Genomic DNA, 57,671 nt, shown 5'->3' on the forward strand with positions numbered 1-57,671 from the left:
TATTAGTATTACCATAAAAATAAAAAATTAGTACAGGAGTGAATTCCCATACTAATTTCAGTTGAAATATACTTGTCTAAAATTATTTACACAAATCTATAAACATTCTCTATTCCCACTTATTAATTCTCAACATATGAAACTGGTACATTGTTTATTCCAAGTTCCAGTGCTGCAGCATATTCATCATATCCTGACACTATTACAAGGCTTCCTTTTTTAACAATAATTGGTTTGCTAAATTTGTTATTACTTTTCATAAAATTTATTGCTTTGTTTTTTGAACGTTTTATTGAAAGATCTTCATTTTCATTTACTAGCTTTGAAATATCCATTATTTCATCAGTTCCAGTTGGCATTTCATAATTTAAATCTATTTGTCCATTCTCATCTTTTAACAAATGGAATATTTTAATCGATGTTGCTTCTACTGAAATAAAAGGCGTACCTTTACTATTTACACAGGCTTTCAATTCCCCTTTAATCACAAAGTAATTTACATCCTTCATACCTATTACTGCATCTCTCCAATAATCCCTTTTTACAATTACTCTATAAATTGATTGTGAATTATCATAAGTGCCTACTTTAAAAAGCAAATTAACGTCCCCATTTTCTAGCCTAGTTGTCTTAACAGGTAATCCCTTAATTATAATTTCACTTTTATTCATTATTATTCTCCTTTTAATTGCACATATTTTTTTAGCTTAGGATAGCATAAAATAAAACACCTAGAAAGCACATATCACTTTCTAGGTGTTTTTAATTAAATTATAATTCAATTTCATATTAACTTTCACAAGAGTAAATTTACCTAGTCCTATGTTAGATGTTTTTAAATGTTTTTTAAATGTATAACCAATATTATTATATACTAACACAGACTTCACCCCCTTCATGAATTTAAAATATTTATTTATAAAGCTAACTATTGTTTCTAACTATCCTTACTTATGAACACATTGTATCATTTAACGGATAAAATTACAATTTAACCCCCATTACCATCTTTTACGTTTGCTATTTATTTAGCAGCCATTTAATTACCGTCGCTGCCTTCTCCTTTTGTTTACATGTACTAATAATACCAATTACCATACCTTCTGTATCAAATCCCATATCTTTAATTATTTTAATATCTCCTGCATCTATAGCATACACAGCCTTAATATTACCGTTTCCCATAGCTTCAATTTTTTTATTTTTTATGGAGGTTAAGGAAAGCCCTCTTATATTATCCAATCTTGAAAACATATCTTGTTTAACAAAAGACTCAAACATACTTTTATCTAAAACTACAAGATCGATTTCCCCAACCGATATTTCAGCAATAAACTTCTGCGTATTTCCGTTTGACATTAAAGCATTGGCTTTACTTGAACCTTCAAGTGGAATAACCTCTATCCTTGCCTGCTTTTTTCGCTCCCCCGCTTTGATGACAATATTGGTAAGTTGTTTTTCTACCTCTGTCTTCTTATTCTCATCTACATTGTTTCCAACCAAAGCAAGATTAAAAACATAATCTATTCTTGTAATTTGTCCATGGATAAAGGATACTGCTATAAATATGGCAGCTAAAACTCCTATAATATGTAGTTTATAGTATTCCCAGATATATTCAACTTTCTTCTTATTGCTCATGCTTTTTAAGTCAACCATAATGCCTACTCCTTTAAACGTATATTCTACTTTCCGAATCTATTTATTGCTTTTTCACTGCCCTTGGGTTAGTTTTATAACAAAGGTCTAAAAACTTCTCATCCGGCACAAACATCAATTGCATTTTATTGTTTCCCTCTGTAACCATTGCAACATAGACTTTTGCTTTTGCTGTAGTAGGATAGCACTTTACTATAGTATTGGGTTTGTTGTAAAAATCTTTTACAGCAGCACTCCCATCTGGTGCTATTAATTCCACCTCTTTCATATTAAAAGTAACCACTTTACTTCTTTTTTTCATTTCTATAATCTTTTCTATATCAATTTCTCCATTTGTAAATTGATACTCATACTCTATAAACAATTTTTGCTTGTAAAAATAACATGCTACTGCTAGTGCCAGTAAAATTACCACCAAAATTAAATTTGTGGAAAAGGATGCTAGTCCCATAAATGCAAATACAAACATTGCTCCATTTACGGTTTTATAAAAGCCTGTTTTAGATGTGGTTATTAGTTGTTCATAAAAATGGTCCATATTATACCCCCCCTTGTCTTTTTACATTATACCATATTTTAAATACGCTTAAAATATAACCTAATTCTATACCTATCTATTTTATTGATAAATTACATAGGTATAGAATTAGAAATTAATAAAATCTCTTTATAAAGCCTTCTCTATTTGCTAATATGAAGGCATTTGAAGTTTTAATATGTTTATATTTATTTTTACCCCCTTAAATATAAACATATTAACGTATATATAAGCGGAGATCAAATTTCCTATTTTCATGTAACCTTTATGGATGGAGTTGTTGCATAAAAAATCATTATACGTTACTATAACAGTATTCTAATGGGTTTATAGTATAATTTGTATTTATGGAAATTATAACAATTCAGAAAGGAATAATATTAGTGGGTGATGTTATACTTGCTACAGAAAAACTTAGAGAAGAATTAGAAACCCTTATCTCATTAAAAGGCTTAAATCATAAGGATGTATTAAAATTGAGCCAAAGATTAGATAAATATATATTATTGCATTATTCAGAAAAATATTGAAGGTTTTTCTTGAATTTTTAAAAAACTTATAAATAACATTGATGAATTTGACAAAATAATAAGTTTTATTTCAAACAAAAAAGGTGGTAACTTAAATTGAATCAATTAAAATTTAAAGCTTGGGATAATTATAGGCAGAAAATGCATAAACTACAAGGCATGACTTTCGATGCAAAAAGCTCAGTCCCAACTGCACTTAAACTTCCTGGCGTGCCTTGGCGACCCATTGAGGAATATGAATTGCTTCAATGGGTATACTTAACTGATAATAATGAAGTAGATGTATATGAAGGCGATTATATAAAAATTTCATCTACTGTCTACACGGTGATTTGGAATGATACCATATCAAATTTTCAGCTTAAAGAGTTAGAAGGTTCTTTAAGTCGTAGTATTATTGATGTATCGCTGGGAACTATTGTGGGTAATAAATTTGAAAATACAGATTTATATAATAAATAACTGAAAGGAGAATTAAGATGATATTTATATCATCTTAATTCTCCTTTCCTTATACCAATGCTTATTGATACCCTTATTTAAAGTTTTTTTTATATTCTAATGCATCGGGTTCAGCCAAAGGCTTACTAAAGAAATAGCCCTGTATTTTATCACATCCTTGTGTTGTAAGCACTGACTTCTGAATTTCTGTTTCAACTCCTTCTGCTACAACCGTGAGTCCCATTCTATGTGCCAGCACAATAATAATATCAATAAAATTTTTGTTAGTACTACTATTTTCTATATCATCCACAAAGGATTTATCTATTTTCAGGGTATCAATAGGCAATAAATTTAAATATTTTAATGATGAATACCCTGTTCCAAAATCATCCATAGCTATACTTAGACCAAATTCTTTTAGCTTATTAAGTTTTTCAATATTCATATCAAAGGATTCCATTAGTGAAGATTCCGTAATTTCAATTTCAATAAGTTCTGGAGTAACTCCACTTTTGTTAATAATATCTTTAACCTTATCAACAAATTCATATTGCATAAGTTCAATAGCGGAAATATTCACTGATATAACATATTTATCATCCTCATTAACATTAATTTTCTTACAAAACTCACAAGCTTGTTTAAGTACCCATCTACCCAAGGGCACAATTGATCCATTTTCTTCTGAGAGCTTTATAAACTTATCTGGTTGTACAAAGCCATGCTTTGGGCTTATCCATCTTATTAATGCCTCATATCCACATAACTTACCAGTTATTACGTCAATCTGTGGTTGATAATATAAAACAAATTCGTTATTTTCTAATGCCTTTCTTATACTGCTTTGTAGCAATATTTTATCGCCTATGCTTTCGCTCATAGAATAATCAAAAAATTTATAGCAGTTTTTTCCTAATTCTTTTGCCTTATGTAATGCTGCGTCAGCATTTTTAAAAAGTTGTTCTACTGTGTCTCCATCTTTTGGAAATAACACTATCCCCATACTAATGGTTATATAAAGCTCATTATCCTCAATTACAACCTTTTCTTCAAATACTTCTAAGACCTTTTTAATATATTCTGTGATGTCCGCATCACCAATTAATTCTTCAATAAGAATAACATATTCGTCACCACCAAATTTAGATACAAATACCTTATCGCACTCTTCAAAGGTCTCTTGAAATCTGTTACCTATATAAATAAGCGACTTGTCCCCTGTTTCATGTCCGAAAAATTCATTTATAAGACTAAAATTGTCCAAACCAATAAAAATGATGGCCCCACAAAAATAATTTTTGTTTAGATTTATAAAAATAGAATTTAACTCTTTAGTTAAATAAGTTCTATTAGGAAGTCCTGTCAAAATATCATGGTATGCCAGTTTCTCAATTTTAAGCTCTTGAAGCTTTTTGTCTGTTATATCTGTATGCGAGCCAGCAATACGTTGAATTATGTTCTTATTATCACGTAAAACTATACACTTTTCTATAAAATACCTATATTCCCCATTACTTGCTTGAATCCTATATTCACAAGAATGCTTATCTTGGAGACTTTCTTTAATGGATCTTTTATAATTTAAAAATATCTCCCTATCTTCAGGATGTATGTGCTCCACCCAGTCTTTTATTTTAAATACATATCCGTCTGAAAAACCGTATTCTTTATACCAGCTATCTGTAAACACGCTTGTATTTGTTTTTATATTGAAGTCCCAAGTTCCGCCTGTACTAGCCTCACATATTAACCTATAACTCTCTTTAGCACTAACTAATATTTCATCTTGCATTTGAATTTCATCGTATTGTGCACTGAGTTCTTCTGAAGATGCCTCTAACTCTTCATAGGTAGCGCTTAGTTCCATATTAGCTTCTAATAACCCTAACTCAGCTTTTTTTCTAAATTTAATATTAATCAATAAATATACAATAAAAACTACCATAATAAAAAAAACAATAGAAATAGCCCATATATAATATTTATAATTTTCGTAAAAAGATATCTCTTTATTTATTAATATACTACCCACTGGTAGTATATCTTCTTTAATATTAAATTTCTTCAACTGATTATAATCAAATATATACTTATTAGGACTTTTCTCTAGAACTGGTATCTCCGCTATTTTAGTTCCAGAAAGTATTTTTTTCACCATTTCAGCTGCAGTCTTTCCTTGTTCTATATGACTAACAACCTTTCCGCCTAAAAGGCCATTTCCTATACCATGAAGATATAGGTCAAATAAAGGTTGTCTACAATTATCCGCTACAAAGCTAACTCCTGTTTCAAAATCAATTGCATTTCCATTTAAATCCCTAAACGCAGCAATAAAAACTACGATAGTATTATTGTCTATATTTCTTAACTTGATTTTAAAATCATCAATAGTCAAATCGCCTAAATTTATATCTGAAAATTCAAGATTAGTAAAATGTTTTTGTTCATTATAAAAGCTCTTTACATCTTGAATACTAGTTTCCGTAGAGTCTCCTATAGCAACAACCTTTGTAGCATTGGGCTTTACCTTCATGGCAACCTTCAAGGTATCCTCAACAGAAACGGCTTCTGCTACTCCAGTAAACATAGGATTTTTCTTTGATTTTATGGATTTTTCAATATCATTTATGCCAAAAAAAACAATAGGAATATCTTTAAATAGATCATTTTCATACTTCATAGCAAAATCAAAAGCATTATCGTCCCCTACAATAATTGCATCATACTTTTGCGGATTATTTTTTATTTTATATCTTATTAAATTATAAAAGTTATTAATGTTTTCCCCTTTAAAAAATCTTTTACTATCCATAAATTCTAAATCTATTATAAAATCCTCATCTGTTAAAACTGATTTAATTCCATCTATTTGTTGAAAAAAAACTGGAAAGGATGAATTATAAGAACTTATAAATAATACTCTATTTTTATGTTCAAGAGAAGAAAAAGCGTTTGAGTAAAAACTATTAAAAAATATCAATATTGCAAAAAACAACAGGACTGTCCTTTTCTTCATATTAACCCTCTTTTCTTATAATTAAAATAATCAAATAATATTAAAAATATTATACCATCATTGCCAGTTTAATAATTGCGAAATATTAATTTAAATAAATTAATTGTCAAAAACATTGAAATGTAATGTAGCCAATGCTAGTATGTAAACATACTATTCTAAATCTTTCTACAAAAGCACATTTGTTTGTGAATGAAATTCAAACTATAAGTATTTCTGTAAACTTATAAAAAAGAAAAATAAAAAGGAGCTGATTTTATGATTTATAATCTTCTAATTGGAGGCGCCGCCGGTCAAGGTATGGAGACTATTGCTTCAGTACTTGTAAAACTACTTAAGAGAAAAGGGTTTGATGCTTTCACACTACAGGATTACATGTCACGCGTTAGAGGGGGACATAATTTTTTTCAGATTCGCTTTGGTAACGAAGAAATAAACTCTCACAGCGATAAAATTGATGGAATAATTGCTTTAAACAGCGATACTATCTCCCTTCACATTGATAACCTTAATGAAAGTGGCTTCATTATTGTTGATGAGGAGATTGAATATAATGATGATAGAGTAATTAGATTACCCCTAAAAACTATAGCAAAAAAAATTGGAAATCCAAGAGTATTTGGTAATGTTGCACTTGGTGCTATCATGAATCTTTTCAAGCTCGATTTAAAATTTGTTGAAGAATTACTCAATGAAACATTTAGCCCAGAAATTGCAAAGCAAAATTTACTTGCTTTTGAAGAGGGATATAAATTAACCCATTCTAAATTTCCTATTGAAGTTAAAAGCGAAGATAATAGTATATTAATAAATGGAAATGAAGCAATAGCCTTAGGAGCCTTAGCCGCTGGCTGTAAATTTTACTCAGCCTATCCTATGACACCTTCTACAAGTATAATGAACTACCTTTCTTCTAAAATTAAACAGGCTGAAATCGTAGTGGAACAAGCTGAAGATGAAATAGCAGCCATTAATATGGCTATTGGTGCATCTTATGCCGGTGCTCGTGCCATGACAGGCTCTTCAGGTGGAGGTTTTGCTCTAATGGTAGAAGCACTAGGATTGTCCAGCATGCTTGAAGTACCCCTTGTTGTGGCAGAAATTCAAAGACCAGGTCCAACCACAGGGTTCCCTACAAGAACTGAACAAAGCGATCTTAAATTTGTTATCAACTGTTCACAAGGAGAATTTCCAAGAATGGTTATTGCATTAAAAAATCCAGAAGATTCATTTTATCAAACTATAAGAGCATTTAATTTGGCTGATAAATATCAGATACCTGTTATACTTCTAGGTGATCAATATCTGGCAGATTGCCAGAGAACTATAAAACCTTTTGATTTTAACTCAGTTAAAAACGAGAGATATTTAAGTGATGATGAATATTTAGACGGCAGAGAATATAAGCGGTATGAAATAACAAAAACGGGAATTTCTCCAAGAATAATTCCAGGTGGCATATCACATAATTCTGTTATGGTGGATAGTGATGAGCACGATGAATATGGACATATAACTGAATCTGCATCTGTTAGAGTTCAAATGAATGATAAAAGATTAAGAAAGATGGAACTTTTAAAAAAGGAATTAATTGAACCAGAATTTATTGGGAAAGATGACTTTGATACCTTGCTTATTGGTTGGGGCTCTCTATATAGTCCTATAAAGGAAGCAATAAAACTTCTAAATAAAGATGGTAGGACTAAATATTCTGCATTAATATTTGGAGATGTTTGGCCATTCCCAGAAAATTCAATTAAAGAAAATTCAAAAAAGGCAAAAAAACTTATTAACATTGAACAAAATGCTACTGGACAATTGGCTTCACTTATTAGAGAAAATACAAGTATTGAGTTCAACAGTAGTATTTTAAAATATGATGGAAGGCCAATCTCGGCTGAGGAAATATATAATAAGCTAAAGGAGGTAAAGTAAAGTGAAAGATTGTAGTATTTCAACATTTGAAACAGCTTGGTGTCCAGGTTGTGGTGATCATGCTATCTTGGATGCTTTAAAAGAAACCCTTATTTCTCTTGGTAAAAAGCCTCATGAGGTACTTATTGTTGGTGGTATAGGTCAAGCAGCTAAAACTCCCCAGTACTTAAATACTAATGGGTTTTCTGGTCTCCATGGAAGAGCATTACCTCCAGCAGCGGCTGCAAAAATTGTTAATAAGAATATGACGGTAATAATAGATACTGGAGATGGGGACTCCTATGGTGAGGGCGGAAATCATTTTATTCATAATATAAGAAGAAATGTAGATATATCACATTTTGTTCATAATAATCAGATTTACGGGCTTACAAAAGGACAAGCATCTCCTACAACTGATGTTGGACATGTAACTGACGTACAACCATATGGCTCAAATAATACTCCAATGAACCCAATGCTTCTCGCCATTTCTCTAGGTGCGGGCTTCGTAGCAAGGGCGTTTAGTGGCGACAAGGAACACCTTAAACGCATAATGGAAGAAGCAATAAATTACAAGGGCTATGCACTTGTAGATATTCTACAACCCTGCGTAAGTTTTAATAAAATTAATACATTCCAGTGGTACAATAAAAGAGTATATAAATTGGAAGAAGGTTATGATCCAACTAATAAGCTTAAAGCTATTGAAAAATCCATGGAATGGAATGATAAAATTCCACTTGGAATTTTATACAAAGAAATCAAACCTGATTTCCATGATAAAATTGATTTTTTAAGAGATGGTAAACCACTTATAAATTTGGAAATAGATTTAAATAAAATCAGTGAATTTATGCAGGATTTTGTTTAGACAGTGATGTTTTAAAATTAGATAGGAACTTTATATCTAGATAAATGACAAGATACAATGAGTAGTTTAATATGTTACTTAGTATCTTGTTATTTGTCTATTTCCCATGTTATTTTTACAGTTATTTTTATAATAAAAATATATATTAACTTTCCTCAATAGGTGTGGATAAAACCCTTTTAATGAATCAAATTTTATAATATAATAGAACAGTTACAAACTATAAATTTTAATAGAGGAGCGCTGCATATGTTTATTTACATCCTCATCTTTCTCGCTAAAATAATTGAGGTTTCCTTAGCCACAGTTAGAACAGTACTGATAACTAGGGGTGAAAAATTTTTCGGTTCACTTATCGGCTTTTTCGAAGTAATTATATGGTTATATTTAATTACCACGGTACTTATTGGAATAAATGAGGAACCCTTCAAAATGGTAGCATATGCATTAGGATTTGCTTGTGGAAATTATATTGGTTGCATTTTAGAAGAAAAACTAGCACTAGGACTCATAACCATACAAGCAATCGTTTCTGAAAAAGATGGACCAACATTAGCTAAAATATTGAGATCAGAGAATGTAGGTGTTACTATTATGGATGCTGAGGGCTTAAAAGAAGCTAAAAAAATACTTTTATTACATGTTAAAAGAAAAAGAAAATCTAAAGTATTACGATTAATAACCAATTCAAATATTAAAGCTGTAATATCCCTATCAGATACTAAAACTATCTATGGTGGCTATGGTATTAGAAAATAGAAAAATTGGTGCCACGTGGGTGGCACTATTTAAGTTTATTAATGCTTTTGTAAAGAAAAAATGCTGTTAATGCCGTAGCAATTAAATCTGCACAAGGTTGTGAAAGCCATAATCCGTCCAACTTAAAAAATAATGGAAGTGTAAGAATAAGAGGAATTAATACTATGACCTGTCTTAAAATACTCAAAATCATTGAGGTTCTCGCCTCATTTATTGCTTGAAAATAACTTGCTCCTAAAATTTGAAACCCTAAAATAGGTAAAAAGATTAAATCAATTCTAAGTCCACGTGCACCTAGATTAATCAGGTCAGGGTTGTTACCTACAAAAATACCAATAAGAGGCCTGGCAAATAGTTGTACCGTGATAAACCCAATTATAGCAATACCAGTGCCGAAAGCTATGGCATACTTCAAAACCTTTAAAACTCTGGGGTAGGATTTTGCTCCATAATTAAAACCTATTATAGGCTGAATTCCTTGACTTATACCAAATATGGGCATAAAAATTAGCATTGATATACTATTTAATATCCCCATGGCCGCTATTGCAAGATCCCCCCCATAAGCATAAAGACCTTTATTATATAAAATAACTACAAGACTTGATGCAATTTGCATAGAAAAAGGCGCCATACCAATAGCAAAAATATCCTTTATAATATATTTATGAAGCTTTAAATTAGATTTCTTTATTTTAAGTACGCTTCCACTATTTTTAAAGGTAAAATATTTAAGCACCCATAGTGTATTAAACGCTTGAGAAATTACGGTTGCTATTGCAGCACCTTGAATTCCCATATTAAAACCGAATATTAATATTGGATCTAAGATAATATTAATAATTGCACCAAATACCATTGTAATCATTGCCATTTTTGGATTACCTTCGGCTCTAATTATGTTATTTATACCAAAGCCTATATTTTGAAAAACGGCCCCCATTAGTATGATTTGTATATAAGCTTTTGCATAGGGAATGCTATTTTCGCTTGCCCCAAATAAGATTAAAAGTTTGTTTAAAAACAATATTCCAAGTATGCTAATTACTAATGATATTATTATTATGAGTATCACTGCATTTCCCAAAATATCATCTGCGATTTCCTTCTTTTTTTCCCCTAATCTTATTGATATTACAGCACTAGCGCCTATACCAACAAGCATACCAAAAGCCATTATAATAACTGATATGGGAAAGGTGATAGCAAGTCCTGACAGTGCATAGGATCCTACTCCTTTAATATGTCCTATATAAATTCGATCTACAATATTATATAAGGCATTAACAATCATTCCCGTTATAGCAGGTATAGAAAACTTGAAAAGTAGTTTTCCTATACTTTCTGTTCCTAATTCTTTTGTTTGATTCATAAAAAATATCCTCCATATCAAAAATATATATAAAAAATGTTTGGATTTTGAAAATCAACCATTCCTTTAACTACTTTCTAGTATATCATATGTTTTTATTCTTTTAAATTATCGATTTTTAAAATTTCATTAAATATTTTCACCAAAAATATGATATAATAATTCTTTATTGTCTTATCTATATTTAACTTAACAGAATTTGGCTAATATATAAAAATAGGAATAAAATTACATACTTAAAAATTGTTAGGAGTGACAAAATTATGAAAAATACAATATTAACACCTAGCGGAGTAGCAAAATTAGAGGAAGAATTAGAACTGCGCACAGGAGAAAAAAGAAAAGAAATAACAGCAGCAATTAAAGAAGCAAAGGGCCATGGCGATTTAAGTGAAAATGCAGAATATGATGCAGCTAAAGATGATGAAGCAACCAATAATGATAGAGTCATTAAGATTCAAGAATTGCTTAGAAGCTCTACAGTAGTTGAAGACTACAGTAATGATGACCATCTAGGTCTTGGCGGCGAGGCTGATATTAAATTTCTTGATACAGATGAAATTGAGAAAGTGTGTCTTGTATCCACAGTAGAGACTGACCCAGAATTAATGAATATAAGTATTGAATCTCCACTTGGAATGGCAATATATAAAAAATCCCTTGGTGCTACTTGCATTGTTATAGCTCCAGAGGGTAATTATGAAGTAAGTATAGAAAAAATTTACTAGAACAAAAAAGGGAATGAAAATATAAGCAGATAGCAATATCTGCTTATATTTTGTGATTTCTTATGTTGTTTTTACTTATTATTCACCATATTTTTTTCTGCTGCTTCTACCATTCGCCTTACCATCTCTCCACCAACATTACCTGAATTCTTTATCTTATTTACAATTCCACTAGGAACATCTCCCATATATACACTTTTGCTTTCAAAGTTACCTAGTCCCATATCTTCTGCTACTTCCATTTTAAATTTTTCAAGTTTTCCCACTGCTCCTGGTACTAATACTCTTTTACTCATTTTACTACCTCCCTATAATTTTTATTTCTGTCTTGTATACCTACTGTTAGTATTTTTTTAAACGGCTTTTTTATTCATCAGCTTTATTAAATTTTAGAATTTCCACTTAAAGCCAATAATAACTGTGAAGGAGGGTAGAAAAACCAGATCAGGAAACTGGATGTTTGCCAGTCCATACCAAGTAGCATCCTTTTATTGGTAAAATATAAGATAAATTAGATAAAGCTACGCATATATCGCTTGTTTACCTTGTTTTAGACTCATTCCATTCTTTTAAATAATCTTCCAATACTTTATGAAGAACTTCCCCAATTTTAGAATAGGCTTCATCATTAAGATTTGCAAGAGATATCCTAATAGCCCACTCTGGACCATTGAATCCACTACTACCTAATAACACTATAGCAGATTTTTCTGCTAGACGTATGAGGATGTCTACTGGTTTATAATTTGCTTGTAAATATTGCATAAATTCCACATTATTATTTCGGCCTGCCCACTCCAGTAAATCAAATTGAGCATAGTAAGATGCATCGAAAGGATCTGCCTCTATCTCTAATCCTAGTCCTTCGAACAAAAGCCTTTTGCGGTTACGACAGATATCTTTTGTTAATTGTTTATATCTATTTTCTTTATCTGTTATAGCAAATAACGAAAAAAATGCCATTTGTACTTGTTGTGGTGTTGATAACCCTGCAGTATGATTGAGTGCTACTTGACGACTATCTGCTACTATTCTATCGATAAATGCAATGCTATCAGGATTAGTAGAAATCCCGCCGTATCTTCTTCTTGCTCTTCCCTTTTTATCTTCATCTTGCTGACTTAATAATTTATCAAATACATTGTCTTCATAAAGTGAAATAGTTCCAAGACGCCAGCCTGTTACTCCAAAGTATTTTGAATAAGAATATACTCCGATTGTATTGTATGGTAAATCTACCATTAATGAACGGTAATCATCTACAAAAGTGCTATATACATCATCTGAAATAATCATTAAATCTGGATTATCATTTTTAACAATGTCTTTTATCTGTTTTACTGTTTCTGGCCTCATTGCAACAGAAGCTGGATTACTTGGATTAACTATAAATACTGCCTTTATAGTTGGATCGCTTATCTTCTCAATTTCACTTGAAGAATATTGCCATGTGTGCCTGCCATCTTCTGCTATTTCATCAGCCAAGACATCAATAACTTCAAAATTATAACGTGGTAAATGAGGTATCTCAAGATAAGGTGTAAAAATTGGCGACATAAGTGCAATCTTATCTCCCTTTGACAATATATTATTTGCAATTAATGTATCAAAAATATAGCACATCGCGGCCGTTGCACCTTCAACTGCAAAAGTTTTAAACTTTGCTTGAGGGGATACATCGTAACCTAACTCCTGAATAAGATAATCATTAACTACACTTTCAATATGATGTAACATCCTATCAGGGTTTGGATAATTATCGCCAATTATTCCATCTGCTAATTCGTAAATCCATTCATCGGAATTAAATCCTTTCACTTTTATACCATAATTAATCATTTTACTAAGCAGTTCTATTCCTGGTGCATCTTTATGTTTTTTTATAAAATCTGTAAAATGCTCTGTAATTCCTTCTTTTTTTGGCATTCCAGCTAAGTCGTTTTCACTCCATACCTTGCGACTTTCTTCAATCGCAAATTGACCAAAGGTGAAGAAAGCTTCTCTTGGGGTTGCTGCAATCCAGTTAGGATTTCCTCTACCTGCATCTAGTAGTGAATGCGTACCGCTTTTCTTTGATTCATCTGCAAGATTTATTAATTTATCTTTAAGTTCAAATGGGCTTATTTTGCCATAAACCTCCTCTATTTCTTTACGTTGAAGACTTAATTTATCCAATTCATAATACCCCCTACTTATAATTAGCAATTTATTTTATCTTATTATTATACCGCAATAATACTTTTTTACACTAATCCTTTTTTAACATGATATAGTCTCTAAAGAACTAAGCCACCAAATCGCAAAAAAAGCCACCTTATAAAAGGTGGCTTTTTGTAATATAAATATTATTTATATTGCTGAAACCTCTATTGCTTGAAGTCCTTTAGGGCCTTCTTCTGTTTCGAATTGAACTTTTTGGCCTTCTTCAAGGCTTTTTCTTGAATCTTGAATTGCAGATGTATGTACGAATATATCTTTCTCACCTTCAATTTCAATAAATCCAAATCCTTTTTCTGTGTTAAACCATTTCACTGTTCCGATTTTCATTAATTTTCCTCCAAACACTAAACATCATTATTTACGATACATTAATTTTGCATCAACAATGTTTCATTAACAATATAACATAACATTCAAAAAATATCAATTTACTCTAAAGCTTATATAACCTTCAAATCCTTCAAAAACTCTGTTTGTAAGATAATGTCCCCTACACTAATAGCAATGTGGCATTATTACTTCATAATTGCAACACAATTGGGTAGTAAACTATGTATATTAAGAGAAAATAATTAAAAGAAGGGATAGATTGATATGATGGGATATGGATATAATATGATGAGAAGCGGCCATGGATATAATATGTTGGGAGGTTGGTTTGGAATGATGCTAATTCCTATAATTATAATTGGAGTGATTGTGTTTGTAGTTTATAATCAAGGTCATAATGGTAGTTTGAAAAATATAGGATCTAGAAATACTTCTTTAGATATCTTAAATAATAGATTTGCAGCTGGAGAAATAAACGAAGAAGAATATAACCGTAAAAAAAGTTTACTATTAAATACTAAAACACTTTAAATTATTTAATAATATTATGTCTTATAAATGAATATGCAACAAAAAAATATGGTGGCCCTTAGCCACCATATTTTTTTCTCTTATGCCAGTAATTCATTTACAAGAGGATTTATCTTCTTGCTATCATACTTTCCTTTTAACTTTGGCATAACAGCCTTCATAGTCTTTCCCATGTCACCCTTTCCCTTAAATGCATTTTCTGCAATAACTTCAATGACAATTGCCTTTGCCTGCTCATCAGTAAATTGCACTGGCATATAAAATGTGAACAGCTCAATAGCGATTTCTGTTTCAGTAATAATATCTACATTATTAGCTTGTTTCGCATAGCTAAGAGTTTCATTTAATTGTTTAATTGTTTTCTCAATAATACCAATTAACTCAGTGTCTTCAAGTTCTTTCTTTAAGTCCATTTCCTTATATTTAACTTCAGCCATTAAAGTCCTTAAAGCAGTTAGCCTTATCTTATCCTTACTTTTCATATATTTAATAATATCATCTTTTAATGTTTGTTTTAACATATGTACGTACCTCCAATTGATTTAGTGTTTTTCACTAAGTTATATTATATCTAAATAATATTGTTCTATATACATTATACCCTTAATTTGCTATAAAAGACAAACTAACATGATATTTCTAAAAAATTTATAAACCTCTGAATTTATAGATTTATAATGTTATAATGTATAGATTAAAACCATTTAAGAGGCGAGACTAAGAGGTTGAGAATTCAAAAGGGAGTGATTTTATTGATTACTTATATTAATAGTGAAGTGCATGAATTTGACGCCATAGAAAAAGCTTTTGCAAATAAAAAAGCAAATACTAAAGAAGTGTTTTGGCTTAATATAAATAATCCAACTAATAGTGATTTTGAGTTTCTGAAAAATAAATTTAAGTTTCATCATCTTACTATTGATGACTGCATTCATAAGACTAAGAGAAGTAAAATAACTGACTATAATGATTATCATTTTTTGATTATTACTACATCCGATAGTCATCCAAATAATACGTTTTCTTATAACAACATATATGTGTACATTACCTCCGGCTATATTATAACAATACATTACGGCGAAAATAAATCAGTGAAAAAAATTATAAATGACATAGACAATGGGTTAGATATTGTTTCTAATGGAAGTGACTTTGTTTTGTATCATATTCTTGATGAAGCAATAGATCAATTGTTTATTATAACAGATAAACTTGAAGAAAGAATTAACACTTTAGAAGAAGAAACCATGAACAACCCTGTTCAAATCACTCTTAATAATATAATGAGAGTAAAAAAAAGCGTTATCAAGCTGAGAAGAGTTGTTTCTCCTATGCGCGAAGTTTTAAATACTCTTTTGAGACATGATGATATTATAACTGAAAAACACAGATTGTATTTCTCAGATATATATGACCATATACTTCGTATATATGATTTAATTGAATCTGACCATGAAATGATTACATCTTGTTTAGAGCTTTATTCCTCGCAATTATCTAATTCCATGAACAAAGTAATGAAGGTTTTAACTATTATCAGTACAATTATGATGCCACTCACAATAATAACAGGAATCTATGGCATGAATTTTGTAAATATGCCCGAACTACGTGCTAAATATAGTTACTTTATTGTTATATTTATAATGATTTTTAGTTCTATATTCCAAATCCTATTTTTCAAAAAGAAAAAATGGTTATAATACTAAATGAGGTTGTAGTTTTTTAAAATAAGAACAAATAAAAATATTGTAAAAGAGGATAAAATTGTACTAGTTGCTACCAATTGTCCCGCTAGTTCATCATTTGATTTCACATTCTGTGCCATAACATAGCTTGATATTGCTATAGGTGATGCAAATATGGAAAGCAAAACTCCAAGTTCAAACTGTCTGAATCCAATCAAAACCGCTGAGATAATAATAATTCCGGGTATAACAATTAACTTAAATGTAGAAACCCAAATAATATATTTAATGTTTTTAAGAGCATCACCAACCACAAAATCTCCGCCTAATATAATAAGTGCAAAAGGAGTTGCTATTTTAGAAATGTCTAAAACAGTTTTTTCAAGAACATTGGGAAGTTTTATACCTGTAGCAGCCATTGCTATACCAATAACACAAGAAATAATTAATGGATTTTTAACTACATCCATAAGGGTCTTTTTTATTGACCTACCCTCATTATTTTCCTTGTTTGCATATATTGCTAGCACTGCAACGGATAAGAAATTGTATAATGGAACCACAAAAACAGCAAGCATTGAAGTTATTCCTAAATCGGCTTGTCCAAATAAATTCATACAAATTGGCACTCCAAACAATATATAATTGCTCCTGAAAAGTGCCTGAATTAACACTCCTCTATTATTATTTTTCTTCTCAATTCTTGGAATAATTAAGGTTAGTAAAATAACAGTTATAAGAATAGAGGATACTACAAAAACAATGAGTCTTAGATTAAAACTGCTTTGTATATCACTTGAATAAATATTGTTAAACAACATCAACGGTAAGAAAAGCTTGAAAGTTAATTTATTTGCTGTTTTAAAAAAATTCTCATCACATACCTTGAAATATTTTAGTACCCATCCCACACACATCATTATTATAAGCGGTAAAACTACGTTAAGTGAAAAAATAAAATTCTGCATTTTTACTCCTTTTAAAATTATTTTTTCCGCATCAGTTCCTTATTATTCCAAAACAATTTCTAAAATTTCTGGCATAGCAAAAAATCTTATAGGCAGCATTCCATTGCCTATTCCACGGGTTAATACTATATTTCTATTTTCCTCATGCACTATCTTCTTCAAATACTTTTGACCATATTTAGAAGATGTGTATGGTGCATATAATCCAAAAAAATTCATTTGACCTCCATGAGTATGTCCAGATAGCCCTAAATCATAATTAATCAAGTTTTTATAATCGCTGAAAAAATCAGGATTATGAGATATAGCGATAGTAAAATCATTGCTTCTTTCTTTAAGCATATTAACTTCTGGATTTCCTTCAAATAAATCATCTATCCCAATTAGTTCTATACTATCTTCGCCAATATTAATAATTTCCTTTGTATTTTTAAGTAACTTAAAAGAACTTGAGTTAATTTCATTTAATAGCGCATCCCGTCCATTATAATAATCATGATTTCCTAGAACAGTATAAATTTCTAACTTTGCTTTAAGTTTTCTTAATATATCAAACTCTTTATATAAATACTCACTTACATCTCTCTTACTTTTTACTGAAATATCTAAATAATCTCCACCTATTATTATAATATCTGGCTCTAATTTATTAATTCTATTGACTACATTTATCAACCTTTTGGACCTAAAGAATCTTCCATAATGAATATCGGATATAAAAATGATTTTAAAATGTCTAAACCCTTTTGGTATCCTGCTATTCACAACTTTAATCCTTCGAACTCTATAAACTTGAGCTTCTATTAGAATCCAGAGTGTAAAAAAAAGTATTAAAAATGTTACAATGTAAAATATATTAGTCATCGATTTGCTCCTTTTTACGAATTTCATCTTATTGTAACACATGAAGTCCACTTCCAACATCTTTAGTATTTCCCAAATCTTTAATTATATTTTTACTTATCAGGTGTTTAAAAAGCTGTCTCAATTTTCTTGAGACAGCTTTTTATTTTCATATATTCCTTAGTTATTCACTTTATAGCTTGAATTTATTACCTATTTCTAGTATTTCTTTAGTCATAGAATTTAATATATATGAGGTAGCAGAAACTTCTTCCGCTGAAGCATTTAACTCCTGTGAAGCCGCTGCAATTTGCTGTGAAGAAGCAGATATTTCTTCTGCAACTGAAGAACTTGATTCTATTTTATCAATTATAATATTTTTATCTTTATTTATAATTAAGATGGAATCATTGACTTCCACAATTCTAGGAATTACCTCACTGACTGCCACGAGTATTCCTCTAAAAGAATCAGTTGCGCAGTTAATAGCAGTAACTTGATTACTTATTTCTGATTTCATTAAATCCGTAGATCTAATAATAATCTTATTTTCAATAGAAATAGTATTAATAAGTTCATTTATACTCTGAGATGATTCATTGGATTGTTCTGCTAACTTTCTAATTTCATCAGCTACAATAGAAAATCCTCTTCCAGCCTCACCAGCTCTAGCAGCTTCAATGGCAGCATTCAACGCTAATAAATTTGTTTGGTCGGAGATAGCCTTTATATAATCCGTTATCTCGTTAATCTTGTTTAAATTAACGCCTAAAACATTAAACCTAGTGGTAAAGTCATCAAAAGCTTCCTTAACCTTTTTAATTGAACTTACTAAAGACTCCATTCCTTCATTGCTTTCACTTGCCATAGTATTTATGTAGCCAGAAGACTCATTTACATTGCTGATTTTCTGCGCAATTAAATCTATTTCACTTCCAAAACTATTTAATAATGCAGTAATGTTCATCATATCACTAGCTTGCGTAAAGGTCCCACTTGCAACTTCTCCAATTGAATTTGCTATATTTTCTGATACAGAGCTCATTTCATTAGAAATGCCCAATAAATTATTGGAAGAAGAGTCTACCATCTTAGAACTACCCTGAATCTTTTGGATAATTTCCTTTAGATTTAAGATCATAGAATTAACATACTCAGCAATTTCACCAAATTCATCCTTAGATTCTACTATACACTCACCATCTAAGTTGCCCTTTGCTACTGAATTTAAGGACGTAGAAATTATACTTATATTTTTCTTTAGCGAATTTACAAAAATAACTACAAGACTAATTGCTAATATCAAAACTATAATATTTATAGCTACTATTTTTGACATTAAATTGTTAATACTATTGTTAATACTCGCCTTATCAACACCTACAAACCAAATTCCAATTACTTTTTCCCTAGCATCTTTAATTGGAACATACTTTGCTTGATATAAACTATTAAGTATTGTAGCTTCACCAACATACTCTTGTCCACTATTTAAAACTATAGTGGCTACATTGGCAGAGACCTTAGTTCCTAGGGCTCTTGTACCATCTTTTTGTAGAACATTAGTTGATATTCTTGTATCTCCTAAAAATATTGTGGCAAGATTACCCGTATTTTTTTTAACAGTATCTACAAAATCCGTGTCCTCATTTATTACTTTATCTCCTTTATACAGAACACCTCCTTCTACCTTCCAATCTCCTGGATATTTCTGAGACAATAAAGAGTATCCTACATTACTAGTAGAATTCAATTGACTTTCAATATCTTTAAAGGCTAGGGAACTCACTTCTTTATAAACGATTACTAAGACAAGTGTACTCAATAATACTAAAATAGAAATAAATATACCTAAAATTTTACCTCTTAACTTAATGTTAGAATTTATCTTCATTATTCGATCTCCTTCTTTTTTGTATATCATACTTTTTACAATCTCTGCTTATATTCTATAGACATTGCAAATATCCTTCAAATTTATACATAACATGATAAAATACAAGATAAATCCAGTTACCTGTTATTCTACAACTCAATATTAGAAATCGATTTAGCATATTTTAAAATCAATAAAAAAAACAGATTACTAGGCTACAATCTGTTTTTTAAGATTATTAGATTTGTTAAATCATTATCTGAGATGCTGCAATATTAACGACTTCAGAAGGAAATTTAGAGTGTAGTAACATTATATGGTAGCAATAATACTCACATATAATCATAATTTTATAAGTTACTACTGCATCCTAGTCCCAGGTACCCTCTTTTTATCGCAAGGTAAATCAAGTCCAATAGTTCCACCAGGATTCATTATATTGTTAGGATCAAAATGATTTTTTAGTGCTCTATACACCTCCATTTGATTTTTCCCAATTTGATCTTCCAGCCAGGGTGCAGTCATCTTGCCAATACCATGGTGATGACTCATTGCTGCTCCATATTTTTGTATGTTATCTAATATTCCATATTGATAATCTAGATATTCATTTATATTATTTATTTTTGCTATGAATATGAAATACAAGTTTGCTCCTTGTGGATAAACATGAGACATATGAGTCATGCATATAGTATTCGGTCTGCTCTTGCAATACTTCCTTACCCCTTCGTGTACGTCTTTCATAGTATCCCAGGTCACACTACATTCTAGCGTATCTGTCATTATTCCATAGTCTTGAAGGTCTTCTCTCATGTATGGATCTCTGAATCTTCCTTTTTCCCAGCCCTCCGTTACATATTTAGTAGTATACATGGCACCATATTTTTTGCATATCTTATGAACACTTTTTTTAACAACCTTTGTAAATTCCTTTTCTCCATCAGTAAAGCCAAGGAACATGCACTTTTCACCACTTTTAAAGCCTTTCATTTCCATGATTTTTTCAATAGGTGTACCTTCTACTCCATAGAGTTTCATAGCCACATCTGTTTCCTCTGGGTCTGAGAGTCTAAACACAGATGGAAAACCAAATTGACCTTGCATTATTTCTCTAGCAGCATCCATAGCATCTTGCCAGTTTTTAAACATATAAGAAAACTTCCTTTGATTTTCAGGCATATATTTAAATATTTTAAGTGTTGCAGAGACTAAAATCCCAAATGCACCTTCACTACCCATCATTATTTCATCAATGGATGGACCTGTTGCATTTGCTGGATATTCCTCAGTTTTGATTATTCCTGCTGGGGTAACATATTCTTGACAAATAACCATATCTTCTATCTTCCCAAAGTATGTGGAATTTTGCCCCGCTCCCCTTGTAACCACCCATCCCCCTACCACTGAGAATTCAAAGGATTGAGGGAAATGTCCGCAAGTATATGCTCTTTTTGCATTAAATAGCTGCTTTGCATTATTTAGCGTCTCTTCTAATTTAGGACCAGACATCCCGGCTTCTACAGTTATTGTTTGATTGATTTCATTAAACTTAATTACTTTATTCATATGAACTCTCATATCAAGAGTAATTCCTGACTTTGTACACTCAACACCTCTAGTTACCGATGAGCCTCCACCATACACATAAATATTTATCTTTTCATTATTACAATATTCCACTATTTTTTTTATATCTTCCTTGTCCCTTGGATGAATTACTATGTCCGGTACATTTTCAGCAATTCCTTCCCTTAGTCTCATAAGGTCAAGCATTGTCTTTCCATACGCTACTTGAAGTCTTGAATACTCATCTTCAAGTACATTTTCTATACCCACCATTTCCTTAAATAAATCTATTTGCTTCCTTGTAAGTGCAATTTGCAAGTTAAATGAAACTTCTTCTAATCCCATTTTCTGTTTTTGTTTAAAATCCTCATCTGACATATTAAAGGTGCTTTTCATAAGCTTATAGAGTCTCCAGTTAGGATGTTTAAATTCTTTTGGATTTCCCCATCTTAAAATGGACCTATAAGACTTTTCCGGGGCCGTTTCTTCATACCAATCTGGTGTAAAGCCTGTGTATTTTTTACTCATAATTTATTCCCCCTTGAAACTGTTTTATATATTAGGATAGTCAGTGATTTTCTTTATTTCCTTGAACAAACTTTCTAGCTTTGGATATATTTTGCAGTATACTTTTTTATATAGTTTTCTGTATATTTCTGTATTCTCACTATCTGGCTTAAAGGTACTAGTATAATGAACCATACTTTTTACCGCCTCTTCATAACTTTTAAATATTTTCAGACCCACAAATCCATTTATTGCTGCGCCAAGTCCAGAAGTTTCATAAGTTTGTCCGCGAAGCACAGTTCTATTAAACATATCAGCAGTTATTTGGCATATAGCATCACTTTGGGAACCCCCACCAGAAACTATTACTGTTTTTACTTTTATTTTAGATTTCTTCTCTATCTTATCCAGTCCTTCAATTAGAGCATAATTTATTCCTTCTATTATTGCTCTATAGATATGGGCTCTAGTATGAACATCCCCAAATCCAATAAGTGAACCTTTGGCCTCTAGCATCTTGAGTCCCGGCCCCCAAAATGGCTGAAGTATAAGACCTTGAGATCCTGGAGGAATATCGTTTAATTTTTCATTAAGTATACTCTCCGGAGATATTCCCCTTTCTTTAGCCTCTACCACTTCTCTAGCACAAAACTCTTTTTTAAACCAACTTATCATCCAATATCCTCTAAATATTTCCACCTCAGGATTATAATATCCTGGTCTAGATGCAGGATAAGGTGGCATAAACTGAAGAGGCTCCATATAAAAATCTGAAGTAATTTGAACTGTGGCAGTAGTTCCAAAACTCATGCTAGCAGTAGAAGGGTCTAGGCACCCTACTCCCAATGTTTCACAACCTTTATCTGAACCTGCTGCTATAACCGGTGTATCTTCTTTAATTCCAGTTTCTTCAGATGCATTAGCTGTAATCCCTGAAATTATTTCTCCAGGCACAATTAAATCATATAGTTTCCCCCTTTCTATTCCAAACATTTTCCACCTATAACTGATTTTAGACTTTGGCCAACATTGGTTTTTATAATCAAAGGGTATATGACCAATCTGACTTGCTATAGAATCTGCAAATTTACCAGTTAGTTTAAAAATAAAATAGCCTGATAGTAGAAGATATTTATGTGTGCTTTCCCATAATTCTGGTTCATTTTCTATTATCCAATTGGATTTTGCTTTTCTTCTTGTCATCTCAATTGTCTTATCCATTCTAATAGTCTTAAAAAGAGCATTATCATAAAATGCCAGCGGCTCTTCACATTTTGCCATTCTTTGGTCCAACCATATTATTGCTGGTCTTAGTGGTTTACCTTCACTATCAACTATAACTCCAGTATCCCTTTGAGTTGTAACTGTAACTCCAATAATTTTTTCAAAGTCCTTAGGTAGTTTTATCTTTAGTGTTTTACAGGCAGTGCAACAATTATTCCAAAAAACATCTGGATCTTGTTCTGCCCATCCCGGCTCCTTAGAAAAATAAGGTTCAAATTCCACCTTTTCTTTCCCAATTATGCTTCCACTATCATCAAATAGTATTGCTCGTACACTTTGAGTACCACAATCAAGAGTTAAAATATAGCCCCCATTACTACTCATTCTTTTCCTCCCCCAATAAATAGTACAAATCAGAAGTTGCAATTACATTTACACCTGTATCACCCACATTTTCTATTACCACATCACCCGCATGCACTGGCATGCCAAGAGATTTTGAGTTTATCTCAGCCATTACATTAAATATATCTTCTAGTGGAACTTCTCCATTTGTTCTTACCGGTAATCTCGGAACTTTTTCAAATGTAGTCTTTATTGTTGAGCATACACTTCTTCTTGGATTCTTGATTTCGTTTATTGCAAATTCCCTTCCCTTAGGGCATTTATTACCTTTTACCTCATATTCCTGCCCCACCATTTCAACTGTTAGGCTACAACCCTTAGGACATAATATACATGTAAAGTTTTCCATCTAGATACCCCCCCTTTAAAACGCTTCCATTAAAATTTCTACCTTGCCACTAGAAAAATCAACTTCTAAATCCAAATGAGCCCTTTCCATTTCAGGTGGTTTAAGCTTCATATATCTTTTTGTAAATAATATATTATCTCCTGATTTAATGATAACCACCATATTATCTCTAACATCCCTAGATCTAAAATACAAAACTGCGCTTTTATTTTTAGAGTTTATATCAATTTTTTGAGGCACAACATATAAAAATTCACTCCCAAGCATTTTTACATCTATAAATTTACGAGCAGGAGTTCCCACAACATAATCACAAGCATCTTCTCCCGCAAGTTTTCCACTTTCAGAAACATAATCCACTAAATCGTTTACATGCAATGCATTTCCACAAGAAAACACACCTTCCACGTTGGTCATGAAATTCTGATCTACCACAGGACCTTTGGTTGCATAATCGAAGTTAACTCCTAGCATTTCTGCTATTTCATTTTCAGGTATTAAGCCCACTGAAAGTATTACTCCATCACATTTTATTATTTTTTCTGTTCCTTTTATGGGTTGCATTTTTTCATCTACCTGAGCTATTTCAACTGCTTTTACCCTGTCATCTCCAATTACCTTTGTTATAGTAGTTGATAGATGAAGGGGGATATTAAAGTCATTTAAGCATTGAGCAACATTTCTGGATAGTCCAGACGGAGTACCTTTCGCCTCATAAACTCCCAATACCTTCGCACCTTCTAAGGTAAGTCTTCTTGCCATTATAAGACCAATATCTCCACTGCCTAAAATCACACAATTCTTGCAAGGTAGATACCCTTCAATATTTACTAAATGTTGAGCAGTTCCAGCTGTTAATATGCCTGCAGGTCTTGTACCGTTTATAAAAACCTGCTTCGCAGTTCTTTCTCTACACCCACTGGCAAGTATTAATGATTTAGTCCATATACGTTCTACACCATTTTTTGAGTTTACCACAGTAAGCTTAAACCCATCATCTGCTTTTTCTACGTCAATCAAAAAACTATTCAGAAGCATTGGAATATTCTTTTCCATAACTAATTTTATAAACCTTTCTGCATACTCCGGCCCAGTTAATTTTTCTTTAAATGTAACCAGTCCAAAGCCATCGTGAATACACTGTTTTAGTATTCCTCCTAGTCTTTTTTCTCTTTCAATTATTAGGGTGTTCATTCCCTTATCAAAAGCTGCTATTGCCGCTGAAAGACCAGCCGGACCGCCACCCAAAACTAAAACATCATATTTCTTCATTCATATTCACCTCATATTCAGCACTGTTTTTTGTTTCTTCTACTAATATATTTGAGTTATTTCCTTTCTTGGTTATAGCTGTCATTGCTAACCCTGTCTCCTCAGATAATATATTCATAACTACTGGAAGACAAAAGCCGCCCTGGCATCTTCCCATACCTGCTCTTACTCTTCTCTTAATTCCATCTACTGTATATACTGGTACTATGGAGTTAATTACATCTATTACTTCACCCTTACTTGTTCCCTCACATCTACAAACAATTTCACCATAGTAAGGATTTTCTTTAATTATTTTGCTTCTGGTTTCATAGTCCATCTTACTTAAATCTGGAATAGCTTTTCTTCTAGGATTCCAGTTTTCTTTTGCCTTAACTTCCATAACCTCTGATAAAACTTTGCAAGTTATCCTTTCTATTTCTTCTGCTATAGCAGGTGCTGAGGCAAAACCTGGAGATTGAATTCCAGCTGCATATACTAGATTTCCAACGCATTCAGACCTTTCAATGACAAAATCCTCTTCATAAGTAGCAGCCCTTATGCCAGCGCAATAGGTAATTACATCAGAAGGACTAAAACCTTTTATTATAGGAAAATGTTTTTTCATTAGTGCATTTATATTATTCATGTTAGTTGTAAAATCTTCAGTAAAGGGTTGCTCGTAGGCATCTGGGCCAATTAACACATTTCCATCTACTGTTTTTACTATTCCTCCGCCCTTAGTATTTCCCGCCGATAACGCTAAACTTGGTTTTGCTATAACTCCATTAATAAGTCTTCCCTTCTTTTTATCAAGAAAAATTATTTCTCCTTTTCTTGGGTGAATAGAAAAGAATTGATCGTCTACCATATCTGCGATTTTATCTGCAAAAACGCCAGCAGCATTAATAACTACTTTTGGAATTACAGTTCCCCTATTTGTTTCTACACCTATAATCTTTTCATTATTCTTCTTTATTGAAAGTACCACAGTATTAAGTGAAAATTCAGCACCATTCTCCACTGCATTTTCTGCATAAGCCACTGTCATCTTGTAGGGAGACGTTACTCCTGTAGTATCAAAATGAATAGCTCCAGCAATTGGCACTGCAATATTGGGTTCTCTTTTAAGTACTTCTTCCGCTGATAAAAACCTGGCCCCAATTACCCCCATTTTTTTAGCTCGTATATTTAGCACAGGTTTCGACATTGCTAGCCATTTATTATCGTATAGAATACTAGAACCACATCTGATAACGGGTACATCCAACTCCTCAGAAATTCTAGTATACATTTGATTTCCTTTAACATTAAATATAGCTCTTTTAGACCCTATTCTACTTTCAATACCTGGATGAATCATGCCATCATTCCTAGAAGAAGCATGCATTGCCAAATCCTCTTCCTTGTCCACAAGTAAAATTGTAAGCTTCCATTTAGAAAGTTCTCTTGCTATAGAGGAGCCCGTTATTCCTCCACCAATTATTAGTACATCAAACTTTTTACCATCTAAAAATTTATCACAAAGTCTCGGTTTTCTCATTTTTGGTATTTCTAAATTATTAACCCTAAGTCTGTTTACTACACCTTTATAGCCTCTGTTTGTACACATTTTCCCTGCACTAATTAATTCATCCCAAGTTAAAACCATACCTTCTATCACAATAGAAGAATGCCATTCCCGAAGATGAACATCTAGAGATACTTTTTTTCTTATCTCATTTTCAAGTCGACGCAAACTATTACTCAAAATAATCACCCCTTAACATTAGGACGTCCGAACCTCTCACCCTAATCATAAGTATATGAATGTTTTAAATATTTTACAACCTATTTTTATAAGTTTTCTATAGGAAAAGAATATATATTTTCTGGAACAATAAAATTCAAATAGAAAAATGGCTCTTCAAGACCATCAATATAAATCCATCTCTGCATATTCAAAAGTTTTATATTTTTTTCTAACCTAAGTTCCTCAATTTCTTGTTTTGTTGGTATTTTGAGTTCAATAATTTGATTTACCTTCACAATATTAAGTTTCAAATCCTCAATTATGATTTTTGCCACAGATCCACTAAGGTCATATTTATTAAGCGCCTCTTTATATTCATCTTTAAAATAAGAATGCTCCACAGCAATAGGTATACCCTCTGCATACCTTATCCTTTTCATATAATAGCAGTCCTTCACTTCTTTCCACTTCATAATATTCAAAAGTTTTTTATCTGGTGTAATTGTTCTGTTATCCACAATAATATTCTTTTGATTTATCCCTCGAGCTTTTAATGAGAATGATAAACTTATAAGCGGTTCAAATCCCAGCGATGGCTGTACTCTACCTACAAAAGTACCTATTCCCTGTTTCTTATACAAATAGCCTTGATTTTCAAGTAAGGATACAGCCTGCCTTACAGTAGCTCTACCAACCTTGTAATCCTCCATAAGTTTTATTTCTGTGGGAATTTGAGAATCTATCTCCCAGGTGCCTTCTTTAATCTTACTAGTTAATTCTTCCTTAAGTTGTATGTATAATGGAACATGCATCTCTCTATCTAACACTATATTCACTTCCTATATTTAGTACCACCCACGTGGCAGTGGCATCTTATTAACACTTATTTTCACTATATAATTATAGCATAAATCAACCCCATTATCTGTAACATTTCTATAATATTCGGAATAAAATGGAAGTGGAAGTTTTTTTATTACTTAAAGATAAGTAAAAAGGGGTGTATTAATTTTGGAAAATAATAATCAAATTCAAGTTAGGGATGTCAATGATCAACCAATGGTTTTGGGAGATTGGATAATTACATTTTTATTGCTTGCAATACCTTTTGTGAACATAATCTTATTATTTGTTTGGGCATTTGGAAAGGATGTAAACAAGAGTAAGAAAACCTATTGTCAAGCTGAATTAATTGTGTTAGCATTTGTACTTATATTATATCTTGCGTTTTTCGGTGCATTTTTTGCAAGTATGATGAATGGTTTTGATTCTTTTAATTTATAAAAAAAGGAGATAATTAAAATTATCTCCTTTTTCTGTAATCATTCGAGTATCAAGCATTTATCTATCCTGCTTGATTTCATCAGCTCTTCAATTATTAAATCAATAAATTTTTCTCTATACATATTTTTCCCATACACACACTTTACATCTCTATGTCCTTCCATGACTCCTTAAAGCTAATTTTCCAAAGTACTACATTAACTATCAAAAGCACCACTACATAAATTCCAACAAATATTATATTATTTCTAATAGCTATATGAATTAAAGCAAATACTCCAAGCACCAAACCTGTGACTATGGATGGTATTATAAGCTTACCACTATCTGTTGTAGCAAACTTTATACTAAAGGGCAATGCCTTATCTGATACTTTAAAATACACTAATGATGATATTAAAAGAACTAAAAACATTACTATTAAGTCAATAATTATTGATGGACCTTTTAATATTGTGAACACTATAGCCTCTAATATAAATATCGGCATTATTAGTTTGAATATAGCTCCTTTTACTGCCCCTTTTAATATTACTCCCGGATTTTCTATGGGTAATACCTTGTATATAAACGCCCCCTTATAATTATCACTATTATTAATAAACGCTGTAGAAAAGCATAGCAGAAATATACTTATATACATTAATAAATGAATTTTCCCATCATAGCCAGTTTGAATATTATTCATAAAGGATTCACCATTTCCGTTATCTATAAAGATAAATAGTATTGGCATAAATAAAGCCATTGCTAGAGACGGATACACCTTAAGCTTCAAATTCCTTTCTGTTGATATCATGTTTTGAGTGAATTTAAACATACTCTTTTCAATTTTATTCCTGCAAACGATTCTAGCTATAAATTCTTGAATATTTTCACTTCTCTTACTTACAGCCCCACCATTTTCATTTAATTTTTGAAGGTTCTTTTCAAAATAAGGTACTACTTTTTCAATGTAAAGTGCCATTAGGATAATAGGTCCGAGTATTGCAAGTGTACACAAAAATATTAAAAATGGCTCATTATTCCCATCGATATATATTCCAAAGGGTGATGCAAACCACATGGATGGAAGTAGAGCGTGGTAAAATTTAGGTATATATTCAACATTCATATTTTTAAGATTAAAAACCCTAGCACCCAATTGATACCCAAATGCAAAGAGAAAGGCTAATAGTATTTGAAAATAGTTTATTATATCCTTCAGTTTTTCTCCATCAAAAAACTTTAAAACAACGGTATATAAAAGTGCTGTAAAAGCTATAACTATTAATACTATAAGTATGTTTTCCAGAGCAAATAACACAAAAAACAAAGCTCCATATTTTAATGTACCAATCACTAGGGGAATCAAATTTAGTGACAATGATAAACCCATTAAATAAATACATATATGAGTAGTTTTTGCTGCATTAAATGTCTTACTATCAATGGGTTTAGGTAATAATATATTTTTCTCTTTTACATCTAAGAGCACTGCAGAAAAATCAGATATCATAAGAGAAATCATCATAAATAGGTTTATCCCTATTACAATATTAGTAGATATCATAGCTGGCATGTTACCCGTCATTATGAGTCCAATAAAGATACTTATAAATAAATTAAAAAGCAATAAGAATAGATAGTTATTGTTTCCCTTATTCTCATCTGTTTTTTTATTATTTCCCATAACAGTACTTACTCTACGACCATCCATTGTTAGTTTTAGTTGCAGGATTATTCTCATAGTCTTATAGTTAACCCCTGATCTTTTATATAACCATTGAAATTTATCTAATATCTTAAGTATGGTGAAATTCTTCATAATTACACCTCGCAAACCAAAGAAACAAATTCATCAGCAATGACTTCATGATCATTGAAGCCTGTTAGCTGATTGAATATTTCTTCAAGTGAACCTTCCTTCTGATTATTCTTAAGCTCTTCAAAGCTACCATCCGCAACTATTCGTCCATTATTTAAAAGTAATATCCTATCACTTACCTTCTCTACAACATCCATTATATGAGAAGAATAAAATATTGTTTTTCCTTGCTTTGCAAGAGTCTTCATAACCTCTTTAAACACCATAACACTATTAGCATCTAGTCCACTTAAAGGCTCATCAAAAAATAATATATCCGGATTATGAATCAAACTACATATTATAAGTAGCTTTTGCTTCATACCTTTTGAATATGAGGATATTCTTGCATTTATAACAACCTTAATTCCAAATAAGTCCATCATCCTTTTCGCTCTCTCAATAAGTTTTTCCTCCTCTAATCCATATATTTCACCTAAAAAACTTATATACTCAGAAGCAGTTAAGTTTTCATATATATCTGCAAACTCTGGTACGTAACCTATTTTCTTTTTATATTCTATGCTTCCGTCACTTATATCTTGTCCTAGTATTTCTACTGTCCCCTCATATCCTTCTAAAATCCCTAGCATTATTTTTATAGTTGTACTTTTACCAGCACCATTAGTCCCTATATATCCTATTATCTGCCCTCTAGGAATTTCTAAATTTATTCCATTAAGCACCTTAGTACTCCCATAGCTCATATATAAATCTTTAATTGATATTATGCTTTCTGAATTTCCCATTTTACCCTCCTAATCTCTAGTTCTTCATTAATCGAGACCCACATATAATAAAATAATGAATCTATAGCCATAATTATATGAATCTATCTATTAAAAACCCATATTGAATAATACCTTTTGTTTTAAGCCTAGGACATGTTAGGAATTTCCAGAAGCTATCCGTCATTTCTGCTTTAATAAGTGGGGTAACAAAATTTTCTCTCCTCTTTTCAAGTACCTCCTTGTCTTCCGCACTAAATCCACATAGATTGAATCCAATATCACTTACACTTGAAGATATATAAATTGTTCCAAATTCATCAGTTATAGAAACTGAATCACAACCTAATTCACTCTTAATGGTATCTAGATCACTTTGCTTAAGCTCTCTATCAATATCAATTTTTTGAAGATGTTTACCAATTTCTAATAAAGATTCTACATTAATTGTTCTTTCGGATATTTTTTCTTGAAGGTATGAACTTTCTCCTAATGCTTCATTAGCTAAAGTATCCATTGCTATAAGTGAATTACTCACCTCCTGTGAAGAGGCACTTATCTGTTGGCTAACAGCGGAAGTCCTTTCCGTAATAGCTGCAAGAATTTCTATATAGCCCTTAATTTTCTGGTTATTTTCACATAGCGTTTCATTTGTTTTTTTAACTTCTTTAAACTCATTTGATACAGTGTCTATAATTTCATATATAGCAGACAATGCTGAAATAGTATCCTTTGTAATATTAGTTCCTATTTCAGTTTTTATCTGAACTTCATCCATCATTTTTCGTGATGTGGTTATATCCTCTTGGATGCCCTTTGTTACATGAATAATATTAGTTCCAGCCTCTTTCGCTTGATCTGCAAGTTTTTTCACTTCACCCGCAACTACCGCAAACCCTCTACCACTTTCCCCTGCTCTAGCTGCTTCAATAGCTGCATTTAGTGCGAGTAAATTAGTTTGATCAGCTATTTCTAAAATCGAGTCAACAATATTATCTATTCCAGAGGATTTTTTTTCTAGCCCATCAGAAATTTTCACAACATTATCTACTGCTGTTTTTATCTCGAGCATTTGATTATTCATTGACTTAGATGCTTGATTGCAGCTTTCAACTTGCAAATTAGCCTTTTGGCTAACTTGATATGCCTTATCAACTTTATCACTTTGACCATTGACATTAGAAACAATTTTTTCAAGTAAATTAGATATTTCCATTACTTTTGCTTTCTGATTGCCCATGTCACTGGCTACATCACTTATAGCCCCTGATATTTCGACCGAGGCCTCCTTAAGCTGCGAAGAAATTGTAACTAGACTTTTCATAACTCTAATAACTTGGCACGAAGAAACTAATAGTGATCTGTTTAAATTAGCCATAAATTCGACTAATTTTTTAACGATAGATGGTGTTTTTTCTGTCAATGTCAATGAATCACTTTTTGCAGCTTTTACCAAATCTATTTCTGTCTTTGTGTTGTATTCCTTTGAGCTTCCAGAAGAGCCTATTATTTGATAAATAATAAAATTAGCTATGACTCCTAAAAATAAGAACAGGCTTGCTAATAGTGTATTTAGAAAAAAGATAGTAATTGTCTCTATTACAATAATACAGTTTAAAATAAGTACTATTTTTTTTGTCATAATAAACACTCCTTTTGTAGTTTAATAGAAATTGACTTACAAATTGCTTTGTGCAAAGTAGGACTGCTACAATTTCTAATGAAATATTATATCAATAATTAAAGTAATTCGATACAAACCATAATTTCCCTTCAAGAAACCTTATTTATTTCAATTTTATTACTTTACAAAATTGGTATTTTATTTCAAAGGAGCGCAATTGTTATTGTTAATTCAATGATAATGCGCTATTATTATTATACATATTAGGAAAAATACTAAAGTAGCCTATGATATAATAATGCTTAATTACCCTCTCTATATTTAAATTGAAAAATTTAAATATAGAGAGCAGCACGTATATAGAAATATTACTGTTACAATTGAGAAATTAGAGGGAGCTGGTTTAAATGAAAAAAATGTATTTAAAAAATGGGAAAGAAGCGATTATAAGAGAGGCTTCAAAAGAAGATGCAAAGATCATGATAGATTTTTATAATCTAGTTGGTGGAGAAACAGATTTTCTTTCCTTTGGGAAAAATGAATTTGTGAGAAATTTAAATGAGTATGAGAATTTTTTAGAAAATACCCGCAAAGAAGATAATTCAATAATATTGCTTGCAGAAATTGATCATAAGATAATTGGTATAGCCACAATTAATTCTAGTCCTAAATCTAGATTTAAGCACGTAGGCGAATTTGGAATAGTTATAGCAGTGCAATATTGTGATCTAGGACTAGGCAGGAAAATTATAGATTATCTTATAGAGTGGGCAAATGGAAATGGCGTCACTAAAAAAATAAGCCTTGTGACTAGTGAAAATAATTATAGAGCCATGGAGTTATATAAAAAAGTTGGATTTGAAGTCGAAGGTATACTTCAAAAAGATAATTATGTAAATGAAGTTTATGGTAATACAATTATGATGGGGTTGATTCTTTAAAAAATGAATTCAACTTTAAAATAGAGGTAGGGGATAAATATTTATCCCCTACCTCTATTTTCGTAAAGTACATTAACTGTTCTATATTAAATCATTCTTAAACCCCTTTCCCCTTACTTCAGATGCATCAACTGTTATCATAAAAGCATCCTTGTCTATTTCTTTAACAATTAATTTTAATCCAGGGATCTCATGGAGTGGCACTGTGCAAAATAATATTTTTTCATGCTTACCAGTATATGCCCCTTCCCCATATAAATAAGTAACTCCTCTATGCATTTTATACAAGATTTCGCTACAAATTTCTTTTTCTTTTGCAGTAATAATAAGGACTAATTTTTGTGTTCCAATTCCAATTATTATTCTATCAGTAACTTCAGCGGTTATGAACATAGCTGCTATAGTATATAGCGCACTGGTTACTCCAAAAAAGAATGTAGCGATACTAACAATTACAATATTTATACAAAAGGATATTTGTCCTATTTTAAAGTTATCATGCTTCACTTTTATAAGTGCTGAAATAATATTGACTCCTCCTGCGGACCCGTGATTGCTGAATACTATTCCTATGCCAATTCCGTTTAGTGCTCCACCGTATAAACATAATAACAAGGTATCCGTTGTATTAATTACACCTTTTAGTGGAGCTGTTAAAATTAAAAACAGTGAAAATGAGATTGTACCTATAAATGTAAGAATAGTAAATCGTTCGTTAAGAAATTTATAGCTTAGAAATAATAATGGAATATTTAATAATAAAATCGAATATCCAGCGGGAAAGTCAAATAAATATTGAATAATTAAAGCTATACCGGAAGCGCCACCACTTAAAAGTTTTGCTTTGGATATAAACAGATTAATAGCAAGTGAAGATATCAAACTTCCTACTACTATTAAAAAAATATTCTTAATGATGCTTTTGTTTAAATATTTAGGCATTCCGTTTCCACCCTTCGAATAAAATCTACTTTTCAGACTCTTATAATATTTTTTTCATATTTATTTGTGAAAACACAATGAATATTAACCTACTTCTTATATAGTGCCACAACAGTATCATATTGTGAAGGGTTATTGTTGTAAAATACCTAGACCTTTTTTATTGAAATTATATTTTTTTAACTGTGTATTTATCCCAATTACAAATTTCCAGCCTGTCCTCCGTTTCAAAGTCTACTATATCCCATATAATATTATATAATCTTCCTCCATTATCTATTGCTAATGCAGTATATTCACCCTCATGTCCAACTAATTTACTTATATATGCATCTTGAATTAACCGTAATTTTTTATTATTATATTGAAAAATACCATTATTATTTTCCAACTTTTTCAAATCAAATACTTGACTTAAATCATCAACATAAACCTTCATACTTTCAGTAACTTCTTCTACATAATTTATGCATAATTCATCTTGTTCTAAATCATAAATATAATGATCATCAAGGTTCACCGTTTGAAATTCAATTATTTCACTATCTGTTAATAGTAGAGTTATGCTTAAGTTTTCAGTTCCACGGGTTCCATATTTCTTAGACTTTTCTTTAATTTCTTTTTTTATTCTTCTCATTATTTTTTTCATTTGCAAATCCCCTTTCGATCCATATTTGCCCTACAAAATAGGATTAAGACACTAAATTAAAATAAACACCAACAGCTACTACTTAAACTAGTGATGCTTATTTCATATAAATCGCCCTATTATAACAATGATAAAAAATATACTTTCTACTTAATTTAATTTCTATTATACCACGTTCAGTAAAAAATCCCCACCTTAAGCAGAGATTTCTTTTAAAGTACCAGCTTGTTTTTTTATTCCCAATCCTCGGCTCCACGGCCTAATCCAAAATAGTTAACTTTGTAATTTGAATTATCAACTTCAAATGGATTTTGGAATTCTTCCTCAAAATTATCCACTTTCTCTGTATTTTCCATATTATCCATTCTTTCATTTATATTTAACATTTTTATTTCCTCCTTTTATTTTAAAACTAAATCTTGAATTGATTTTCCTGGAGGTACAATTGGATATACCCCTTCATCCTTATCTATTACACAATCTATAATTATAGGTTTTCTTCCCGTTTTTACGGTTTCAAGTACATTTTTTAATTTGTCTGTACTGGTAACCCTGTATCCTTCAATACCATAGGCTTCTGCAAGTTTTACATAGTTCACATCATCTTCAATATCCGTTTCGCAGTATCTTCCACCACTGAACATTCTCTGCCACTGTCTTACCATTCCTAATGCCTGATTGTTCATTATCACAATAACTATAGGAAGCTTATACTTTGAAATGGTCTGAAGTTCATTGCAGCTCATTCTAAAACTTCCATCGCCGGTTACCAAAAGTACCCTTTTGTCTAAATTCCCCATTTGACTTCCCATTGCGGCACCTAGTCCAAATCCCATGGTTCCGAGCCCCCCGGAGGTAATAAATGTTCTTGGTTTCATAAAGTTCCATTGCTGCGCTGTCCACATTTGGTGTTGTCCTACATCTGTTGCAACTATTATATCTTCCTCAAGAGCCTCATTTAAGCATCGAAGGACAGTACTATGTGTAAATTTATTTTCTGCCTTAGTAGTGTTTTTTAAACTTGCCCCCCCCATACCCTTCCAGCCTTCTATTTCATCATGCCAAGACTTTCTATCTTTTGCCTCCATATATATAAGAAGTGATTCCAAAATTGTGTTTATATCTCCGATTAAAGATAAATCTACTAACTTATTTTTACCTATCTCCGTTTCATCAATATCAATGTGAATGATTTTTGCTTTTGGAGCAAATCCATCTGCTTTTCCAATTACTCGATCACTAAATCGAGCACCAATCGCTATAATTAAATCGCTATTGGTCACTGCTAAATTTGTTTCTCTAAAACCGTGCATTCCTACCAGTCCCAGTGACAATTTATGATTTCTAGGAATGCTACCAAGTCCCATCAATGTACTTACCACAGGTATATCTCCAATTTTTGCAAACTTACATAATATGGTTGAAGCATTAGCTGTTTTTATTCCACCTCCAGCATAGATTATAGGTTTTTTTGCACATTGAATCATTTTAGCAACTTCTTGTATTTTCTCTATCCCTATCAAAAAAGGTGATTTTTGCTTTACAATTTCATTTTTTACCTTTGTATATTCAGTTTCACTTGTGAAAACATCCTTAGGAATATCTATAAGCACAGGGCCTGGTCTTCCATTACGTGCTATATCAAAAGCTTTTCTTATTGTATCTGCTAAATTTTTTTCATCCTTTACAATACAGCTATGCTTTGTAATAGATAGTGTAATTCCCATTATATCTATTTCCTGAAAGGAATCCCGTCCAAGCAAATTACTGGGAACTTGCCCTGTAAATACAACCATTGGAATGGAATCCATATAAGCAGTTGCGATTCCCGTAATGGTATTGGTTGCGCCAGGTCCTGAGGTTACAATGCAAACGCCGACCTTTCCCGTTGCTCTGGCATACCCATCTGCTGCATGAACTGCCGCCTGTTCATGAGCTGTTCTAATGTGAGTGAAATATTCCAGTTCATCATAAAGTGCATTATATAGTGGAATAACAGATCCACCAGGATATCCAAAAATAATATTCGCCTCCTGCTCTTTTAAACACTCCAATAGAATTTGAGCTCCATTCAGTTGCATTTTATCACCTTCTTTTCAAATTATATTATTTCTTATTATTGTGTTTTCTAACTTTTTACTTATTTACAAACCGCACCAGTTGACGCTGAAGAAACCATTTTTGCATACCTGCCAATATATCCTTTGTAGTTATGCTCTTTTATTTTTACTCCTTTTTTTCTTTCTTCAAGTTCTGACCTGTCTACTAGCAGTTCTAGTTTTCCAGCTGGTATATCTATTTCTATTACATCCCCATCTTTTACAAGCCCAATAGGTCCACCCTCATAGGCTTCTGGAGATACGTGGCCAATTGCAGCGCCCTTTGTTCCTCCTGAGAATCTACCATCCGTAATAAGGGACACATACTTGTCTAGTCCCATTCCTACTAAAGCGGAGGTTGGAGTAAGCATTTCTCTCATCCCAGGTCCTCCTTTAGGGCCTTCATAGCGAATAATCACCGTTTCTCCCTTGTTAATTTTTCCACCTAAAATAGCCTCTACTGCAGCTTCTTCTCCATCAAAAACCTTTGCAATAGCTTTTGTTTTAAGCATCTCCTTAGCTACCGCAGCTCTCTTTACCACTGCACCATCTGGTGCTAAATTTCCTCTAAGAATTGCTATACCACCGGTTTTGCTGTAAGGTCTGTCAATAGACGCTATTACATCATTTCCTACTTTTTCTGCCCTTTCTATAAGTTCTCCCTGTGATTTATTTGCTACAGTTAAAGCATCTAAGTGAATCAATTTTTTCTTACTCAATTCATGCATTACAGCTGTTACTCCACCTGCTTCATATAAATTTTCCATATGATAAGGCCCTGAAGGGCTTAATTTACAAAGGGTTGGTGTCTTTGCACTAATTTCGTTAATTTTATCTAAATCCATTTTCATTTCTAGCTCATAGGCTATTGCTGTTAAATGTAACACTGTATTAGAAGAACATCCAAGAGCCATGTCCACTGTTAGTGCATTTTCAAATGCACTTTCAGTTAATATGTGCTTAGGAAGTATATTTTCCTTTACTAGCTCCATGATTTTTATTCCTGTTGCTTTTGCTAGCCTTTTTCTTTCTGAATATACCGCCGGAATAGTTCCATTCCCTGGCAATGCCATTCCTAATGCCTCTGTCATACAATTCATGGAATTTGCTGTGAACATTCCTGCACAAGAACCACATGTAGGGCAAGCTTTAACTTCTAATTCACTTAGTTCTTCTTCTGTCATTTTCCCACTACATACTGCGCCTACGCTTTCAAAAACAGTAATCAAATCTATTTTTTTACCCTTCATTTTTCCTGCAAGCATCGGCCCTCCACTAACTATAATGGCTGGAATATTTAACCTTGCCGCAGCCATGAGCATAGCTGGCACAACTTTATCACAACTTGGTATTAAGACCAATCCATCAAAACCATGGGCTTTTGCCATAATTTCAATACTATCTGCAATGAGTTCCCGACTTACCAATGAATATTTCATTCCTTCATGATTCATGGCTAGCCCATCACAAACTGCAATAGTTGGAAACTCAAGTGGGGTTCCTCCTCCAATAAGAACTCCTTTTTTTACTGCTTCTGCAATCTCTCTTAGCCCTATATGACCTGGGACAATTTCATTGAAAGAATTTACAACACCAATAAATGGCCTTTCTATTTCTACATCACTTAATCCTAAAGCGTTTAAAAGTGCTCTATGAGGTGCTTTAGAAATTCCTTCTTTAATCACTTTGCTTTTCAAAATTTCTACCTCCTATTTTTTAATCCAAGACATCATACTTCTTAATTCTTTGCCTACCCCCACTAGCGGATGTTCCAGTTCCCTTCTCTTAATTGCATTAAAGTTTGGTCTGTTGATTTGGTTTTCCACTAACCAATCCCTTGCAAATTCTCCATTTTGTATTTCGAGAAGTACCTTTGCCATTTCTTTTCGCGTATCTTCATTTATAATTCTTTTACCTACCATGTAATCCCCATATTCAGCAGTATCACTGACGCTATATCTCATATTTTCAAATCCACCTTCATATAGCAGATCCACAATAAGTTTCAGTTCGTGGAGGCACTCAAAATAAGCAATTTCTTTCTGGTATCCTGCGTTTGTAAGCGTATCAAAACCAGCTTTAATAAGTTCTGTAACCCCTCCGCATAAAACTGCCTGTTCTCCAAATAAATCTGTTTCCGTTTCCTCTTTAAAAGTAGTTTCAAGCACACCGGCCTTTGTTGCACCAATTCCTTTTGCATAAGCAAGTGCAAGTTCTTTTCCACTTCCGCTGTAATTTTGGTATACCGCAATAAGTGCTGGAACACCTTTTCCTTCTTGATATACTCTTCTTACTAAATGTCCTGGCCCCTTTGGTGCAACCATAAATACATCTATATTTGCTGGAGGTGCAATCTGATTAAAGTGAATGTTAAAACCATGTGCAAAAACTAATGCATCTCCCTCTTTTAAATATGGCTGAATACTCTCCAGATAAATTTTACTTTGTAATTCATCTGGAGCAAGTATCATTATTACATCACAGCGCTTCGCCGCATCACTAACCTCTAAAACTTCAAGCCCAGCTTCCTTTGCCTTGCTCCATGAATTACTGCCTTTATATAAACCAACAACTACATCTACTCCGCTTTCCTTTAAATTAAGTGCATGAGCATGACCTTGACTTCCGTACCCTACAATTGCAATCTTTTTCCCTCTAAATAAACCTAAATCTCCGTCACCATCATAATACATTTTTGTCATTTAATTCTCCCCCTCAAACTCTTTGATTTCATATACATTTATAATTTTTCTAAGCTGCATCATTGCTTGTTCTATGCCTAAATTAGTATTTTCTTCTATTGTTATCCTCAAATCCGAATAGCCACCTATTTCACCTTCTGTCATTACCAGTTCTCTTATTTGAAATTCCTTTCTTCTTAACGTATTGGTAATTCTTACTAGTGCATCTATACCATGTTCCACCTTAGCACTTATTGTTTTATACATTACAATACCCCCTTTTCCGAGCAAATAAAAAAATCTTCCATCCCTATAAACACATATCTAAATATGTGTTTATAGGGACGAAAGATTTCGCGGTACCACCCTAGTTCGTAATTTAAAATTATAAATCACCTCCTTGTTTCTGGTCAAAAGAAATATCAATTTGAAAATAAATTTCTACAACCATAGCCCTATATCGGAGGCAACCGTCTTCGTTTACTTAATGCGAAACTATGGATCTTTTGCAACTTTTCATCCCAATAGTTTCAAGTTCAACTCAGCAGCTCAGGAGTGATTATTCCATATCAGTATCAACGCCAACTCTCATCGTCCATTGGCTCTCTGTGGTTTCAACTGTGATATCTTTCTCTCCGTCTTCGCTTTATTTATTATATTGTTTTTTATTATATGCGTATTAATGCAGTTTGTCAACTGCATTAATTCATTTTTTTAAATTTTCTTTTCTTTCAATCTTTCGAAATATATAATTTTTCTTTTTCAATATATAGAAGTCAAAACTATTCTTAATTGGTAATTTATTAAATATATTGTATAATTAGTATATAACATTTATAGTTTAACGACTGCGTTTTGTACATTGCAAATATTTAAAGGTATACTTCAAAATATAATAAGAAAGGTAGGTGAAAATCCTGCACTGTGGTTAATCATTATACAATGATACCACCACTCTATTTAAGTAATAGAGTGCTAAATTGTTTTGTTACGATTTTAGGTAGCAGGCGTTATTTTGAGAATAATTTTATTAGGTGCCCCTGGAGCTGGAAAAGGTACTCAAGCAAAGCTAATATGTGAGAAATACAACATAACCCATCTATCAACTGGAGATATTTTTAGAATGAACATTTCCACCTGTACTCCACTCGGTGCACAAGCAAAAGAATATATTGATAAAGGGCAGCTGGTACCTGATGATCTAACTATTCAAGTAGTAGAAGATAGACTAGTGAGAGAGGATTGCAAAACCGGCTTTCTATTAGATGGATTTCCAAGGACAGTTTTTCAAGCGGAGGAACTTGGTAAATTTCTACAGGGTATTAACAATACCTTAGATGTTGTACTTCTAATCGATGTTCCCAGCGAATTTATACTCGAAAGAAATATAGGAAGAAGAATATGTCCTTCCTGCGGATGGAGCTACCATATAAAATTTAATCCACCTAAAGAATTAGGTATCTGTGACTTTTGTGCTAGTAAACTGATTCAAAGAAATGATGATAATGAAGAGACAGTCAATGAAAGGCTTAATGTATATACGAGTCAAACCCATCCTCTAATAGATTATTATAAGACAAATCATTCACTATCTACCGTTGATGGTAGGGATGATATATCTACAGTCTCAAAAAATATTTTTTCAATACTAGATAATTAATGTATTAAAAAAAGCTCTTCTCAATATAATATTCGATTGAGAAGAGTTTTTAAGGTTTTATTCTATTTGATTTTGAATTAAAATTTTCAAGGTCATGCTCTCTTCAAAAATCGGATCTAAGGCTAGTGATTTATCAGTATACTCTAAGGCTTTTTCAATTTGACACAGATTATAAAAGCAAACCGCAATTTTATAGTAGATCTCAGCAGTAGCACCATATAATTCATGTGAATATTCAAAAAATCTTAGGGCATCACTATCCTTGCCAATATAACTAAACAATAAGCCTAAATAGAATGCTAAATCCCCTTCTTCACCAATAGGGAAATAATGCTCCCAAACACTATTCATTACTGTAACTAGCTCTTCTATTGGGAAATCTTCCTGCGTATCTATTCTTTCAAGTAATATGTTATAGACTTCTTGAAAGGTTCTTGCATCCCAAATTGTAAACCTAAGAAAGGTTAGTATCTGCTTTGTTTCTAAAGATTCGCATAGTGGCACAACTGCTTTTTTTAATATATAAAAATCATCTGGTCCTATGCTTTCAATTATTTCATCATAGGCCATTGTAGTTTCTACAAAATCATGAGTGCTACTAGTTAATAAAAATAGTGACATGTTTACATTCTCATGTTCATAGATACTATGTATTGCTTTTCCACCAATATTTTTAAAATATTGTTCCATGGAATGAAAATTAACCGTCATAGAAATACATCCATGTTTTGATAAAAACGGATGAGAGTTATTTAACATGGATTTTTCATTTTTATAACCTTTATCTGCTGAAATTAAAATTATGTCATCATTAAACGTTCTTTTTAATCTAGAGATACAACGCAGGGCCATTATAGGCAATGAAAAAGATGTATCCTCTAAGCGATTTTTATAATATAAAAGGATATCATTGAAATCATCATCTTCATAATAATTATCACCTTGAATTTGGTTATCTGTATAGTAATAATCTAAGCCTGCTAGTATTGATTTGTCCTCTGAGCTTGCCAAATCATCCGTAGAAGTTATTGTAATTAAACCTTCAAAAATCTCTCCCTTGTTTACATAAAAGGTATCTTGCGGAAGGCTATCAAAGGTATAGTTAGCAATTAAAATTAAAGGATTCTTTAAATTGCCAGGGGCTAAAATTTCACCACTGTTTCTTAATTTAAGCTGATCATCTTGCGTTATATCGAAGGTTGCGCAGTCAAGTATTCCAGAGTCAAAATAAGGCTTTAAAAAGCTATGCTTCTGCCAATATTCAATATTTTTTTCAGAAAAATCTGTTACTATATATTTGAATTTCAACCCTTTTAGCGAAGAACTCTCAATTATATGTAAAAATCTTTTAAGAAAGGTATAGGTAAACCTTCCTACACCAGATGCAAGTTCCATTATGTATATGGTGGAGTTTTTATCTATATCAGTCCTTGTAACATAGTCTCTGCAATATCCAAATATAGTTTTAGCATATAGGTTCGCTATATAAGGATTAGTTGTTATATATTGAGGTACAATTCCGCGAATCCAGGCTTCCGGACCCTGGTTTGCAAAAAAGTCACTCTGTAGGTTCCATACCATAGATTGTGATAATTGTTTTTTTGCTTCAAGAATAACTGTAGTATGTTCATCGGTTATTACCTTAATCTCTTTATGAATATTAGATTGTTTAACTTTTTTTAACAAAACAATTCCCCCTTGGATAAAAGATAAAATCATAATTTACCACTTAAATTTAATATAGTAACTTCAACATTTATTTCTTTTATTATATTCTGTAGCGAAAATATAAACAAGTAATTGAGAGACTATTACTCTAAGATTATTAGTTTTTTTTAGCCTAATATTATATCCCTATCAATTTTTCATGTATTTTTCCGTGCTTGATGAGCAGATCCTAACATCATAATGGCTGTATAGATTACAATTATTAATACTAACCATTTAACAATATTTAGTGGCAGTGATTTAACCATATATGCAGCAATTAATACTCCAACACTTCCAAACAATGTAATAGCTATAGATGCTTTTCTATCGTATGCTTCCTTTTTTACAAATTGAACAGATCCCGCAGGCATAAGAAAAGCGCAGGAGCCCATCATTATTGGAAAAGCAGCAAGAGGATTCATTCCAAGTGCATAAATTAATGCCATGCAAGGAGCATAAAGACCAACACCAAGTTGCATTAGTGCTCCAAGTATAAAATTACAACCAATGGCTATCATAAGCTTAATTCCCGTTAGCCCCTCAGCTGTTCCGCTAACCGGCATAAAATGTAGCAGACCAGAAATCATAGTAATAGCAACCATAATTAATGCAAGTCCCATTCCAATTCTTACTTTTCTTATATCAAATTCTGCAACAATATCTGCTCCAATTATTGCACCCAAAACTGCGGCCATAATCATTGAAAACAATGTTATTATATCAACTTTAATCACAGTTAAAAAAATAATTGCCTCCAAAACTGTAGGAATTGAACAAGATACATTTAAAGTACCAGGAAGAGTTCTATCATCAGTCAACTTGAAAAATCTAACTATGGAGGTTATAATAGCAAAGCTTCCTACACCTAAAGTATCAAAAAAATTTGCTATAAAACCTATTATACCAAAAGCAATAAAATTTTTATTCGCCCTTTTCCTGAGCTTTGTTGCTTTCAAAACATCAGAAAAATAAATGAAAGCAAAATATGATACTAACAAAATTAGTGACCCTAGTAGCATTTTAACCATAAAGCATCTCCATTCTTGTGCTATAGCAATATAGCATTCACAATATTCTTAATTTAAATTTTTAATGCATAATATATTTATAAGCTTATCTTTAACTTTTATTACCATCTCAACCTCATAAAACTAATTATTCTTCTTTGTAGTCATAACTATAAATTCACTATTTAAAGGATTTTTGTGATTTACTAATAGAGCATACATGAATTGTTAAAACTTCGCAAAAAAAACTACTGAAATATATTAATATATTTCAGTAGTTACCCTCACTAACTTTTACAAAGTTTTCTAATTTTATTTTACTATCTTTACCTAGTAACAGTTACATTATTTGGTTCTATTGTGTTTTTCATTAAAATAATTAAACATATTATAGCTAATAAATTAAACATTGGGAAAATGACTATCTCAATTATGCTCATTTTCACGTTATTTAAAGCTAAATTTATTATCATAGCAGAAATACATGTTAGCTTTGTTATTCCCTTGAAAATTGATGGTTCTATTTTCCCAAGCCATAACATTCCTATAGCAAAAGCAAGGAATAATTGAAATCCTCCTATTAGTTTTACTGGCAGTTGTTTTTTGAAATTTAGAGCAATGTTATCAATATCAAATGACATCATTGCAAGAATAAAACCAAATAAACTGAGTGACATTAACAAAACATAAATGATAAAAAACTTATTATACATCCATAAAAATGTGTATGACATAAATGTGTAAAGAAAATATCCTAAAGTACCAGTCAATAGAAGTTTCCCTTTAAATGAGCCTTTGCGAGTAAAATAATTGGATATTAATAACAACGGTATTTGCAATACATAATACAAGTATACTTATAGTTTTTTTGAATTTCATAATTATTTACCTACCCCTTTAACAAGTATTTCTACATAAGAATTTATTGTAGTATTTATTATATTTTCATCATAAATGTTATTTAGCACAATCATATTCACCATACCAAAGACACCTGTAGTTAGCAAAACCGCTGTGAATTTCGTATTATCTATGACAAAATCTCCGAGTGTAACTCCTCGCTTTAAAATAAGTATAAGTAAATTCATAGCTTCGTTATCATTAGATGCCTCATCTGTAGCATTAACACCACTTAAAAGTGTGGCTTTAAAATGTTCTCTTCGCTTTAACAGTAGCTGCGAGAGTTTTAAAAGGCCTGTTTTCAAAGCTGTTTTAGGTGTCATACTTATAAAATCAATACATAAAAGCTCTTTAAATATTCTATGATAGTTATCACTGGTAATTGCCTTTATAATGTCATCTTTATTTTTAAAGTAGTTGTAAATCATAGCAGGAGAGTATTCAATGTCCTTTGCCAGTTTTCTAATAGAAAGCTTTTCGTAGCCAAGCTCTAATATGAGTTTACTGGCACTGTCAAATATTTTTTCCCTTATAGCTTCTTTCTCTGATTCTCGCCTTTCGATTATTCCCATATTTGCGCCCCCTTTCTTGTGAACACTGTTTATTATACTAACATTGTTTATATTTGTCAACGCAATAGGTATACATAATGAAATTTGGGTCATTATAATATTTAAAGAGATTTAATAAATATATATATTTATGAAAGGTAGTGTTTTGGATGGGTTTTTTAAGTTGGATAGGTGGAATAGTACTATGTTTTTGGTTCTTAGGATTTATGTTTAGTGTTGGTGGGCTTATGATCCATTGGTTACTTGTAATAGCTACAATCGCCATAGTCGTAGATATAATTTCAGGTAGAAGAAGAAGAAGAACCTAGGAGATTATTATAACAATGCGAAGAGCCAATTAGGCTCTTTTTCACTTTAATATAAAATGTTTAAATTGTTAAATTTGCCTGGTTTTCTTTATTTTTAACTTGAGACAAAATTATAATTGTACCTATAATACAAGCTGTTCCCGCCCATTCAGGTAGACCAAAAGGGACCTTTAACCAATAAATAGATAAAAAGGCTGCTGATAGTGGTTCAACACAAGATAGTACACTAGTTTCTGTTGGTTGTATGTACTTTAAACTTTCAAGGTAACAGCAAAAGGCAATAAGGGTTCCAAATAACACCACAAATATAACAGCAAATATTGATGCAATTGACCATTGACCAGTAAAGTTCCAAGGCTGATGGATAAAACTAAAAGCTATTCCACCAATGAGCATCCCCCATCCAACTACAATTGTAGAACCATACTTAGCAAGCAGATAACGAGGTTGCAAGGTGTAAAAGGCTGCCGTAAATGCCGAACAAATCCCCCAAAATAAGGCTAATTTAGAAATAGATAGGGTATGTATATTGCCTTTCGTAATAATAAAAAACGTGCCCGCCATTGCCAGTATAATGGCTATTATTTCTTGTAAATTTGGAATTCTTTTATTGAAGATAATTAAATAACAAGCAATTATCACCGCTGATAAATATTGAAGAATAGTTGCTGTTGGGGCATTCCCATATTTAATAGAAGCAAAATATGTATACTGCACACCTACCATCCCTATAATGCTAAAAATTACGAGACTCCAGCAATTATGCTTGGTCTCCCATATTTTCCATAAATTTTTATTTCCTTTTATAAATGCATGTACTAATAGAATTATACCTGATACTAGAAGGCGAATTACAACAAGCCATTCTGCACTAAATCCTTTTTCCTGAAACAAAAATTGAGCAACTGTGCCGGATACGCCCCATAGTGTGGCCCCTATTATTACAAGTATTATTCCTTTTATTCTCGGCTTACAATTCATTTAATTTTAACTCACTTTCTTCTTTTTATTATACAAATACCTCATGGTTATTATATCATGAATTTTTGATAATTAAACGTAAGATTTACTAACTATACATTGGTTAATTTCAGATAAAAAGCGCAAAAAACTACCCAGTAGACAGCTATCTTGAACTATCTACTGGGTAGTTTTCACTTGATAAATTTTTCTCTAAAATTAGCTGATGTCATTGGTTTACCAATTAAGTATCCTTGAATAGAATCACATTGGAGTTCCTTTAACAGTTCAAATTCTGTATCTGTTTCAATTCCCTCTGCAACAACTTTAATGCCTAAGCTATGAGCCATTACTACCATAGCTTTAATTATAACTTTATTTTTAGAGCTATCTTTTAAATTTATTATAAGTGATCTATCTATTTTAATTGTATCAATAGGAAGCTTATTTATATAACTCAGGGAAGAATACCCTGTGCCAAAATCATCCATTGAAATTTTAATCCCCTTTGATTTTAACTCTGTAAGTATTTTTATTATTAAGTCAGGGTCTTTCATGGCCTCATCTTCAGTAATTTCTAGATTTAAATACCTAGGTTCTAGTAACTGTTTCTATTATACTACTGAACGATCTTCATAATTAGCATCTATGGAAGCCTCGTTTTTTTCTTCTATATATTCCTTGCATAGCAAGGCTCTTATGTAGCCTCGGTCATTAGTGGTGGATTCTATATAGAAGCCCCTTCCATAGTAAAACCTAATAAGTGAAAACATTCTGGATGCAGTATGAAGATATAAAGAGGTAATCCCGATTTCTATCATTAAGTTGTCAATTGCATTCATTAATATTTTACCGATACCATTATTTTGATGTGTAAGTGAAACACCGAATCTACTTAAATAAGCAGTACTATCATGTTTTATTTCAATCCTCACACTACCAATAACTTCTTCGTTATATAGAGCTACAAAAACTTCAGTAGTTTCTATAGCCTTTTTTATCTCCTCATAGGTTTCCTCAAGAGGTGCGATTAGTTCTGTAATTGCCGCGTTTTCGGCATACATCTTAAAAGATTCCCTTGCAAGTACTCGTATTTCTTCAATGTCGGTATAAACCGCTTTTCTAATTTCAAAAGACATTTTTTCCATGGATCTACCTCCCCATATCACAATTATTTCTGTGAGTAATTATATATAATTTTTAATCAAAAAACAAGATATATTTTCTTAACTATTGCCTGAAAAATAAGTGTGAATCTTAAAAATATTACAAAAAATTCATCTTGTATTTAATGCGCCATAGCAAGGTATTCTTTAGTACTAAAGCCAGTTACCCTAGCCGCTTGTTATAAAGTATACTGATAATTCAACGATAGTATAATAAACACAATAATATATAAAAAGGAGGAATCACCCACACATATGGACATTATTGAAATTAAAGGGAGTAACAGTTCGAATTATACTATTACAAATGACACAAAAAAAGCAGATAATAAAAATACTGGGAATATTGATACTTCAAACGCCCAAAGGGTTACACAAGATTTTGGAACTGATACTTTTGTTAAATCCACAGAAGAAGACAAGGCAGATTCAAGCTATAAACCTCTAAGAAAGAAGCTTTCCACAGAAGAAGTTACAGCTTTAAAAGAATCACAGGAAAACTTAAAAGCAGATTTTATAAAAAAATTCATAAGTGATACAATAAATAATCAGAATAAGCTACTTGGAAAATCAACTGAAAGTGGAATTAGTGAAATGTCAAAAGAAACTACAGATCTACTTACTAAAATATTTGGTTCTGTAGAAAATGCATATCCAAAAATGGCAACAACTCCAGAAGGTGCGAAGCAAGCAATAGAAAAAGGTGGAGCATATTCTATAAATGCAGTGGCTGATCGTATTCTGACTATGGCTAAATCTATAGCAGGAGATGATCCAAAGAAACTACAACAAATGAGAGCTGCAGTAGAAAAAGGCTTTTCTCAAGCTGGATTAGATTTTAATAAAGCGACAAATAGTGATTTACCACAAATTTGCAAAGATACCTATAATGAAGTTATGAAGAGATTTGATGAATTGCAGAACAAAACTAGTAGTAATACTGAAAAAGTATAAATAACAATAAACAAAAGTAAGCGTCAAAAATTCTCTGTATTTATGGGTGTTATAAAAGCTATAACAGGCTGTCCTACTTAAACCATTTAATTCTAATAAAGCAGTTATCTACCACAATTTTGCGGTAAATAACTGCTTTTCAGTTTACATTTTCAATTGTTGGCTCTCAGCATATTTTTTAAAGTTATCTAAAATCTGCTGCCATCCCTTTTGTTGGAGCTCAATTGAATTGGTTTTTTCTGATTCAAAGGCTTCAATTATCTTGGTTTTGTTTTCTTGACTTATAAAAGTGATTTTAACTTTTCTCCCGTCATCTAAAATATAAGAAATAACCTCATTTAATTTCACTTTATCATAAACACCACTAAGATCAAACCCGAAGCTACCATCTTTAGCTTCCATTCTTGAAAGAAATTTTCCACCAACCCTTAAATCATTTTCAGAAAATGGCGTGTGCCAATCATCTGAAGCGATATTCCATTTAGTTATATGTTGTGTTTCTGTCCAATATTTCCACACTATTTCCACGGTGGCATTAACTATAGTTTCTACGTTTATAATTGAATTATTACATGTTTCCATTATATATATCACACCTTTTTTAATTAACACATTTTATGATTTAACCTGGTAAAATTTATTTCTTACTCCCTGGGCAGCTTACTCATATCCATAAACAGCACATTCCACCTATGACCGTCCAAATCAGAAAACCCAAAGCCATACATCCAGCTGTCATTGTCTTCTGCCTCAGCATAGATTGTACCGCCGGCCTTTACTACCTTCTCTGCCATTTCATCTACTTCTTGCCTGCTCTCTGCATCGATAGAAAACAAAACTTCCGTACCTTGCTTTGAATCTGTAATTTTATTTCCCGTAAAATTTTTAAAAGCGGATTCCGTGAAAAGCATCACCACAATATTTTTTTCTCCTATGACTAAGCAAGCGCCTTCATCACTGTTAGTATACTTCTCATCAAATGAAAATCCAAGCTTATAAAAAAACTCTTTTGATTTTTTGAGGTCTTTTACCGGCAGATTAATCCAAAGTTCTTTTGTCATTACTTTCTCTCCTTTTTAATTAAATGTTTTTCCTACTATTATAACCTAATTACATAAAAACTCTTGCTATCTTTTTAAATTATCCTTATCCTATCTATCTTTTTCTTGAAAAAATTGTTTATCTGCTCCCCAAAACCTCTGTTTGATTGTCTGACGTTACTAGAGTTTTCTATTGCATAAAAATCGTTAAAGTACTATATTCTACATAAGGGGATGAATTGAAATGTTAGATATAATAATAAAAAACGGAAATATAGTAGACGGTACTGGTAATACTTCTTATCAAAGAAGTTTAGGAATCAAAAATGGAAAAGTAGTGAAAATCGAAAGTAATATTGTTGAAGAAGCCTTAGAAATTATTGATGCTAGTGGACTTATAGTTTGCCCGGGTTTTATGATGTGCACAGCCATAATGATTTAGTACCTTTTATGGATGAAAATATTCAAAATTTGAAATTAATGCAAGGTGTAACCACAGAGCTTGTAGGACAATGTGGCTTAGGCGTCATTCCTTGTATTGAAGAAGAAAATAGCATATGGAAAAACTATATAAGAGGAGTAGTCGGAGATCCTCCATTTAATTGGAGTTTTTCTAATCTCGATGACTATATACATAAAATAGCTTCAAAAGGACTGAAAAATAATTTTTCAATTCTCATTTCCCATGGAGCAATTAAGACAAGTGTTATGAGCTTTGATAGTAGAATACCAACTAAAGAAGAGCTTTCCAGAATGTGTAAAATAGCAGATAGTGCTATGAAAGCTGGTGCTTTTGGGATGTCTATAGGCCTTCAATACATGCCTGCAATTTTTAGCACAAAAGATGAGCTAATAGCTATATGCACGATTATTGCAAAGTATGATGGAATTGTTATGGTTCATCTTAGAAATCATGATGATACTATAACAAATGCTCTAGAGGAAATTATTTATATAGCCAAGCGGTCTAATGTAAGGCTTCACATTTCGCACATGAGGTCTTACAACTCGAAGGATTTGGGTTGTGATGCTGAAACGCTTATAAGTTATATAGATAATGCAGTAGCAAAAGGGATTAAAATAACCTTTGATGAGCATTTATATTTATCTGGAAGCACCCTAATGACTCAACTTTTACCACCTTGGATTACTGCTGGCGGGAGTGAACAAATGCTTAAAAGACTTCAAGATAAAAAACTGCTCCTAAAGCTTAAAGGTGAACTTACAAGTATCAAAACTCACTATAGTGGGTGGGACAATTATAGCTTAATTACAGGTTGGGATGGCATACTCATAACTTCAGTAAAAGAAGTGGAAAATTTAAAATACCTTGGAAAGACTGTAGGTGTCATTGCTAAAGATCTAGGTATTAACCCTGTAGATTTTGCGCTGCAGCTGCTTATGGACGAAAAGTTTGGAGTAGCAATAGTCACGCTAAATATATTTTCCGAGGAGGATACCATTAAACTAATAAATCATCCACTGCAAATGGTAGGGTCAGACAGCATACCAGCAGGAAATCCACATCCAAGGCTTTATGGCAACTACCCTCTTTTTATAGGTAAATTTGTGAGAGATAAAAATGTCCTTTCTCTTGAAAACGCTATATATAAGATATCCTATCTGCCTGCTAAAACTTTAGGCCTTAAAGATATAGGAGAAATAGCTGTAGGTAAAACTGCTGATATAGTTTTATTTGATTTAAAAGAAATTAATGGTTTCGAAGATTACTTTGAACCAACTAAAGCCCCTGTTGGAATTAAATTTGTTGTATTAAATGGCAAGCTTGCTGTAAGCGATAGCGTGGTATGTAAGGATTCCTATGGAAAAGTTTATAAAAGCTCTAACTAGACTGCTCTCATCCATGTTTTTTTATTTTCTAACTAAGAATTTAGTAGTTATCTCCAATTTATACATACCTCAGTATGCTACCTCATAATTGTATTTAAAAAACCCAGTATAATAAGAAATTATACTGGGTTTTAAACAACCATGAGCTATAAATAAAATAAAATTAGTTTACAATATAATTACTAGTACCATTTTTAAGAATATCGTAAGCTCCATCTAATCCACCTTCAACTAAATTTTTAACTGCTGTTTCAGTATAAAATGCTATGTGTGGTGTTAATAATACATCATCACGGTGAGTAAGTTCTTTTAGCATCTCATCCTCAACTTCCTTACCCGTAAAATCTTTTGTAAAATAGTTGAATTCATTTTCATAGGTATCTAAAGCTGCAGCCGCAATTTTACCACTGTTTAAAGCATCTATTAACGCTTTTGTATCAACAATTGTGCCTCTAGCTGTATTAACGAAAAACGCACCATCTTTCATTTTATCAAAAATTTCTTTGTTAAATAAATGGAAATTATCCTTTGTAGCTGGTATATGCAATGAAATTAAATCTGCTTGTGCAATAGCCTCTTCAAGAGTATCTACATATTCCATACACCCTTTAGCTGCTTCACAAGGGTATAAATCATATCCTATAACTTTTGCACCAAAACCTTTAAATATTTGCGCTGTTATGCATCCAATTTTACCCGTTCCAATAATTGCAATAGTCATGGATCTTATTTCTTTAGATATAATCTCTTTTCTCCAACGATAATCTTGTTCTTTCATGGCTACTTTAATATGATTCACATGGCGAACAATATTAAGTGAGGCAGTTACAGCATATTCAGCAATTGCATTAGGCGAATATACAGGCACGTTTGTAATAAATAATCCATGTTTTGTTGCCTCCACCATATCGAACATATCCACTCCAGCTGTACGTGATGCAATTTGTTTTATTCCTTTATCTTTTAATCCTTTATAAATTCCGTGTTCCATCTTTTTTGTTTGACAGAGACAAACTCCATCAAAGCCTTTTACTAAATGAATATTTTCTAATGATAAAGGTTCTGAAATATTTTCAACTTCCACTTCACGCTTTTTACCCCAGATGCTAGCAGCACTAACTTCATCTTCTCTTGCACTAAACATAATTAATTTCATTTTTATTTCCCCCTTGTATATTAACAATTTATTGGAATTTAAAAATTTCAAGTCCTATAATATATAGCTTTAATCCACCTTATATTTATGCATTTATCCTTTTTACTAATTCATCAACATTATCTAATTCCTCAGTGAGCATTGGAACTATATCATATACATCTCCAACAATACCATAGTCAGCTACTCCAAAAATCAGAGCTGATGGATTTTTATTGATAGCAATTACTACATCTGCTTCCTGCATACCAACAACATGTTGAATAGCACCAGAAATACCACAAGCAATATACACAGTAGGCTTCACAGTTGTACCAGTTTGACCTACTTGATGAGAATGATCAATCCATCCTGCATCAACAGCCGCACGAGAAGCACCAACTACTCCACCAAATTTATCTGCAAGCTTTTTGAGCATTTCAAAGCCCTTTTCATCTCCAAGACCTAGGCCTCCGGAAACAATGACATTAGCATCTACTAAAGATACCATATCCTTATTTGTTTTTACAGTTTTAATTACCCTTGTTCTTATATCCTTCTCTGACAATTTAAAGTCTAAATTAATAATTTCCCCAACTTTTGATTCATCCTTTAAAGCTTTATCCATAACACCTGGTCTTACAGTAGACATTTGTGGCCTATTATTTGGGCAAATAATAGTGGCCATAATGTTCCCTCCAAAGGCAGGACGAGTCTGCATAATTTTTTTATCCTCTGGGTCAATTTCAAGTTTTGTGCAGTCTGCTGTTAGTCCTGTGTCCAATCTAGATGACATCCTAGGAGCTAGATCTCTACCAATATGAGTTGCTCCAAGTAGCATTATTTCGGGTTTAAATTGATTTACAGCATCGCAAATAACTTTTGTGTAAGCATCTGTTGTATAGTTTTCTAAAAGAGAACTATCTGCTACATATACCTTTTGCGCACCATAAGAAATTAATTCCTTAGCAAGTCCATTTATATCTTTTCCCAGTAACACAGCACATAATTCAACCCCAACTTCATTAGCAAGCTTTTTACCTTCTCCCAAAAGCTCAACTACAACCGGAGAAATTTTACCTTGTCTTTGCTCTGCAAATACCCATATATTTTTATATAAACTTAAATCCATATCCATGTTTACCTCCACCTAATATAATGTATTTTGTTTTTCCATAAATTCAGTATTATGCAACCTATTGATTGCAAATCAACTTATATAATGTGTTTTTGTTTTAAAGCCACTACTAATTGTTCAACCTTTTTCTTAGATGTACCCTCAAGCATTACGCCCTTTCCCTTAGGTTGTGGTGTAAATGATTTAAATACCTTAGTAGGTGAAGCTTTTAATCCTACGTGATTTGTATCAATGTCAATATCGTTAAAGCCTAAAACCACAATTTCTTTTTTATATGCATCAAATATTTTGTCTACTGACATATATCTAGGTTCGTTTAACTCCTTAACAGCTGTTAATAATACAGGCATATCTACTTTAATGATCTCATATCCATCTTCTAGTTGCCTTTGTACTTCTAATTCATTACCTTTAATTTCAAGGTTCTGAACGTATGTAACTTGTGGCATATGCAGTTTTTCAGCAATCTGAGGTCCTACCTGAGCTGTATCTCCATCTATTGCTTGTCTTCCTGCAAAAATTATATCAAATTGTCCTATTTTATTAATACCTGCTACTATTGCATTAGATGTTGACCAGGTGTCAGAACCACCAAAGGCTCTATCACTTAATAGAAACGCATCATCTGCACCCATAGCTAAACATTCTCTTAGCATATAATCTGCCTGAGGTGGTCCCATGGAAACCACAGTAACTGTAACATCTTTATATTTATCTTTTATTTTAAGAGCTTCCTCTAATGCATTAGCATCATCTGGATTTAAAATACTTGGAACACCCTCGCGAATAAGGGTTCCTTTCTCTTTATCAATTTTAACTTCTGTAGTATCTGGTACTTGTTTTACACAAACTAATATTTTCAAAATATATACCTCCAAGTATAAAAATTTTTATATTGTTTCTATCTTAAAACACTGGCTGCGATTACCATTTGCTGTACTTGTGATGTACCTTCATAAATAGATAAAATCCTAGCATCTCTGTACATTCTTTCAATTGGATAATCCTTTATATAACCATATCCACCATGAAGTTGTAGTGCTTTATAAGCAACCTCATTAGCCACCTCTGCTGCATAGTATTTTGCCATAGATCCTTCTTTTTCAATTTTCATATGAGCATCTTTCTTTTCTGCAGTATCATAAACTAATAATCTAGCTGCACATACCTTAGTCTCCATGTCAGCTATGGTAAACTGAGTATTTTGGAACTTAGACAATGGTTTACCAAATTGAATTCTTTGCTTAGTATATTTTATAGCTTCATCTAAAGCACCTTGAGCAACTCCAAGAGCTTGCGCCGCAACACCGATTCTACCAGCCTCAAGAGTATTCATAGCAATTTTAAATCCCATACCCTCTTTGCCTATTAAATTCTCCTTTGGAACCACAACATTCTGGAAAACTAAATCAGAAGTTTCTGTACCTCTAATACCCATCTTGTCCTCATGAGCACCATGTGAGAATCCTTCCCAACTACTTTCTACTATAAATGCTGAAGTACCGCGTACACCTTTAGATTTATCAGTCATAGCAATTACTATGGCAAAATCACAAATGGGAGCATTAGTAATAAAGCACTTTCTACCATTTAAAATATAGTTATCTCCATCTAACACAGCTTCTGCTTGCTGTGCACCTGCATCAGAACCTGCACCAGGTTCAGTTAAAGCAAAGGCGCCAATTTGCTCGCCTAAAGCTAAAGGTTTTAAGTATTTTTCTTTTTGAGCATCTGTACCAAAATTCATAATAGGCAATGCCACAAGAGAGGATCCAGCAGTAACAAATGTACCTGTGGAACAACATTTCCTACTAATTTCTTCCATAACTATCGCATATGAAACATAATCTGCACCAGCTCCACCATATTCTTTTGGAACTATTGTGCTTATAAATTTATACCTTGCCAACTTATCCATTAATTCCCTTGGCATCACACCAGTCTTATCCATCTCCGCTGGCAGTGTGTCTAATTCTTTTTTCACAAAATCTCTAACTGCCTTTTGTAAAAGTATATGTTCTTTCTTAAATAACATATTAATATCCTCCATTTCAACTTTGATATAGCATTATTTATATATAATCATGTTCAAATTATAAGCTTAGCATTTCAGCAAAAGTTTGAACACGAGTTCTAGCTTGTTCATTATTTTTCATTTGTTGATCTATCTCAAGATATAAAGTAGGAACTCCTGCTGCTTCCACTTCTTTCTTCATTAGTGGATAATCATATTCCTCAGGATCACAGAATTTCATCATGCAGAAAATAACACCATCAATATTCTTTTCCTTTATCTCCTGAGTTATCATAGCTCCACGTTTTTTCTCAGGGTCGTATGCCAAGGAGCAGCCTTCAAAAATAGACCAAAATCTTGCTAATCTATCTACTGCATCCGATCCTCCTGGAACGTCAAATCTAAATTGTCTTGTTTCTTGTGCTAAATCATCTGCAGCTACTGCAATATTATTTTCAGCAAGAATACTCAGTAACTCTTCTGAGTCAGCTAATATACCTGATAACAATACTGTTTTCCCTAACCATTTCTCAGCAGGCGTTTTCTCTACTTCTGAAATAAGAACTTTCACTAATTTTGTATGCTCCGATTTTTCCATGAAGAAAGCACTCTTAATGACTGCATTTCTAATTATTGGAGTGATAATATTTGGGTACTTTGCAGCTACTTCTACAAAACCCCTCATAGTTCTTCTATGGTCATTATAAATCTCAATACTTTCATTTAATTTTTCTTCTGTAATGATGCAACCACTAATTTCTTCTAATCTTTTTTTGATATTATTGTATTCACTTTTTAAATATACAATGCCTGCTTCAAGTTTCCTGTTCTGAGGATGAACAAGTGAAATATATTCAACCTGTGGAACAGCTACCTTCCAATTCTGGCCCATACATATTAAGGTGTCACACATACCAGGAATAATAACCGCTGATAAATCATTGTAGACTCCCTTTAATCCATATTCAAGGCAAGACTGCATAATTGAACAAGCGAATGCTGGAAGATATTGTTTACTTAATTCAATGTCTGTGGCTCCTCCCCAAATACCCATTGGAAACATTCCAGCAGCATGAATAATCTCTTCAGGACAGTAAACAGGAAAACATCCAACTATTTTGATACCTTTTTC

At 32.0% G+C, this 57,671-nt stretch carries 57 protein-coding genes, 1 pseudogene and 1 other annotated feature (1 of these 59 running past the window's edge); of the genes and pseudogenes, 15 read left to right on the forward strand and 43 right to left on the reverse strand.

What is annotated here, in order from left to right; all coding sequences use genetic code 11:
• Positions 1 to 122: 122 nt before the first annotated feature.
• From KPL50_RS17215 to KPL50_RS17225, 4 genes are all read right to left on the reverse strand, one after another.
• Complete coding sequence (locus KPL50_RS17215; RefSeq protein ID WP_216299781.1) at positions 123 to 671, reverse strand: hypothetical protein; 549 nt, start codon at positions 669 to 671, stop codon at positions 123 to 125.
• 81 nt (positions 672 to 752) lie between these two features.
• A complete protein-coding gene (locus KPL50_RS27530) occupies positions 753 to 881 on the reverse strand; it encodes a hypothetical protein (protein WP_290443250.1) in 129 nt (42 codons plus the stop codon).
• A gap of 139 nt (positions 882 to 1,020) precedes the next feature.
• Entirely contained in the window at positions 1,021 to 1,659 is a 639-nt protein-coding gene (locus KPL50_RS17220; protein WP_216299782.1) for a hypothetical protein, read from the reverse strand.
• Positions 1,660 to 1,702: 43 nt separating this feature from the next.
• Positions 1,703 to 2,197 carry a DUF6106 family protein gene (locus tag KPL50_RS17225; protein ID WP_216299783.1) on the reverse strand — a complete coding sequence of 165 codons (495 nt, stop codon included), beginning with the start codon at positions 2,195 to 2,197 and terminating at the stop codon, positions 1,703 to 1,705.
• A 347-nt stretch (positions 2,198 to 2,544) separates the two neighbouring features.
• On the opposite strand from KPL50_RS17225, the gene KPL50_RS17230 reads away from it, so the two are divergent.
• Together KPL50_RS17230 and KPL50_RS17235 are read left to right on the forward strand one after the other, a co-directional pair.
• Complete coding sequence (locus tag KPL50_RS17230; protein WP_253200679.1) at positions 2,545 to 2,727, forward strand: aspartyl-phosphate phosphatase Spo0E family protein; 183 nt, start codon at positions 2,545 to 2,547, stop codon at positions 2,725 to 2,727.
• A gap of 96 nt (positions 2,728 to 2,823) precedes the next feature.
• On the forward strand, positions 2,824 to 3,189 hold the full coding sequence (locus tag KPL50_RS17235) for a YopX family protein (protein ID WP_216299784.1): 366 nt from the start codon (positions 2,824 to 2,826) through the stop codon (positions 3,187 to 3,189).
• Between the two features lie 73 nt (positions 3,190 to 3,262).
• Here the strand turns inward: KPL50_RS17235 and KPL50_RS17240 are convergent, their stop codons facing one another.
• Positions 3,263 to 6,187, reverse strand: a complete 2,925-nt coding sequence (locus KPL50_RS17240; RefSeq protein ID WP_216299785.1) for an ABC transporter substrate binding protein — start codon at positions 6,185 to 6,187, stop codon at positions 3,263 to 3,265.
• Between the two features lie 258 nt (positions 6,188 to 6,445).
• Between KPL50_RS17240 and KPL50_RS17245 the strand changes: the two genes are divergently transcribed.
• The 3 genes from KPL50_RS17245 (at position 6,446) to KPL50_RS17255 (ending at position 9,734) form a co-directional block, all read left to right on the forward strand.
• Complete coding sequence (locus KPL50_RS17245) at positions 6,446 to 8,122, forward strand: 2-oxoacid:acceptor oxidoreductase subunit alpha (protein WP_216299786.1); 1,677 nt, start codon at positions 6,446 to 6,448, stop codon at positions 8,120 to 8,122.
• 1 nt (position 8,123) lies between these two features.
• On the forward strand, positions 8,124 to 8,975 hold the full coding sequence (locus tag KPL50_RS17250) for a 2-oxoacid:ferredoxin oxidoreductase subunit beta (RefSeq protein ID WP_216299787.1): 852 nt from the start codon (positions 8,124 to 8,126) through the stop codon (positions 8,973 to 8,975).
• Positions 8,976 to 9,224: 249 nt separating this feature from the next.
• Complete coding sequence (locus KPL50_RS17255) at positions 9,225 to 9,734, forward strand: DUF2179 domain-containing protein (protein ID WP_216299788.1); 510 nt, start codon at positions 9,225 to 9,227, stop codon at positions 9,732 to 9,734.
• Between the two features lie 25 nt (positions 9,735 to 9,759).
• Here KPL50_RS17255 and KPL50_RS17260 read toward each other — a convergent pair whose 3' ends face one another.
• Positions 9,760 to 11,106 carry an MATE family efflux transporter gene (locus KPL50_RS17260; RefSeq protein WP_216299789.1) on the reverse strand — a complete coding sequence of 449 codons (1,347 nt, stop codon included), beginning with the start codon at positions 11,104 to 11,106 and terminating at the stop codon, positions 9,760 to 9,762.
• 263 nt (positions 11,107 to 11,369) lie between these two features.
• On the opposite strand from KPL50_RS17260, the gene greA reads away from it, so the two are divergent.
• Complete coding sequence (gene greA / locus KPL50_RS17265; protein WP_216299790.1) at positions 11,370 to 11,834, forward strand: transcription elongation factor GreA; 465 nt, start codon at positions 11,370 to 11,372, stop codon at positions 11,832 to 11,834.
• Between the two features lie 71 nt (positions 11,835 to 11,905).
• Here the strand turns inward: greA and KPL50_RS17270 are convergent, their stop codons facing one another.
• The 3 genes from KPL50_RS17270 to KPL50_RS17280 form a co-directional block, all read right to left on the reverse strand.
• Entirely contained in the window at positions 11,906 to 12,130 is a 225-nt protein-coding gene (locus KPL50_RS17270; RefSeq protein ID WP_216299791.1) for an alpha/beta-type small acid-soluble spore protein, read from the reverse strand.
• A gap of 244 nt (positions 12,131 to 12,374) precedes the next feature.
• A complete protein-coding gene (gene aspD, locus KPL50_RS17275) occupies positions 12,375 to 14,009 on the reverse strand; it encodes an aspartate 4-decarboxylase (RefSeq protein WP_216299792.1) in 1,635 nt (544 codons plus the stop codon).
• Between the two features lie 174 nt (positions 14,010 to 14,183).
• On the reverse strand, positions 14,184 to 14,381 hold the full coding sequence (locus KPL50_RS17280) for a cold-shock protein (protein WP_216299793.1): 198 nt from the start codon (positions 14,379 to 14,381) through the stop codon (positions 14,184 to 14,186).
• A 267-nt stretch (positions 14,382 to 14,648) separates the two neighbouring features.
• Between KPL50_RS17280 and KPL50_RS17285 the strand changes: the two genes are divergently transcribed.
• Positions 14,649 to 14,915: an SHOCT domain-containing protein gene (locus tag KPL50_RS17285; protein WP_253200680.1), complete on the forward strand. Its 267-nt coding sequence runs from the start codon at positions 14,649 to 14,651 to the stop codon at positions 14,913 to 14,915.
• An 80-nt stretch (positions 14,916 to 14,995) separates the two neighbouring features.
• On the opposite strand, the gene KPL50_RS17290 is transcribed toward KPL50_RS17285, so the two are convergent.
• Positions 14,996 to 15,436, reverse strand: a complete 441-nt coding sequence (locus KPL50_RS17290) for a GatB/YqeY domain-containing protein (protein WP_216299794.1) — start codon at positions 15,434 to 15,436, stop codon at positions 14,996 to 14,998.
• A 231-nt stretch (positions 15,437 to 15,667) separates the two neighbouring features.
• Here KPL50_RS17290 and corA point away from each other — a divergent pair, with 231 nt between their 5' ends.
• Complete coding sequence (corA, locus tag KPL50_RS17295; RefSeq protein ID WP_216299795.1) at positions 15,668 to 16,621, forward strand: magnesium/cobalt transporter CorA; 954 nt, start codon at positions 15,668 to 15,670, stop codon at positions 16,619 to 16,621.
• A gap of 2 nt (positions 16,622 to 16,623) precedes the next feature.
• Here the strand turns inward: corA and KPL50_RS17300 are convergent, their stop codons facing one another.
• From KPL50_RS17300 to KPL50_RS17340, 9 genes are all read right to left on the reverse strand, one after another.
• Positions 16,624 to 17,574, reverse strand: a complete 951-nt coding sequence (locus KPL50_RS17300) for an AEC family transporter (RefSeq protein ID WP_216299796.1) — start codon at positions 17,572 to 17,574, stop codon at positions 16,624 to 16,626.
• A 42-nt stretch (positions 17,575 to 17,616) separates the two neighbouring features.
• A complete protein-coding gene (locus tag KPL50_RS17305) occupies positions 17,617 to 18,438 on the reverse strand; it encodes a metallophosphoesterase (RefSeq protein ID WP_216299797.1) in 822 nt (273 codons plus the stop codon).
• Positions 18,439 to 18,610: 172 nt separating this feature from the next.
• Positions 18,611 to 20,311 (reverse strand): methyl-accepting chemotaxis protein, encoded by a 1,701-nt coding sequence (locus KPL50_RS17310; protein WP_216299798.1) that lies wholly within the window; start codon positions 20,309 to 20,311, stop codon positions 18,611 to 18,613.
• 342 nt (positions 20,312 to 20,653) lie between these two features.
• Positions 20,654 to 22,390: an FAD-binding oxidoreductase gene (locus KPL50_RS17315; RefSeq protein ID WP_216299799.1), complete on the reverse strand. Its 1,737-nt coding sequence runs from the start codon at positions 22,388 to 22,390 to the stop codon at positions 20,654 to 20,656.
• Positions 22,391 to 22,414: 24 nt separating this feature from the next.
• The gene (locus KPL50_RS17320; RefSeq protein WP_216299800.1) at positions 22,415 to 23,977 is read right to left on the reverse strand and encodes an FGGY-family carbohydrate kinase; all 1,563 of its coding nucleotides are present in this window, start codon (positions 23,975 to 23,977) and stop codon (positions 22,415 to 22,417) included.
• A complete protein-coding gene (locus tag KPL50_RS17325; protein WP_216299801.1) occupies positions 23,970 to 24,347 on the reverse strand; it encodes a DUF1667 domain-containing protein in 378 nt (125 codons plus the stop codon). The genes KPL50_RS17320 and KPL50_RS17325 overlap by 8 nt, the downstream gene beginning before the upstream one ends.
• A 15-nt stretch (positions 24,348 to 24,362) precedes the next feature.
• Positions 24,363 to 25,619, reverse strand: coding sequence for an NAD(P)/FAD-dependent oxidoreductase (locus tag KPL50_RS17330; protein WP_216299802.1), 1,257 nt, complete (start codon positions 25,617 to 25,619; stop codon positions 24,363 to 24,365).
• Complete coding sequence (locus KPL50_RS17335; protein WP_216299803.1) at positions 25,606 to 27,348, reverse strand: NAD(P)/FAD-dependent oxidoreductase; 1,743 nt, start codon at positions 27,346 to 27,348, stop codon at positions 25,606 to 25,608. The genes KPL50_RS17330 and KPL50_RS17335 overlap by 14 nt, the downstream gene beginning before the upstream one ends.
• 86 nt (positions 27,349 to 27,434) lie before the next feature.
• Positions 27,435 to 28,157: a GntR family transcriptional regulator gene (locus tag KPL50_RS17340; RefSeq protein ID WP_216299804.1), complete on the reverse strand. Its 723-nt coding sequence runs from the start codon at positions 28,155 to 28,157 to the stop codon at positions 27,435 to 27,437.
• 184 nt (positions 28,158 to 28,341) lie between these two features.
• Here KPL50_RS17340 and KPL50_RS17345 point away from each other — a divergent pair, with 184 nt between their 5' ends.
• Positions 28,342 to 28,614, forward strand: a complete 273-nt coding sequence (locus tag KPL50_RS17345; RefSeq protein WP_253200681.1) for a hypothetical protein — start codon at positions 28,342 to 28,344, stop codon at positions 28,612 to 28,614.
• Positions 28,615 to 28,756: 142 nt separating this feature from the next.
• Here the strand turns inward: KPL50_RS17345 and KPL50_RS17350 are convergent, their stop codons facing one another.
• The 3 genes from KPL50_RS17350 to KPL50_RS17360 form a co-directional block, all read right to left on the reverse strand.
• Positions 28,757 to 30,421: a hypothetical protein gene (locus KPL50_RS17350; RefSeq protein ID WP_216299805.1), complete on the reverse strand. Its 1,665-nt coding sequence runs from the start codon at positions 30,419 to 30,421 to the stop codon at positions 28,757 to 28,759.
• 2 nt (positions 30,422 to 30,423) lie between these two features.
• On the reverse strand, positions 30,424 to 31,209 hold the full coding sequence (locus tag KPL50_RS17355) for an ABC transporter ATP-binding protein (protein WP_216299806.1): 786 nt from the start codon (positions 31,207 to 31,209) through the stop codon (positions 30,424 to 30,426).
• 73 nt (positions 31,210 to 31,282) lie between these two features.
• Positions 31,283 to 32,830: a methyl-accepting chemotaxis protein gene (locus tag KPL50_RS17360; RefSeq protein ID WP_216299807.1), complete on the reverse strand. Its 1,548-nt coding sequence runs from the start codon at positions 32,828 to 32,830 to the stop codon at positions 31,283 to 31,285.
• 389 nt (positions 32,831 to 33,219) lie between these two features.
• On the opposite strand from KPL50_RS17360, the gene KPL50_RS17365 reads away from it, so the two are divergent.
• On the forward strand, positions 33,220 to 33,753 hold the full coding sequence (locus tag KPL50_RS17365) for a GNAT family N-acetyltransferase (protein ID WP_216299808.1): 534 nt from the start codon (positions 33,220 to 33,222) through the stop codon (positions 33,751 to 33,753).
• Positions 33,754 to 33,834: 81 nt separating this feature from the next.
• Here the strand turns inward: KPL50_RS17365 and KPL50_RS17370 are convergent, their stop codons facing one another.
• The 7 genes from KPL50_RS17370 to KPL50_RS17400 form a co-directional block, all read right to left on the reverse strand.
• A complete protein-coding gene (locus KPL50_RS17370; RefSeq protein ID WP_216299809.1) occupies positions 33,835 to 34,695 on the reverse strand; it encodes a YitT family protein in 861 nt (286 codons plus the stop codon).
• A 169-nt stretch (positions 34,696 to 34,864) separates the two neighbouring features.
• Positions 34,865 to 35,344 carry a hypothetical protein gene (locus KPL50_RS17375; protein WP_216299810.1) on the reverse strand — a complete coding sequence of 160 codons (480 nt, stop codon included), beginning with the start codon at positions 35,342 to 35,344 and terminating at the stop codon, positions 34,865 to 34,867.
• Positions 35,345 to 35,577: 233 nt separating this feature from the next.
• Complete coding sequence (locus tag KPL50_RS17380; protein ID WP_216299811.1) at positions 35,578 to 35,730, reverse strand: hypothetical protein; 153 nt, start codon at positions 35,728 to 35,730, stop codon at positions 35,578 to 35,580.
• 15 nt (positions 35,731 to 35,745) lie between these two features.
• Positions 35,746 to 37,425 (reverse strand): biosynthetic-type acetolactate synthase large subunit, encoded by a 1,680-nt coding sequence (gene ilvB, locus KPL50_RS17385; RefSeq protein ID WP_253200682.1) that lies wholly within the window; start codon positions 37,423 to 37,425, stop codon positions 35,746 to 35,748.
• Positions 37,426 to 37,484: 59 nt separating this feature from the next.
• Positions 37,485 to 39,140, reverse strand: a complete 1,656-nt coding sequence (gene ilvD, locus KPL50_RS17390) for a dihydroxy-acid dehydratase (RefSeq protein WP_216299812.1) — start codon at positions 39,138 to 39,140, stop codon at positions 37,485 to 37,487.
• A 12-nt stretch (positions 39,141 to 39,152) separates the two neighbouring features.
• Entirely contained in the window at positions 39,153 to 40,145 is a 993-nt protein-coding gene (gene ilvC / locus KPL50_RS17395) for a ketol-acid reductoisomerase (RefSeq protein WP_216299813.1), read from the reverse strand.
• Entirely contained in the window at positions 40,146 to 40,391 is a 246-nt protein-coding gene (locus KPL50_RS17400) for an ACT domain-containing protein (RefSeq protein WP_216299814.1), read from the reverse strand. It abuts the gene before it with no gap.
• Between the two features lie 70 nt (positions 40,392 to 40,461).
• Positions 40,462 to 40,775: a binding site (T-box leader), on the reverse strand.
• 364 nt (positions 40,776 to 41,139) lie between these two features.
• On the opposite strand from KPL50_RS17400, the gene KPL50_RS17405 reads away from it, so the two are divergent.
• Positions 41,140 to 41,784, forward strand: a complete 645-nt coding sequence (locus KPL50_RS17405) for an adenylate kinase (protein WP_216299815.1) — start codon at positions 41,140 to 41,142, stop codon at positions 41,782 to 41,784.
• A 57-nt stretch (positions 41,785 to 41,841) separates the two neighbouring features.
• Here the strand turns inward: KPL50_RS17405 and KPL50_RS17410 are convergent, their stop codons facing one another.
• The 4 genes from KPL50_RS17410 to KPL50_RS17425 form a co-directional block, all read right to left on the reverse strand.
• Positions 41,842 to 43,470 carry a tetratricopeptide repeat protein gene (locus KPL50_RS17410; RefSeq protein WP_253200683.1) on the reverse strand — a complete coding sequence of 543 codons (1,629 nt, stop codon included), beginning with the start codon at positions 43,468 to 43,470 and terminating at the stop codon, positions 41,842 to 41,844.
• Positions 43,471 to 43,649: 179 nt separating this feature from the next.
• The gene (locus KPL50_RS17415; RefSeq protein WP_216299817.1) at positions 43,650 to 44,522 is read right to left on the reverse strand and encodes a sulfite exporter TauE/SafE family protein; all 873 of its coding nucleotides are present in this window, start codon (positions 44,520 to 44,522) and stop codon (positions 43,650 to 43,652) included.
• Positions 44,523 to 44,827: 305 nt separating this feature from the next.
• Entirely contained in the window at positions 44,828 to 45,178 is a 351-nt protein-coding gene (locus tag KPL50_RS17420) for a hypothetical protein (RefSeq protein ID WP_253200684.1), read from the reverse strand.
• 204 nt (positions 45,179 to 45,382) lie between these two features.
• On the reverse strand, positions 45,383 to 45,973 hold the full coding sequence (locus KPL50_RS17425) for a TetR/AcrR family transcriptional regulator (protein ID WP_216299819.1): 591 nt from the start codon (positions 45,971 to 45,973) through the stop codon (positions 45,383 to 45,385).
• A gap of 149 nt (positions 45,974 to 46,122) precedes the next feature.
• Here KPL50_RS17425 and KPL50_RS17430 point away from each other — a divergent pair, with 149 nt between their 5' ends.
• Complete coding sequence (locus KPL50_RS17430; protein WP_216299820.1) at positions 46,123 to 46,281, forward strand: lmo0937 family membrane protein; 159 nt, start codon at positions 46,123 to 46,125, stop codon at positions 46,279 to 46,281.
• 60 nt (positions 46,282 to 46,341) lie between these two features.
• Here the strand turns inward: KPL50_RS17430 and KPL50_RS17435 are convergent, their stop codons facing one another.
• The 3 genes and pseudogenes from KPL50_RS17435 to KPL50_RS17445 form a co-directional block, all read right to left on the reverse strand.
• Positions 46,342 to 47,262, reverse strand: coding sequence for a DMT family transporter (locus KPL50_RS17435; protein ID WP_216299821.1), 921 nt, complete (start codon positions 47,260 to 47,262; stop codon positions 46,342 to 46,344).
• A gap of 173 nt (positions 47,263 to 47,435) precedes the next feature.
• Positions 47,436 to 47,831: pseudogene (locus KPL50_RS17440) on the reverse strand (EAL domain-containing protein); the annotation flags it as partial.
• Between the two features lie 24 nt (positions 47,832 to 47,855).
• On the reverse strand, positions 47,856 to 48,389 hold the full coding sequence (locus KPL50_RS17445; RefSeq protein ID WP_216299823.1) for a GNAT family N-acetyltransferase: 534 nt from the start codon (positions 48,387 to 48,389) through the stop codon (positions 47,856 to 47,858).
• 273 nt (positions 48,390 to 48,662) lie between these two features.
• On the opposite strand from KPL50_RS17445, the gene KPL50_RS17450 reads away from it, so the two are divergent.
• On the forward strand, positions 48,663 to 49,361 hold the full coding sequence (locus KPL50_RS17450; RefSeq protein WP_216299824.1) for a hypothetical protein: 699 nt from the start codon (positions 48,663 to 48,665) through the stop codon (positions 49,359 to 49,361).
• Positions 49,362 to 49,505: 144 nt separating this feature from the next.
• On the opposite strand, the gene KPL50_RS17455 is transcribed toward KPL50_RS17450, so the two are convergent.
• Together KPL50_RS17455 and KPL50_RS17460 are read right to left on the reverse strand one after the other, a co-directional pair.
• Positions 49,506 to 49,943, reverse strand: a complete 438-nt coding sequence (locus KPL50_RS17455; protein WP_216299825.1) for an SRPBCC family protein — start codon at positions 49,941 to 49,943, stop codon at positions 49,506 to 49,508.
• Positions 49,944 to 50,005: 62 nt separating this feature from the next.
• The gene (locus KPL50_RS17460) at positions 50,006 to 50,422 is read right to left on the reverse strand and encodes a VOC family protein (RefSeq protein WP_216299826.1); all 417 of its coding nucleotides are present in this window, start codon (positions 50,420 to 50,422) and stop codon (positions 50,006 to 50,008) included.
• Between the two features lie 223 nt (positions 50,423 to 50,645).
• Between KPL50_RS17460 and KPL50_RS27130 the strand changes: the two genes are divergently transcribed.
• Together KPL50_RS27130 and KPL50_RS17465 are read left to right on the forward strand one after the other, a co-directional pair.
• On the forward strand, positions 50,646 to 50,843 hold the full coding sequence (locus KPL50_RS27130) for a hypothetical protein (protein ID WP_253200685.1): 198 nt from the start codon (positions 50,646 to 50,648) through the stop codon (positions 50,841 to 50,843).
• Positions 50,844 to 50,851: 8 nt separating this feature from the next.
• Complete coding sequence (locus tag KPL50_RS17465) at positions 50,852 to 52,252, forward strand: amidohydrolase family protein (RefSeq protein ID WP_253200686.1); 1,401 nt, start codon at positions 50,852 to 50,854, stop codon at positions 52,250 to 52,252.
• Between the two features lie 163 nt (positions 52,253 to 52,415).
• Here the strand turns inward: KPL50_RS17465 and KPL50_RS17470 are convergent, their stop codons facing one another.
• The 5 genes from KPL50_RS17470 to KPL50_RS17490 form a co-directional block, all read right to left on the reverse strand.
• A complete protein-coding gene (locus KPL50_RS17470; RefSeq protein ID WP_216299827.1) occupies positions 52,416 to 53,408 on the reverse strand; it encodes a D-2-hydroxyacid dehydrogenase in 993 nt (330 codons plus the stop codon).
• A gap of 85 nt (positions 53,409 to 53,493) precedes the next feature.
• Positions 53,494 to 54,525 (reverse strand): electron transfer flavoprotein subunit alpha/FixB family protein, encoded by a 1,032-nt coding sequence (locus KPL50_RS17475; protein WP_216299828.1) that lies wholly within the window; start codon positions 54,523 to 54,525, stop codon positions 53,494 to 53,496.
• A gap of 77 nt (positions 54,526 to 54,602) precedes the next feature.
• Positions 54,603 to 55,388, reverse strand: a complete 786-nt coding sequence (etfB, locus tag KPL50_RS17480) for an electron transfer flavoprotein subunit beta (protein WP_216299829.1) — start codon at positions 55,386 to 55,388, stop codon at positions 54,603 to 54,605.
• Between the two features lie 38 nt (positions 55,389 to 55,426).
• Positions 55,427 to 56,560 (reverse strand): putative isocaproyl-CoA dehydrogenase AcdB, encoded by a 1,134-nt coding sequence (gene acdB / locus KPL50_RS17485; protein ID WP_216299830.1) that lies wholly within the window; start codon positions 56,558 to 56,560, stop codon positions 55,427 to 55,429.
• A 58-nt stretch (positions 56,561 to 56,618) separates the two neighbouring features.
• Positions 56,619 to 57,671, reverse strand: partial view of a 2-hydroxyacyl-CoA dehydratase subunit D gene (locus tag KPL50_RS17490; RefSeq protein WP_216299831.1) — the 3' portion only. 78 nt of this gene lie beyond the right edge of the window; only the last 1,053 of its 1,131 coding nucleotides appear in the window; its start codon lies off the right edge, out of view; the stop codon is at positions 56,619 to 56,621.

It is taken from the genome of Clostridium sp. CF012 (assembly GCF_018861755.1).
Taxonomy (GTDB): domain Bacteria; phylum Bacillota; class Clostridia; order Clostridiales; family Clostridiaceae; genus Clostridium_AD.

What these genes read in the sequence shown, in the direction of transcription:
- KPL50_RS17320 (WP_216299800.1), bottom strand. Translation starts at nt 23,977, where the DNA reads ATGAGTAGTAATGGGGGCTATATTTTAACTCTTGATTGTGGTACTCAA.
- KPL50_RS17240 (WP_216299785.1), bottom strand. Translation starts at nt 6,187, where the DNA reads ATGAAGAAAAGGACAGTCCTGTTGTTTTTTGCAATATTGATATTTTTT.
- KPL50_RS17270 (WP_216299791.1), bottom strand. Translation starts at nt 12,130, where the DNA reads ATGAGTAAAAGAGTATTAGTACCAGGAGCAGTGGGAAAACTTGAAAAA.
- KPL50_RS17425 (WP_216299819.1), bottom strand. Translation starts at nt 45,973, where the DNA reads ATGGGAATAATCGAAAGGCGAGAATCAGAGAAAGAAGCTATAAGGGAA.
- KPL50_RS17445 (WP_216299823.1), bottom strand. Translation starts at nt 48,389, where the DNA reads ATGGAAAAAATGTCTTTTGAAATTAGAAAAGCGGTTTATACCGACATT.
- KPL50_RS17460 (WP_216299826.1), bottom strand. Translation starts at nt 50,422, where the DNA reads ATGACAAAAGAACTTTGGATTAATCTGCCGGTAAAAGACCTCAAAAAA.
- KPL50_RS17330 (WP_216299802.1), bottom strand. Translation starts at nt 25,619, where the DNA reads ATGAAGAAATATGATGTTTTAGTTTTGGGTGGCGGTCCGGCTGGTCTT.
- KPL50_RS17215 (WP_216299781.1), bottom strand. Translation starts at nt 671, where the DNA reads ATGAATAAAAGTGAAATTATAATTAAGGGATTACCTGTTAAGACAACT.
- KPL50_RS17380 (WP_216299811.1), bottom strand. Translation starts at nt 35,730, where the DNA reads ATGTTAAATATAAATGAAAGAATGGATAATATGGAAAATACAGAGAAA.
- KPL50_RS17465 (WP_253200686.1), top strand. Translation starts at nt 50,852, where the DNA reads ATGGATGAAAATATTCAAAATTTGAAATTAATGCAAGGTGTAACCACA.
- KPL50_RS17470 (WP_216299827.1), bottom strand. Translation starts at nt 53,408, where the DNA reads ATGAAATTAATTATGTTTAGTGCAAGAGAAGATGAAGTTAGTGCTGCT.
- KPL50_RS17285 (WP_253200680.1), top strand. Translation starts at nt 14,649, where the DNA reads ATGATGGGATATGGATATAATATGATGAGAAGCGGCCATGGATATAAT.
- KPL50_RS17245 (WP_216299786.1), top strand. Translation starts at nt 6,446, where the DNA reads ATGATTTATAATCTTCTAATTGGAGGCGCCGCCGGTCAAGGTATGGAG.
- KPL50_RS17280 (WP_216299793.1), bottom strand. Translation starts at nt 14,381, where the DNA reads ATGAAAATCGGAACAGTGAAATGGTTTAACACAGAAAAAGGATTTGGA.
- KPL50_RS17400 (WP_216299814.1), bottom strand. Translation starts at nt 40,391, where the DNA reads ATGTATAAAACAATAAGTGCTAAGGTGGAACATGGTATAGATGCACTA.
- KPL50_RS17430 (WP_216299820.1), top strand. Translation starts at nt 46,123, where the DNA reads ATGGGTTTTTTAAGTTGGATAGGTGGAATAGTACTATGTTTTTGGTTC.
- KPL50_RS17415 (WP_216299817.1), bottom strand. Translation starts at nt 44,522, where the DNA reads ATGGTTAAAATGCTACTAGGGTCACTAATTTTGTTAGTATCATATTTT.
- KPL50_RS27130 (WP_253200685.1), top strand. Translation starts at nt 50,646, where the DNA reads ATGTTAGATATAATAATAAAAAACGGAAATATAGTAGACGGTACTGGT.
- KPL50_RS17420 (WP_253200684.1), bottom strand. Translation starts at nt 45,178, where the DNA reads ATGTCACTCAGTTTATTTGGTTTTATTCTTGCAATGATGTCATTTGAT.
- KPL50_RS17365 (WP_216299808.1), top strand. Translation starts at nt 33,220, where the DNA reads ATGAAAAAAATGTATTTAAAAAATGGGAAAGAAGCGATTATAAGAGAG.
- KPL50_RS17255 (WP_216299788.1), top strand. Translation starts at nt 9,225, where the DNA reads ATGTTTATTTACATCCTCATCTTTCTCGCTAAAATAATTGAGGTTTCC.
- KPL50_RS17315 (WP_216299799.1), bottom strand. Translation starts at nt 22,390, where the DNA reads ATGAGTAAAAAATACACAGGCTTTACACCAGATTGGTATGAAGAAACG.
- KPL50_RS17375 (WP_216299810.1), bottom strand. Translation starts at nt 35,344, where the DNA reads ATGAAAAAAATAATGAGAAGAATAAAAAAAGAAATTAAAGAAAAGTCT.
- KPL50_RS17260 (WP_216299789.1), bottom strand. Translation starts at nt 11,106, where the DNA reads ATGAATCAAACAAAAGAATTAGGAACAGAAAGTATAGGAAAACTACTT.
- KPL50_RS17300 (WP_216299796.1), bottom strand. Translation starts at nt 17,574, where the DNA reads ATGCAGAATTTTATTTTTTCACTTAACGTAGTTTTACCGCTTATAATA.
- KPL50_RS17350 (WP_216299805.1), bottom strand. Translation starts at nt 30,421, where the DNA reads ATGAAGAATTTCACCATACTTAAGATATTAGATAAATTTCAATGGTTA.
- KPL50_RS17360 (WP_216299807.1), bottom strand. Translation starts at nt 32,830, where the DNA reads ATGACAAAAAAAATAGTACTTATTTTAAACTGTATTATTGTAATAGAG.
- KPL50_RS17450 (WP_216299824.1), top strand. Translation starts at nt 48,663, where the DNA reads ATGGACATTATTGAAATTAAAGGGAGTAACAGTTCGAATTATACTATT.
- greA (WP_216299790.1), top strand. Translation starts at nt 11,370, where the DNA reads ATGAAAAATACAATATTAACACCTAGCGGAGTAGCAAAATTAGAGGAA.
- KPL50_RS17230 (WP_253200679.1), top strand. Translation starts at nt 2,545, where the DNA reads ATGGAAATTATAACAATTCAGAAAGGAATAATATTAGTGGGTGATGTT.
- KPL50_RS17290 (WP_216299794.1), bottom strand. Translation starts at nt 15,436, where the DNA reads ATGTTAAAACAAACATTAAAAGATGATATTATTAAATATATGAAAAGT.
- KPL50_RS17355 (WP_216299806.1), bottom strand. Translation starts at nt 31,209, where the DNA reads ATGGGAAATTCAGAAAGCATAATATCAATTAAAGATTTATATATGAGC.
- KPL50_RS17220 (WP_216299782.1), bottom strand. Translation starts at nt 1,659, where the DNA reads ATGGTTGACTTAAAAAGCATGAGCAATAAGAAGAAAGTTGAATATATC.
- KPL50_RS17325 (WP_216299801.1), bottom strand. Translation starts at nt 24,347, where the DNA reads ATGGAAAACTTTACATGTATATTATGTCCTAAGGGTTGTAGCCTAACA.
- KPL50_RS17435 (WP_216299821.1), bottom strand. Translation starts at nt 47,262, where the DNA reads ATGAATTGTAAGCCGAGAATAAAAGGAATAATACTTGTAATAATAGGG.
- KPL50_RS17225 (WP_216299783.1), bottom strand. Translation starts at nt 2,197, where the DNA reads ATGGACCATTTTTATGAACAACTAATAACCACATCTAAAACAGGCTTT.
- KPL50_RS17455 (WP_216299825.1), bottom strand. Translation starts at nt 49,943, where the DNA reads ATGGAAACATGTAATAATTCAATTATAAACGTAGAAACTATAGTTAAT.
- KPL50_RS17305 (WP_216299797.1), bottom strand. Translation starts at nt 18,438, where the DNA reads ATGACTAATATATTTTACATTGTAACATTTTTAATACTTTTTTTTACA.
- acdB (WP_216299830.1), bottom strand. Translation starts at nt 56,560, where the DNA reads ATGTTATTTAAGAAAGAACATATACTTTTACAAAAGGCAGTTAGAGAT.
- KPL50_RS17475 (WP_216299828.1), bottom strand. Translation starts at nt 54,525, where the DNA reads ATGGATATGGATTTAAGTTTATATAAAAATATATGGGTATTTGCAGAG.
- KPL50_RS17310 (WP_216299798.1), bottom strand. Translation starts at nt 20,311, where the DNA reads ATGAAGATAAATTCTAACATTAAGTTAAGAGGTAAAATTTTAGGTATA.
- ilvC (WP_216299813.1), bottom strand. Translation starts at nt 40,145, where the DNA reads ATGACAAAAATGTATTATGATGGTGACGGAGATTTAGGTTTATTTAGA.
- ilvB (WP_253200682.1), bottom strand. Translation starts at nt 37,425, where the DNA reads ATGCAACTGAATGGAGCTCAAATTCTATTGGAGTGTTTAAAAGAGCAG.
- KPL50_RS17370 (WP_216299809.1), bottom strand. Translation starts at nt 34,695, where the DNA reads ATGCCTAAATATTTAAACAAAAGCATCATTAAGAATATTTTTTTAATA.